This is a genomic window from Pseudomonas sp. P97.38, from assembly GCF_001269745.1.
In the GTDB taxonomy this organism is placed as follows: domain Bacteria; phylum Pseudomonadota; class Gammaproteobacteria; order Pseudomonadales; family Pseudomonadaceae; genus Aquipseudomonas; species Aquipseudomonas chlororaphis_E.
The window spans coordinates 1-48,665 of record NZ_LHVJ01000032.1 but is presented as its reverse complement, the minus strand read 5'-3'; the positions used below and the strand labels follow the sequence as shown (position 1 = coordinate 48,665).

Annotated in this window: 43 protein-coding genes and 1 rRNA gene; 22 read left to right on the top strand and 22 right to left on the bottom strand. The window is 61.5% G+C overall.

What is annotated here, in order from left to right; translation table 11 throughout:
- Both AD664_RS25995 and tyrS read right to left on the bottom strand, forming a co-directional pair.
- Positions 1-332, bottom strand: a 16S ribosomal RNA gene (locus tag AD664_RS25995); the annotation flags it as partial.
- A 561-nt stretch (positions 333-893) separates the two neighbouring features.
- On the bottom strand, positions 894-2,093 hold the full coding sequence (tyrS, locus tag AD664_RS25990; RefSeq protein WP_053151347.1) for a tyrosine--tRNA ligase: 1,200 nt from the start codon (positions 2,091-2,093) through the stop codon (positions 894-896).
- Between the two features lie 210 nt (positions 2,094-2,303).
- On the opposite strand from tyrS, the gene AD664_RS25985 reads away from it, so the two are divergent.
- Together AD664_RS25985 and AD664_RS25980 are read left to right on the top strand one after the other, a co-directional pair.
- Complete coding sequence (locus tag AD664_RS25985) at positions 2,304-3,719, top strand: peptidoglycan DD-metalloendopeptidase family protein (RefSeq protein ID WP_053151345.1); 1,416 nt, start codon at positions 2,304-2,306, stop codon at positions 3,717-3,719.
- Between the two features lie 3 nt (positions 3,720-3,722).
- A complete protein-coding gene (locus AD664_RS25980) occupies positions 3,723-4,814 on the top strand; it encodes an anhydro-N-acetylmuramic acid kinase (RefSeq protein WP_053151342.1) in 1,092 nt (363 codons plus the stop codon).
- A 67-nt stretch (positions 4,815-4,881) separates the two neighbouring features.
- Here the strand turns inward: AD664_RS25980 and erpA are convergent, their stop codons facing one another.
- Complete coding sequence (gene erpA / locus AD664_RS25975) at positions 4,882-5,232, bottom strand: iron-sulfur cluster insertion protein ErpA (protein ID WP_003177727.1); 351 nt, start codon at positions 5,230-5,232, stop codon at positions 4,882-4,884.
- 141 nt (positions 5,233-5,373) lie between these two features.
- Positions 5,374-6,408, bottom strand: coding sequence for an N-acetyl-gamma-glutamyl-phosphate reductase (argC, locus tag AD664_RS25970; protein ID WP_053151339.1), 1,035 nt, complete (start codon positions 6,406-6,408; stop codon positions 5,374-5,376).
- A gap of 134 nt (positions 6,409-6,542) precedes the next feature.
- Here argC and hemJ point away from each other — a divergent pair, with 134 nt between their 5' ends.
- The 6 genes from hemJ to coq7 all read left to right on the top strand — a co-directional run bounded on the left by hemJ (position 6,543) and on the right by coq7 (position 11,007).
- Positions 6,543-6,974, top strand: coding sequence for a protoporphyrinogen oxidase HemJ (hemJ, locus tag AD664_RS25965; protein ID WP_003177725.1), 432 nt, complete (start codon positions 6,543-6,545; stop codon positions 6,972-6,974).
- Positions 6,975-7,023: 49 nt separating this feature from the next.
- Positions 7,024-7,992, top strand: a complete 969-nt coding sequence (locus tag AD664_RS25960; RefSeq protein ID WP_053151336.1) for a nitronate monooxygenase family protein — start codon at positions 7,024-7,026, stop codon at positions 7,990-7,992.
- Between the two features lie 53 nt (positions 7,993-8,045).
- Entirely contained in the window at positions 8,046-9,014 is a 969-nt protein-coding gene (locus tag AD664_RS25955) for a DUF805 domain-containing protein (protein WP_053151329.1), read from the top strand.
- Between the two features lie 62 nt (positions 9,015-9,076).
- Positions 9,077-9,865, top strand: coding sequence for an SDR family oxidoreductase (locus tag AD664_RS25950; RefSeq protein WP_042730271.1), 789 nt, complete (start codon positions 9,077-9,079; stop codon positions 9,863-9,865).
- An 82-nt stretch (positions 9,866-9,947) separates the two neighbouring features.
- Entirely contained in the window at positions 9,948-10,286 is a 339-nt protein-coding gene (locus AD664_RS25945; RefSeq protein WP_042730270.1) for a histidine triad nucleotide-binding protein, read from the top strand.
- Positions 10,287-10,359: 73 nt separating this feature from the next.
- A complete protein-coding gene (coq7, locus tag AD664_RS25940; RefSeq protein ID WP_042730269.1) occupies positions 10,360-11,007 on the top strand; it encodes a 2-polyprenyl-3-methyl-6-methoxy-1,4-benzoquinone monooxygenase in 648 nt (215 codons plus the stop codon).
- Between the two features lie 60 nt (positions 11,008-11,067).
- Here coq7 and AD664_RS25935 read toward each other — a convergent pair whose 3' ends face one another.
- Positions 11,068-11,490, bottom strand: coding sequence for an OsmC family protein (locus AD664_RS25935; protein WP_042730268.1), 423 nt, complete (start codon positions 11,488-11,490; stop codon positions 11,068-11,070).
- A gap of 232 nt (positions 11,491-11,722) precedes the next feature.
- Here AD664_RS25935 and crp point away from each other — a divergent pair, with 232 nt between their 5' ends.
- Entirely contained in the window at positions 11,723-12,367 is a 645-nt protein-coding gene (gene crp, locus AD664_RS25930) for a cAMP-activated global transcriptional regulator CRP (RefSeq protein ID WP_042730267.1), read from the top strand.
- Here the strand turns inward: crp and AD664_RS25925 are convergent.
- The 4 genes from AD664_RS25925 to AD664_RS25910 are packed head-to-tail and all read right to left on the bottom strand — an operon-like array spanning position 12,364 to position 15,556.
- Positions 12,364-13,065, bottom strand: coding sequence for a lipoate--protein ligase family protein (locus AD664_RS25925; RefSeq protein ID WP_053151326.1), 702 nt, complete (start codon positions 13,063-13,065; stop codon positions 12,364-12,366). The two genes, crp and AD664_RS25925, sit on opposite strands and share 4 nt — an antisense overlap.
- Positions 13,066-13,070: 5 nt before the next feature.
- Entirely contained in the window at positions 13,071-13,907 is an 837-nt protein-coding gene (gene trpC, locus AD664_RS25920) for an indole-3-glycerol phosphate synthase TrpC (RefSeq protein WP_053151323.1), read from the bottom strand.
- Positions 13,904-14,953, bottom strand: a complete 1,050-nt coding sequence (gene trpD / locus AD664_RS25915) for an anthranilate phosphoribosyltransferase (RefSeq protein WP_042730264.1) — start codon at positions 14,951-14,953, stop codon at positions 13,904-13,906. Before trpD ends, trpC begins: the two co-directional genes overlap by 4 nt.
- 9 nt (positions 14,954-14,962) lie before the next feature.
- On the bottom strand, positions 14,963-15,556 hold the full coding sequence (locus AD664_RS25910) for an aminodeoxychorismate/anthranilate synthase component II (RefSeq protein WP_042730263.1): 594 nt from the start codon (positions 15,554-15,556) through the stop codon (positions 14,963-14,965).
- A 411-nt stretch (positions 15,557-15,967) separates the two neighbouring features.
- Here AD664_RS25910 and estP point away from each other — a divergent pair, with 411 nt between their 5' ends.
- The gene (gene estP / locus AD664_RS25905; RefSeq protein ID WP_053151320.1) at positions 15,968-17,875 is read left to right on the top strand and encodes an esterase EstP; all 1,908 of its coding nucleotides are present in this window, start codon (positions 15,968-15,970) and stop codon (positions 17,873-17,875) included.
- A gap of 126 nt (positions 17,876-18,001) precedes the next feature.
- Here the strand turns inward: estP and trpE are convergent, their stop codons facing one another.
- The 10 genes from trpE to AD664_RS25855 all read right to left on the bottom strand — a co-directional run bounded on the left by trpE (position 18,002) and on the right by AD664_RS25855 (position 30,473).
- On the bottom strand, positions 18,002-19,483 hold the full coding sequence (trpE, locus tag AD664_RS25900) for an anthranilate synthase component I (RefSeq protein ID WP_053151317.1): 1,482 nt from the start codon (positions 19,481-19,483) through the stop codon (positions 18,002-18,004).
- A gap of 69 nt (positions 19,484-19,552) precedes the next feature.
- On the bottom strand, positions 19,553-20,371 hold the full coding sequence (locus tag AD664_RS25895; RefSeq protein ID WP_042730712.1) for a phosphoglycolate phosphatase: 819 nt from the start codon (positions 20,369-20,371) through the stop codon (positions 19,553-19,555).
- Positions 20,368-21,042: a ribulose-phosphate 3-epimerase gene (gene rpe / locus AD664_RS25890; protein ID WP_053151314.1), complete on the bottom strand. Its 675-nt coding sequence runs from the start codon at positions 21,040-21,042 to the stop codon at positions 20,368-20,370. The genes AD664_RS25895 and rpe overlap by 4 nt, the downstream gene beginning before the upstream one ends.
- Positions 21,043-21,120: 78 nt before the next feature.
- Positions 21,121-22,269, bottom strand: a complete 1,149-nt coding sequence (locus AD664_RS25885; protein ID WP_053151311.1) for an iron-containing alcohol dehydrogenase — start codon at positions 22,267-22,269, stop codon at positions 21,121-21,123.
- A gap of 204 nt (positions 22,270-22,473) precedes the next feature.
- On the bottom strand, positions 22,474-23,298 hold the full coding sequence (locus AD664_RS25880; RefSeq protein WP_053151308.1) for an ABC transporter permease: 825 nt from the start codon (positions 23,296-23,298) through the stop codon (positions 22,474-22,476).
- 13 nt (positions 23,299-23,311) lie between these two features.
- Positions 23,312-24,559, bottom strand: a complete 1,248-nt coding sequence (locus AD664_RS25875) for an ABC transporter permease (protein ID WP_053151305.1) — start codon at positions 24,557-24,559, stop codon at positions 23,312-23,314.
- 201 nt (positions 24,560-24,760) lie between these two features.
- Positions 24,761-25,804 (bottom strand): ABC transporter substrate-binding protein, encoded by a 1,044-nt coding sequence (locus AD664_RS25870; protein ID WP_053151302.1) that lies wholly within the window; start codon positions 25,802-25,804, stop codon positions 24,761-24,763.
- Between the two features lie 49 nt (positions 25,805-25,853).
- Positions 25,854-26,978, bottom strand: coding sequence for an ABC transporter ATP-binding protein (locus AD664_RS25865; protein WP_053151300.1), 1,125 nt, complete (start codon positions 26,976-26,978; stop codon positions 25,854-25,856).
- 347 nt (positions 26,979-27,325) lie between these two features.
- On the bottom strand, positions 27,326-27,955 hold the full coding sequence (locus tag AD664_RS25860; RefSeq protein WP_042730721.1) for a response regulator transcription factor: 630 nt from the start codon (positions 27,953-27,955) through the stop codon (positions 27,326-27,328).
- 121 nt (positions 27,956-28,076) lie between these two features.
- A complete protein-coding gene (locus AD664_RS25855) occupies positions 28,077-30,473 on the bottom strand; it encodes a PAS domain S-box protein (protein ID WP_053151296.1) in 2,397 nt (798 codons plus the stop codon).
- 74 nt (positions 30,474-30,547) lie between these two features.
- On the opposite strand from AD664_RS25855, the gene AD664_RS25850 reads away from it, so the two are divergent.
- A complete protein-coding gene (locus AD664_RS25850) occupies positions 30,548-31,540 on the top strand; it encodes an alpha/beta hydrolase family protein (protein ID WP_053151293.1) in 993 nt (330 codons plus the stop codon).
- 65 nt (positions 31,541-31,605) lie between these two features.
- On the opposite strand, the gene AD664_RS25845 is transcribed toward AD664_RS25850, so the two are convergent.
- The 3 genes from AD664_RS25845 to AD664_RS25835 are packed head-to-tail and all read right to left on the bottom strand — an operon-like array spanning position 31,606 to position 34,068.
- Positions 31,606-32,373, bottom strand: coding sequence for a TerB family tellurite resistance protein (locus tag AD664_RS25845; protein ID WP_053151290.1), 768 nt, complete (start codon positions 32,371-32,373; stop codon positions 31,606-31,608).
- Between the two features lies 1 nt (position 32,374).
- Complete coding sequence (gene murU, locus AD664_RS25840) at positions 32,375-33,046, bottom strand: N-acetylmuramate alpha-1-phosphate uridylyltransferase MurU (RefSeq protein WP_053151287.1); 672 nt, start codon at positions 33,044-33,046, stop codon at positions 32,375-32,377.
- Complete coding sequence (locus AD664_RS25835) at positions 33,043-34,068, bottom strand: aminoglycoside phosphotransferase family protein (protein ID WP_053151284.1); 1,026 nt, start codon at positions 34,066-34,068, stop codon at positions 33,043-33,045. Before AD664_RS25835 ends, murU begins: the two co-directional genes overlap by 4 nt.
- 130 nt (positions 34,069-34,198) lie before the next feature.
- Between AD664_RS25835 and AD664_RS25830 the strand changes: the two genes are divergently transcribed.
- The 11 genes from AD664_RS25830 to AD664_RS25780 all read left to right on the top strand — a co-directional run bounded on the left by AD664_RS25830 (position 34,199) and on the right by AD664_RS25780 (position 48,317).
- Positions 34,199-37,024: an LPS-assembly protein LptD gene (locus AD664_RS25830; RefSeq protein WP_053151281.1), complete on the top strand. Its 2,826-nt coding sequence runs from the start codon at positions 34,199-34,201 to the stop codon at positions 37,022-37,024.
- The gene (gene surA, locus AD664_RS25825) at positions 37,005-38,321 is read left to right on the top strand and encodes a peptidylprolyl isomerase SurA (RefSeq protein ID WP_157061609.1); all 1,317 of its coding nucleotides are present in this window, start codon (positions 37,005-37,007) and stop codon (positions 38,319-38,321) included. Before AD664_RS25830 ends, surA begins: the two co-directional genes overlap by 20 nt.
- A complete protein-coding gene (gene pdxA / locus AD664_RS25820) occupies positions 38,318-39,307 on the top strand; it encodes a 4-hydroxythreonine-4-phosphate dehydrogenase PdxA (RefSeq protein WP_053151274.1) in 990 nt (329 codons plus the stop codon). Before surA ends, pdxA begins: the two co-directional genes overlap by 4 nt.
- Entirely contained in the window at positions 39,304-40,122 is an 819-nt protein-coding gene (gene rsmA, locus AD664_RS25815) for a 16S rRNA (adenine(1518)-N(6)/adenine(1519)-N(6))-dimethyltransferase RsmA (RefSeq protein ID WP_053151272.1), read from the top strand. Before pdxA ends, rsmA begins: the two co-directional genes overlap by 4 nt.
- 113 nt (positions 40,123-40,235) lie before the next feature.
- Positions 40,236-40,616, top strand: a complete 381-nt coding sequence (gene apaG / locus AD664_RS25810) for a Co2+/Mg2+ efflux protein ApaG (RefSeq protein ID WP_053151268.1) — start codon at positions 40,236-40,238, stop codon at positions 40,614-40,616.
- Positions 40,616-41,491 (top strand): symmetrical bis(5'-nucleosyl)-tetraphosphatase, encoded by an 876-nt coding sequence (locus AD664_RS25805; RefSeq protein ID WP_053151266.1) that lies wholly within the window; start codon positions 40,616-40,618, stop codon positions 41,489-41,491. The genes apaG and AD664_RS25805 overlap by 1 nt, the downstream gene beginning before the upstream one ends.
- Positions 41,492-41,522: 31 nt before the next feature.
- Positions 41,523-41,852 carry a thiosulfate sulfurtransferase GlpE gene (gene glpE / locus AD664_RS25800; protein WP_053151264.1) on the top strand — a complete coding sequence of 110 codons (330 nt, stop codon included), beginning with the start codon at positions 41,523-41,525 and terminating at the stop codon, positions 41,850-41,852.
- Positions 41,853-42,152: 300 nt separating this feature from the next.
- On the top strand, positions 42,153-44,075 hold the full coding sequence (locus tag AD664_RS25795; protein WP_042730372.1) for a PrkA family serine protein kinase: 1,923 nt from the start codon (positions 42,153-42,155) through the stop codon (positions 44,073-44,075).
- 117 nt (positions 44,076-44,192) lie between these two features.
- Positions 44,193-45,464 carry a YeaH/YhbH family protein gene (locus tag AD664_RS25790; protein ID WP_003206179.1) on the top strand — a complete coding sequence of 424 codons (1,272 nt, stop codon included), beginning with the start codon at positions 44,193-44,195 and terminating at the stop codon, positions 45,462-45,464.
- On the top strand, positions 45,461-47,026 hold the full coding sequence (locus AD664_RS25785; protein ID WP_053151262.1) for a SpoVR family protein: 1,566 nt from the start codon (positions 45,461-45,463) through the stop codon (positions 47,024-47,026). Before AD664_RS25790 ends, AD664_RS25785 begins: the two co-directional genes overlap by 4 nt.
- A gap of 64 nt (positions 47,027-47,090) precedes the next feature.
- Positions 47,091-48,317 carry a multifunctional CCA addition/repair protein gene (locus AD664_RS25780; RefSeq protein WP_053151260.1) on the top strand — a complete coding sequence of 409 codons (1,227 nt, stop codon included), beginning with the start codon at positions 47,091-47,093 and terminating at the stop codon, positions 48,315-48,317.
- Positions 48,318-48,665 lie beyond the last annotated feature (348 nt).

Below are 48,665 nucleotides of genomic sequence, written 5' to 3'. Positions count from 1 at the left end.
TCTGGACCGTGTCTCAGTTCCAGTGTGACTGATCATCCTCTCAGACCAGTTACGGATCGTCGCCTTGGTGAGCCATTACCTCACCAACTAGCTAATCCGACCTAGGCTCATCTGATAGCGCAAGGCCCGAAGGTCCCCTGCTTTCTCCCGTAGGACGTATGCGGTATTAGCGTTCGTTTCCGAACGTTATCCCCCACTACCAGGCAGATTCCTAGGCATTACTCACCCGTCCGCCGCTCTCAAGAGGTGCAAGCACCTCTCTACCGCTCGACTTGCATGTGTTAGGCCTGCCGCCAGCGTTCAATCTGAGCCATGATCAAACTCTTCAGTTCAAACATCTTTGGGTTTTGAGAAAACCCTAAACTTGGCTCAGCAATCGTTGGTTACATCTTTGATTTCTCGCGGAGTAACTTGTGATGCTGATAATCTGTTGACTAGCAGTCTGACTCCACAAGCACCCACACGAATTGCTTGATTCAGTTGTTAAAGAGCGGTGATTGATTCTTTCGTCTCAACCGAGGCGCGCATTCTACAGCGCCTGGTGTTGCTGTCAAGCGGTTATTTGAGAAGTTTTTCAAAGTTTCCCATGGGAAACATTAACAACTTCAACCACTTGCGCTTTCGATCTCTCGTTAGCGGGAGGCGAATTCTACAGCGTTGTTCGCTGCTGTCAACACCTCTTTTTCACCGCTTTCGACCGAGAGGATCGAACCACTGATAAAGCCAAACTACAGCGCCTTATCCACGGCTTCCGGACTTCGATGAACTGAAGCCCCGCGCTACCGAAAAATCGTTTAACTCATTGAAACTCAAGGAGTTTTCCGTTTCGGCTGCGCCGGAAGTGGGGCGAATTATAGACGTCTGGAATCTGCCGTCAACACTTAATTTCAGCTTTATTCGGATTTCAGCGTGATACGCGCGAAAGCCTTCTTACCAGCCTGACATACGTGAGTAGCGCCCAGCTTATATAGGAAGGTGCGATCAACCACCTCACCATCGATACGCACGCCACCCGAGCTCAGGAGATCACGCGCCACAGCGGCGTTCTTGACCAAGCCAGCCTTATTAAGAACAGCCGCAATCGGCATATCTTCAGCCGCAGCCAATTCGATCTCCGGTAGATCATCCGGCAACTCGCCATCCTTCATGCGGTTACCCGCCGCACGATGGGCGTTGGCCGCCGCTTCTTCACCGTGGAAACGAGCGACGATTTCCTCGGCCAGCTTGATCTTGATGTCCCGCGGATTGGCCCCCGCCTCGACATCGGCACGGAAAGCGTTGATCTCATCCATGGAACGGAAACTCAGCAACTCGAAGTAACGCCACATCAACGCATCCGGAATGGAAACCAACTTTCCGTACATAACGCCCGGCGCTTCCTGGATACCAACATAGTTGCCCAGCGACTTGGACATCTTCTTCACGCCATCCAGCCCTTCCAGCAACGGCATGGTCAAGATGCATTGAGCTTCCTGACCATAACCGCGCTGCAGTTCGCGCCCCATCAGCAGGTTGAACTTCTGGTCCGTACCGCCCAACTCAACGTCAGCCCGCAATGCGACCGAGTCGTATCCCTGCACCAGCGGATAGAGGAATTCATGGATGGCGATGGGCTGACTGGTGGTGTAGCGCTTATCGAAGTCATCGCGCTCAAGCATACGAGCCACGGTGTACTGGGAGGTCAAGCGAATGAAGTCCGCCGGCCCCATCTTGTCCATCCAAGTGGAGTTGAAAGCCACCTCGGTCTTGGCCGGATCAAGAATCTTGAAAACCTGCGCCTTGTAGGTCTCGGCATTCTCGAGAACCTGTTCACGGGTCAGCGGTGGACGAGTCGCACTCTTGCCACTCGGATCGCCGATCATCCCGGTGAAGTCACCGATCAGGAAGATGACCTGGTGCCCCAAGTCCTGGAACTGGCGCAGCTTATTAATAAGTACGGTATGCCCCAGGTGCAGATCGGGCGCCGTCGGGTCGAAACCGGCCTTGATACGCAGCGGCTGCCCACGCTTGAGCTTTTCGATCAGCTCGGACTCGACCAACAGTTCTTCCGCACCACGTTTGATCAGCGCTAGCTGCTCTTCAACCGACTTCATAACAGACCCGCAAGGCTCAGATTCAAAGGGCCCCAACCATACAATATCGCGCACCAAATACAAGGCTTGCCCGGCACGCGGACGCCAATCCACGGGCAGAGCGTCCGCGGGCTTGCTTCGAAGGGGATTTGGTTATATTTTATACAGTTATTTCATCTTCATCATGTCATTCATCTTTTCCAATTCATCTTTTCAAAAGTCAAATTACCTATGACCACCGAACCGTCTAAAGCGCCACCGCTTTACCCGAAGACCCACCTGCTTGCTGCAAGTGGTATCGCCGCCCTCCTTAGCCTGGCGCTCCTGGTGTTCCCCTCCAGTGACGTGGAAGCAAAAAAGACGACGCTGAGCCTTGAACTGGAAAGCCCTGCTGAACAACTGACACAAGAACAAGACGCTGCCGAAGCCGTCCAAGCCACAAACGAACCGGCAGCCTCCCCTTTTGCGCAGATTGAAAACAACGCCGACGACGCCTCCGAGACCGCTCAGGCCGTTGCTCCTGCGGTCGAGGAAAAGAAAGGACCGGACCATCGCGAAGTGATTGTCGCCAAAGGCGACACCCTCTCTACGCTCTTTGAAAAAGTGGGCCTGCCTTCGACATCGGTCCACGAAATCCTGGCCAGCGACAAGCAAGCCAAGCAGTTCACTCAACTGCAGCGCGGCCAGAAGCTCGAATTCGAACTCACCCCAGACGGCCAACTGAACAACCTGCACACCAAGTTGAGCGACCTGGAAAGCATCACCCTGACCAAGAATGACAAAGGCTATGTATTCAACCGCGTCATCGCCAAGCCAACCGTTCGCTCGGCATATGTACATGGCGTGATCAACAGCTCGCTGTCGCAATCGGCAGCCCGGGCCGGCCTGTCCCACAGCCTGACCATGGACATGGCCAACGTATTTGGCTACGACATCGACTTCGCCCAGGATATTCGCCAGGGCGACGAGTTCGACATCATCTACGAGCAAAAGGTGGTCAACGGCAAAAGCGTCGGCAACGGCCCGATCCTGTCCGCACGCTTCACCAACCGTGGCAAGACGTACACTGCGGTGCGCTACACCAATAAACAGGGCAACAGCAGCTATTACACGGCGGACGGCAACAGCATGCGCAAGGCATTCATTCGTACGCCGGTTGATTTTGCCCGCATCAGCTCCAAGTTTTCCGCTGGCCGCAAGCACCCGATCCTGAACAAGATTCGCGCCCACAAAGGCGTCGACTACGCCGCACCGCGGGGCACGCCGATCAAGGCTGCCGGCGATGGCAAGGTCCTGTTGGCCGGCCGCCGCGGCGGCTATGGCAACACGGTGATCATCCAGCACGGCAACACTTACCGGACGCTGTACGGCCACATGCAGGGCTTTGCCAAAGGCGTGAAGACTGGCGGCACCGTGAAGCAAGGCCAGGTGATCGGTTATATCGGAACCACCGGCCTGTCCACCGGACCGCACCTGCACTATGAATTCCAGGTCAATGGCGTCCACGTCGATCCACTGGGTCAGAAACTGCCGATGGCCGATCCGATCGCCAAGTCCGAGCGCGCCCGCTTCCTGGCTCAGAGCCAACCGCTGATGGCACGCATGGATCAAGAGAAAGCTACCCTGCTCGCCTCGAGCAAGCGCTAAGCCATGGCGCTTTATATCGGTGTGATGTCCGGGACCAGCCTCGACGGCCTGGATATCGCACTGGTCGAACTGGCTCCGGCGATCAAACTGGTCGCCACACACTACATACCCATGCCCGCGTCCCTGCGGGCCGAATTGCTCGAATTGTGCAGCAGCGGGCCCGATGAGATCGCCCGCTCCGCCATCGCCCAGCAGAACTGGGTAACGCTGGCCGCACAGGGCGTTCACACCGTGCTCAACGAGCAGCAACTCAAACCACAAGACATTACGGCGATTGGCAGCCATGGCCAGACCATTCGCCATGAGCCGGCGCGGGGCTTTACCGTGCAGATCGGCAATCCGGCGCTGCTCAGTGAGTTGACCGGAATCAGCATCGTCAGCGACTTCCGCAGCCGCGATGTCGCCGCCGGTGGGCAAGGTGCGCCCCTGGTACCGGCGTTTCACGAAGCATTGTTTGAAGAGCGAACTGGCAAGCGGGCCGTATTGAATGTCGGTGGCTTCAGTAATCTCAGCCTGATCGAGCCAGGAAAGCCCGTTGCCGGCTTCGATTGCGGCCCCGGCAACGTCTTGCTCGACGCCTGGATACATCAGCAGAAAGGTGAGCACTTTGACCACGACGGCCAATGGGCCGCCAGTGGCAACATCGAACCCACCCTGTTGAGAACACTGCTCGGTGATCCCTTCTTCGTGACCACGGGCCCCAAGAGTACAGGGCGAGAGGTATTCAACCTGCCTTGGCTGGCCCGGCACCTGTCGCACCTGCCGACCTTCCCCCCCGAGAACGTGCAGGCCACACTGCTAGAACTGTCGGCGGTGACCATCGTCGACGCCTTGCGACAGGCCCAGTCAGACACCGAAGAGCTGCTGGTTTGCGGCGGCGGCGCGCACAACCAAGCGCTGATGACGCGCTTGGCCGAGTTACTGCCGCAGACCCGCGTCAGCAGTACGGCGGTGTACGGCGTCGATCCGGACTGGGTGGAGGCCATGGCATTCGCCTGGCTGGCCCATTGCTGCCTTCATGGCATTCCCGGCAACCGCCCAAGCGTGACCGGCGCCCGAGGTCTTCGCGTACTCGGCGCCATCTACCCCGCTTGAGCCTATGAATCGCAGACAACAAAACGCCGCAGGGCCGTAAGGCACTGCGGCGTTTTTATTGAAGCAATCAGATCGAGAACGAAGAACCGCACCCACACGTCGTGGTGGCGTTAGGATTCTTGATCACGAAACGCGAACCTTCCAAGCCTTCCTGATAATCCACCTCGGCACCCGCCAGGTACTGGAAGCTCATTGGATCGACCACCAGGCTGACGCCTTCGCGCTCCACGATGGTGTCGTCCTCGGCCACTTCCTCATCGAAAGTGAAGCCGTACTGGAAACCGGAACAACCGCCGCCCGTTACAAATACGCGCAGCTTCAAACGATCATTGCCCTCTTCATCGACCAGGCTCTTCACCTTGTGCGCAGCACCGTGGGTAAATTGCAAAGCCGTGGGGGTGAAGGTTTCGACGCTCATGCTGAATATCTCCCGGCGTTTACGCCGCCATAATGCGTGATGGCGGGCATTATCCGCTTCTCCTACCAAATCGGTCAACTATTAGAAGCGCGGCGGCAAGCTTCAGGTTTCAGGCTGGAGTCTTGCCGCTTTCAAACGGCTTTAAGGCAACATCCCCGCGTGGGACAACCCCAGGCGCTCATCCAGCCCGAACAGGATGTTCATGTTCTGCACCGCCTGGCCCGATGCACCCTTGACCAGGTTATCGATGACCGACAACACCACCACCAGTTCACCATCCTGCGGACGGTGCACGGCGATACGGCAAACGTTCGCGCCACGCACACTGCGGGTTTCCGGATGACTGCCAGCCGGCATGACGTCCACGAACGGTTCGTTGGCATAGCGTTTTTCGAACAACGCCTGCAAGTCTACCGAGCGATCGACGACGGTTGCGTAGAGAGTGGAGTGGATACCGCGAATCATCGGCGTCAGGTGCGGGACGAAGGTCAGGCCGACGTCCTTGCCCGCGGCACGGCGCAGGCCCTGGCGGATTTCCGGCAAATGCCGGTGACCTTTGACGGCATAGGCCTTCATGCTCTCCGATGTTTCGGAGTACAGCGAGCCTACGCTGGCGCCACGCCCGGCACCGCTGACACCGGATTTACAGTCGGCGATCAAGCGCGACGCATCGGCCAGGCCTGCTTCGAGCAGCGGCAGGAAGCCCAACTGTGTTGCCGTTGGATAGCAACCCGGCACCGCGATCAGTCGCGCCTGCTTTATTTTTTCGCGGTTGACTTCCGGCAGGCCGTAGACGGCTTCTTCGAGCAACTGCGGCGCACCGTGGGGCTGGCCGTACCATTTGGCCCACTCGTCCGCATCCTGCAGGCGGAAGTCCGCCGACAGGTCGATGACCTTGGTCCCCGCAGCCAGCAGATCACCCGCCAGGGCGTGGGCAACTCCGTGAGGCGTGGCGAAGAACACCACGTCGCAGGCGCCAAGGGTCTCGATGTCTGGAACACTGAAAGCCAGGCCATCGTAGTGGCCTCGCAGGTTCGGATACAGGTCGGCGACAGCCAGGCCAGCCTCGGATCGCGAGGTAATGACCACTACCTCAGCTTGCGGATGCTGTGCCAACAGACGCAGCAGTTCGACACCGGTGTAACCCGTGCCGCCGACGATACCGACCTTGACCATAAACCTGCCCTCAACGAACCCACTGGAAAGCCGTCGATGATAGGGGGCGCGCGGCGCCGCGACAACCGCCAAGGTGACGTGTGGCCGCTCTAACCTCTACTATCGGGCTACCGTGAATCTGGGAATAACTCAAAATGCTCTATCTGTGGCTCAAAGCACTTCACATCGTCAGCATGGTCTGCTGGTTCGCAGGGCTGTTCTACCTGCCTCGGCTGTTCGTCTATCACGCCCAAAGCGAGGACAGCGTCAGCCAGGAACGCTTCAGCGTGATGGAGCGCAAGTTGTATCGCGGCATCATGGGCCCGGCAATGATCGCCACCCTGGTGTTCGGCATCGGGCTGCTAAGCCTGAACGCCGGTGCGTATTTCACCCAGGGTGGCTGGATGCACGCCAAACTGACGCTGGTGGTGCTGCTGATCGGTTATCACCACATGTGCGGCGCCCAGGTAAAACGCTTCGCCCGTGGCGAAAACACCCGCAGCCATGTCTTTTATCGCTGGTTCAATGAAGTGCCGGTTCTGATATTGCTGGCTATTGTAATTCTGGTCGTGGTTCGCCCGTTCTAGGACAAAGCCCAACCTTCCAATCGGCACTACTTTATCCGGGGTACTTCTCATGTCGCTGCCCGCTCTGCTCGAACAACGCCTGCGCCTGCCCGTCGTGGCGGCGCCGATGTTCCTGATTTCCAATCCACACCTGGTACTGGCCTGCTGCCGAAATGGAATCGTCGGCAGCTTTCCCGCACTGAACCAGCGCGAAAGCAGCGGCTTCAAGGCCTGGCTGGAGGAAATCGAAGCCGGCCTGGCAATACTGGAGAATCCGGCCCCCTACGCCGTCAACCTGATCGTCCATCACAGCAACCCGCGTCTTCAGGCCGATCTGGCGATCTGCATCGAACACAAGGTGCCGATCGTCATCACCAGCCTGGGCGCGGTCAAGGAACTGGTGGACGCCGTGCACGGCTATGGTGGCCTGGTGTTCCACGACGTCACCACGCGGCGCCACGCCGAGAAAGCAGCCGAAGCCGGCGTCGATGGCCTGATCGCCGTGGCGGCCGGCGCCGGGGGCCATGCGGGAACCTGGAGCCCTTTCTCGCTGGTCGCCGAGATCCGCCAGTTCTTCGATAAAACCCTGCTGCTGGCGGGCTGTCTGAACCACGGCCATCAGATACTGGCCGCCCAGTTGCTCGGGGCGGACCTGGCCTATTTCGGGACACGCTTCATCGGCACCCGCGAAAGCCATGCGCCCGACGCCTATAAAGAGATGTTGCTCACATCCAGAGCCGCAGACATCGTGCATACTCCTGCGGTGTCCGGGGTGCCGGCCAGCTTCATGCGACAGAGCCTGGAAAACGCCGGCTTCGACCTCGCCGCCTTGCAAGGCAAAGGCGAAGTCGACTTTGGCTCGAAGCTCAAGCCGCTGAACGATGAGGCCAAGGCCTGGAAAACCGTGTGGTCCGCCGGCCAAGGCGTGGGGGAAATCCATGATCTGCCCAGCGTCGATGAGTTGGTGGCCCGACTGGACAAAGAATACCGCCAGGCGCAAGCCCGGGCGACGCAGCTCGGCGGGCAATGGCCTCGCTGAACTGCCCCGATCAAAAAACGCTGCATAACCATTTAGAGACAAGGATGCCGGGCATGAGTGAAACCCGTTTCAATATCGTATTCGACGGAGCCCTGATGCCGGGCGTCGATACCACCACAGCCAAACTCAACCTCGCCGAGTTGTTCAAGAGCGATGTCAGCGCCATCGAGCGGTTGTTCAGTGGCCGCAAGGTTGCGCTCAAAAGCAACCTGTCCGAAAGCGAAGCCCAGAAATACCTGGAAGCGCTGAACAAAAGCGGAATCGATGCCCGGATCGAGGCAGAGCCATCTCTGCAGCTGGATCTCGGCGAAGTGCAGGACTCGCCCCAGCAGCCAGACGCACGCCATTCTGATGCGCTGATTGACCCCGTCTCCCCCTACGCCCCCCCTCGGGCCGACGTTGGCGAAAGTCTCGCCACCTACAGCACCCTCAAACCCTTCAGTTTCGAAGGCCGTATCGGGCGCCTGCGCTACCTGGCCTGGACCATGGTCCTGACACTCGCCATGTTGCCCGTCATCGGCATCGCCTTCTGGTACAGCCTGTCATGGGTCCTCGCTTCGAACTCGCTGGCGGCCATGATCGTCGGCGGGTTGATCGGCGGGGCCATTTTCCTCGGCTTTGCCTTCGTGAGCATCCAGTTCAGCGTCCAGCGCCTGCATGACATTGGCTGGTCCGGCTGGCTGTGGTTGCTCAACCTGGTGCCGTTCGTAGGCAGCGTGTTCCCGCTCGTGATGATCTGCGCGCCAGGCAACGACGGCCCCAACCGCTACGGCCCACCGCCACCGCCCAACAGCACCGCGGTCAAGGTCCTGTCGTGGCTATGGGTCGCGCTGATCGTCCTGATGATCGTTGGCGCCGTGGCCGGAGCCTTCAGCGGCCTCTCCGAGGACTACGACACCAGTTCCCTGAGCAGCTACGAAAGCAGTGAATCCAGCGACGAGACCAGCGCAGAACCCGCTGCCGAGGCAGCCGAGCCCGCCTCTCCTTCTGTAGACTATGAAGAGGAACAAGAGGAACAATAAGCGCGCTGCGTACCGGTGACAGCCCAGTCCACTGGCGGCGGGCTGTTGCGATGGAGAACTGCATGACCCGTTACGCTCTGATCACTGGCGCTTCCAGCGGCATAGGCCTGGCCATGGCCGAAGCGCTGGCCCGGCGCGGTCGCGACCTGATACTGGTGGCCCGACAGCGTGATCGGCTGGAAAGTATTGCCATTGAACTGACCCAGCGCTTTGGCGTAGAGGTGTTGTTCCGGGCCTGCGACCTGGGCGAACCGTTGAGGCTTTCAGGTTTTCTCCTGGAGCTGGAGGAAGGCGAGCGGCAAATCGACTTGCTGGTCAATTGTGCGGGCATCGGCACCTGCGGCCCGTTCCTGGGCCAGGACTGGATGACCGAACAGGACCTGATCGAAGTGAACATCCTCGCCCTGACGCGCATTTGCCACGCCGTCGGCAACAGCATGGCCTTGCAGGGTGGCGGCCAGATCCTCAACGTGGCATCGACGGCCGCGTTCAAGCCCGGCCCATGGATGAGCACCTATCACGCCAGCAAGGCCTACGTGCTGCACTTCTCCGAGGCCCTGCGGGTCGAACTGAAAAAGTGTGCGATCAAGGTCTCGGTGCTTTGCCCCGGCCCGACCCGTACCGGTTTTTTCGCCAGGGCGCAGATGCACGAGCAACACCTCACCCACGACAAGCACCTGATGAGCCCGGAAGAAGTCGCGCTGTACGCCGTGCGTGCGCTGGACAAAAACACCGCCATCATCATTCCCGGACGCCGCAACCGCTGGTTGGCCGCCTTGCCACGCCTGGGCTCGCGGTGGCTGGTCCGGACCCTCGCCGGCAGGACCAACAAGGCCTACTGCCCGCGCTGATCTGCCGAACGTTTAAAAACCCAGGCTCGCCGACCGAGCCTTCAGTACACTCGACCTCGACCCACTCAACGGAGAAACAGCTGTGGATACTCTGTTTACCAAGATCATCAACCGGGAAATCCCGGCGAAGATCATTTACGAGGATGACCAGGTCCTGGCCTTCCACGACATCGCCCCCCAGGCGCCGGTGCATTTTCTGGTCATTCCGAAAAAACCGATTCGCACCCTCAATGACCTGACCGAAGCGGACAAAGGCCTAGCCGGGCACATTCTGTTCACCGCCCAGCGCCTGGCGCTTGAACTGGGCTGCGAGGAAGGCTTTCGCGTGGTGATGAACTGCAATGAACTCGGTGGACAGACCGTCTATCACATTCATATGCACGTGCTGGGACAGCGCCAGATGAACTGGCCGCCGGGTTGATAACCCTGACCCAACGCAAATCACCGGCGGCCGATTGAGTTAAACTGGCCGCTGTTTTTTCCCGGAGGTACGCATGACTACCCAACGTCACTACTCGCCGATTGACCGCCTGCTGCTGCAAGCCGATACCGCGATGCGCACGCTATTGCCCTTCAGTGGCCAACCGTATCGGCCATCGCCGGCTATCGTGCAGCCGGACGCCCAGCTCAGTGACGAGCAGACCCGCCACGTGGCTGGCCTGATGCGAATCAACCACACCGGTGAAGTCTGCGCCCAGGCCTTGTACCAAGGCCAGGCGTTGACCGCGAAATTGCCCCGGGTGCGCGAGGCCATGGAGCATGCCGCCGAAGAGGAAATCGACCACCTGGTCTGGTGCGAACAACGCATTCGCCAACTGGGCAGCCACACCAGCGTGCTGAATCCGCTGTTCTACGGCATGTCATTCGGCATCGGTGCCGTGGCCGGGTTGATCAGCGACAAGGTCAGCCTGGGGTTCGTCGCCGCGACCGAGCATCAGGTGTGCAAGCACCTCAATGAACACCTGGAGCAACTCCCCGCCGAGGATGAAAAATCCCGCGCGATTCTGGAGCAGATGCGCAAGGACGAAGAACACCACGCCGAAAGCGCGCTAGAGGCCGGCGGCTTCCGCTTCCCGGCCCCCGTGAAGTTCGGCATGAGCTTGCTGGCCAAGGTCATGACCAAGAGCACCTACCGGATCTGACAAGGCCAATGTTCGCGTGGCAACGGCGTTTTCGCCCTTGCCACGATGAACTCAGCTCGATCAGCCCAGCTCGATGATTTCGTAATCGTGGGTGATTTCAACGCCCGCAGCGCCGAGCATGATCGAAGCCGAGCAATACTTCTCGGCAGACAACTCGATGGCCCGCTTGACCTGGGCTTCCTTCAGCGCACGCCCTTTCACCACGAAATGCATGTGGATCTTGGTAAACACTTTCGGATCTTCCGTGGCGCGCTCCGCTTCCAGGAACGCTTCACAACTTTCGACGGCCTGGCGCGACTTCTTGAGAATGCTGACCACGTCGAAGTTACTGCAACCGCCTACGCCCAGCAGGAGCATTTCCATTGGCCGGACACCCAGGTTCCGACCACCGGCATCGGGCGGGCCATCCATGACGACCACGTGACCACTGCCCGACTCACCGAGGAACATGGCTTCGCCAGCCCATTGGATGCGTGCCTTCATCGCCAAGACTCCACTGTCTAAAAAAGGGTCGCCAGCTTAGCACAGCCCTCCGTTGTGGCTGCTTTTGCCTTACGTCGCCTGACGATTACGTCCCTGAGTAAATTCTCGAATCAATTTTGAGTGCCTCTGTTAAGCTGGCGCCAACTCGCTGGCTTATTGCCAGCTTTCAGCGATTGTCATCGCGTCCATAAAAAACCAAACCTCATACCGCGCCGTTTTTCGGGACACAACCATGGTTGCCATTACTCCCACGCTCAAGATCAAGAATCTCGACAAGCTCTTGATGCATTGCCAGCGCCGTCGCTATCCCGCCAAACACAACATCATTTGCGCAGGGGACCGCTCGGACACGTTGTTTTTCATCATCAAGGGATCGGTCACCATCCTGATCGAGGATGACGATGGGCGGGAGATGATCATCGCCTACCTCAACTCCGGGGACTTTTTCGGTGAGCTGGGGTTGTTCGAGCAGGCAGGCAAGGAACAGCAGCGCAGTGCCTGGGTGCGGACCAAGATCGAATGTGAAGTCGCGGAAATCAGCTACACGAAATTCCGAGAACTGTCCCTGCAAGACCCGGACATTCTTTACGTCCTCAGCGGACAAATCGCACAGCGCCTGCGCAACACAACGCGCAAGGTCGGCGACCTGGCCTTTTTCGACGTGACGGGACGCGTAGCCCGTTGCCTGCTGGACCTGTGCAAGCAGCCCGACGCCATGACCCACCCCGACGGCATGCAGATCAAGGTCACCCGGCAGGAGATCGGCCGGATCGTTGGCTGCTCCCGGGAAATGGTCGGCCGTGTGCTGAAGGATCTGGAAGAGCGCAACCTGGTCGACGTCAAAGGCAAGACCATGGTGGTGTTCGGAACGCGTTAACCGCCAAGCAGTTCGGTCAACAACGCCCGGTACAACGCATCGAGCCGCTCCAACGCCTCGGGCGCGGGGAATTTCTCATGCAGCGCAATGTGGCTTTCGGCACGCACTCGCTGTTCCAGGCCACAGGCCTGGTTGAAGCGATTGACCGCCGCAACCATGGACTCACGCTCGTTTTCCAGCAGAAGTGCGCCATGAACCAGGCCCACCGGACGCTGGCCGCCCTTGCTTTGGCGCCAGCGCTGAGCGGTGCCGACCATCTTGCGGCCATCGAGGTTGACGTTGAATCGACCGTCGCAGAACGCCCCCTCCACCTCACCCAGGGAAGCCACGCCGCCCAGCTCATCCAGCAACTGGCAGATGGGCTCGCACAACCGACGGTAGGCCGTTTCGATGCGGCCGTGATCGCCCTCGCTGCGCGGCGGCGCGTAGACCAGGGCGATATTGACCGTGGCAGAAGACTGCGGCACCGGCTCCCCCCCCGTTTCACGCAAGAGCACCGGCCAGCCGTGGGCCGCTGATACCGCGCTGGCGTGTTCAAAGCCGGGCAGGCGACTCAAGCGCCGCGGCATGACCAGCGCGCGGTCACTGGGCTGCCAGAACAACAGGCCGAACTCGGCATCGCCCGCGCAAATGCTGGCGAGCAGATCCTGTTCGGCTTGCAGGCCCGCTTCGACGGCCAAGGAAATCACCGGCGACATGGGCCTCAGTCCAGCGTCGAGCCGCTGACCGGCAGGCCACGCTCAGGAAAGAACAGGCGTTGCAGCTCGGTGCCCGGGTTCTCGGCCCGCATGAACGCTTCACCCACCAGGAACGAATAGACGTCGCTGACTTCCATCAGCTCGACATCGGCGCGGTTGAGGATGCCACTTTCCGTGATGACGAGGCGGTCCCGCGGAATCCGCGGCAGCAGGTCGAGGGTGGTCTCCAGGCTGACTTCAAAGGTGTGCAGGTTGCGGTTGTTCACGCCCACCAGTTTGGTGTCGAGGGTTTTCAGCGCCCGCTCCAACTCGTCACCATCATGGACTTCCACCAGCACGTCCAGGCCCACGCCCTTGGCCACGGCGGCCAGCTCGGCCATCTTGACGTCGTCCAGGGCGGAGACGATCAACAGCACACAATCGGCGCCCAGCGCACGCGCTTCGACGATCTGATACGGGTCGATCATGAAGTCCTTGCGGATCACCGGCAACTTGCAGACCGCTCGCGCCTCCTGCAGATACGCGTCGGCGCCTTGGAAGAAGTCGACATCCGTCAGTACCGAAAGGCAGGTCGCCCCACCCTTCTCGTAGCTCTTGGCGATGTCGGCCGGGACAAAGTCCTCGCGAATAACGCCCTTGCTGGGAGAGGCTTTCTTGATTTCAGCGATGACCGCCGGTTGCTTTCTCTTGGCCTGTTCGATCAGTGCCTGGGCAAACCCCCGGGGCGCATCCGCCGAGCGGGCCAGGCCTTCCAATTCGGCCAGGCTGACCCGAGCACGGCGCTCGGCCACTTCTTCAGCCTTGCGAGCCAGGATGTTTTCCAGAACCGTTGGCACACTCATCCTTCGTTCTCCACTTTGAATACGGCGGTAAATGCACCCAGTTCCTCGAGCTTTTCCCTCGCCAGGCCGGTGTGCAGCGCATCATGGGCCAGCTCGACGCCTTGCTTGAGGCTGCTGGCGTGGTCCGCCGCGTACAGCGCAGCGCCGGCATTGAGCACGATCATCTCGGCGGCTTTCTGGCCATTCTCGGTCTTGCGGCGGCCCAGGGCATCGCGGATCAGCTCCAGGGATTGGGCCGGGCCGTCGACCGCCAGGCCGTGCAAGCTCTGGCTCTTCATACCCAGGTCTTCAGGTTCGACCCAATACTCGCTGATCTGATCATTTTTTAGTTCGGCCACGAAAGTGGGGGCCGCCAGGCTGAACTCATCCAGGCCATCCTTCGAATGAACCACCAGGACATGCTTGCTGCCCAGACGCTGCAGGACTTCAGCCAATGGCCGGCACAGCGCCTGGCTGAAGACCCCGACCACCTGATGTTTCACGCCGGCCGGATTCGTAAGCGGGCCGAGCATGTTGAACAATGTGCGCAACCCCAGGTCGCGGCGCGGCGCGGCGGCGTGCTTCATGGCGCTGTGGTGGGTCTGGGCGAACATGAAACCGATGCCGACGTTGTCGATGCAACGGGCCACCTGGACCGGCGTCAGGTTCAGGTAGATCCCGGCCGCTTCGAGCAGATCGGCGCTGCCGCTCTTGCCCGACACCGCGCGATTGCCGTGCTTGGCAACGGTGCAGCCGGCCGCTGCGACGACGAACGCCGACGCGGTGGAAACGTTGAAGATATTAGCGCCATCGCCGCCGGTGCCCACGACGTCAACGACGCCGTCCAGAGTCTTGAGTTCGACCTTGTCGGCGAGTTCGCGCATGACCGAGACCGCGCCGACGATTTCATCGATGCTCTCGCTCTTCATGCGCATGGCCATCATGAATGCGCCAATCTGCGCATCCGTGCATTGCCCGGTCATGATTTCGCGCATCACGTCGCGCATCTCATCGGTGCTCAAGTCGAGATGGCCGACGATACGGCTCAGGGCTGTCTTGATATCCATGAAAAGTCCTTAGCGCGTGCCGCCGGTTTGTTTGAGGAAATTGGCGAACAGCTCGTGGCCCTGCTCGGTGAGAATAGACTCGGGATGAAATTGCACACCCTCGATGTTTAACGTCTTGTGTCGCAGCCCCATGATTTCGTCCACAGAACCGTCGTCGAGCTGGGTCCAGGCCGTCAACTCCAGGCAATCGGGCAAGGTCTCGCGCTTGACGATCAGGGAGTGGTAGCGGGTAACGGTCAGCGGCCGGTTCAGGCCCTCGAAGACGCCCTTGTCCTCGTGGAATACCGGGCTAGTCTTACCGTGCATGACTTGCCGGGCGCGCACCACATCGCCGCCGAACGCCTGGCCGATGGACTGGTGGCCCAGGCAGACGCCCAGGATCGGCAGCTTGCCGGCGAAATACTTGATGGCTTCGATGGAGACGCCCGCTTCGGTCGGCGTGCACGGGCCGGGGGAGACAACGATGCGCTCAGGCTTGAGGGCTTCGATTTCGGCGATGGTCAATTCGTCGTTGCGCACGACCTTGACCTCGGCGCCCAGCTCGCCAAGGTACTGCACAACGTTGTAGGTAAAAGAGTCGTAGTTATCGATCATCAGCAACATGGCGTAAGCAACCTATTGAATTCACTGACTTTAAATACAGCCTTCGGAGAGTGACCCGCGCGGTGTTGCGCTTGGCAGGGCACGTGGCACCCCGGCAAAGCGGCTTTCAAGCGGGTAAAGAAGGCAAATCGGTACAGGTCCGGCGAGGCCGGCGGAGAATGTTCAGGCGCGCCAACGCCAGCGGGCGTGTGCCTTGATCATTTGATCCAGAAGTTTGCTGACAATCGACACAAGGGAAGTCTCGTTCATACGTCCCGGCACAGTAGCCTAGCTGGGCTGAGCACGCAATATGACCGATCCCGAAGGTCCTTGAAACAATCGCGGCAGCGCGGACAGATGGCAAAACGCCGGAAGTTTTTGGTACTGTCGTTTCGTTTGCCAAACAACAATAAGATAAAAACGGATTTTCCCATGATCAAAAAGACGCTGTTCGTACCGATTGCCAGTTGTCTGCTGGCGATGGCCTGCGCCCAGGCGAGCGCCGCATCCACCCCCTATTCCAAGTTCATCGTGTTCGGTGACAGCCTCAATGATGCCGGCCAATTCGCCGACCCCAATGGCCCACCTGGCTCGACCGAGCGCTACACCAACCGAACCGGCCCGAACTACACGAACGGCAGCGGCGAAGCCTATTCCGCCAACTCGACCCAACTGCTCGGCGGGCGCCTGGGTTATTCCGCCGACGAAACCGCCGCCTCCACCTCGGCGGTCCGCGCCAACGAGGGGCTCGCCGATGGCAATAACTGGGCGGTGGGCGGTTATCGCACCGACCAGATCCTGGAGTCGATTACCGGTGTGTCCGATACCGGCGAACGCAGCCGCCCTGGCTACTTGCAGTCCAATGGTCTGCGGGCCGATCCGAATGCGCTGTATTACCTTTCCGGGGGTGGCAACGACTTCCTCCAGGGCCGGGTCCTGAACACCGCGCAGGCGCAGGCCGCTGCCGACCGCCTGGCCGACAGCGTCCAGGTGCTGCAAACGGCCGGTGCCCGCTATGTGATGGTCTGGCTACTGCCCGACCTGGGCCTGACCCCAGCGCTCAATGGCGGTCCGCTGCAGGACGTCTTCTCGCAACTGGGCAACGACTTCAACCAGCAACTGGTCACTCGATTGCAGGGCATCGACGCCGAAGTCATCCCGCTGAACATTCCGCTGCTGTTGCGCGAAAGCTTCGCCGACCCGGCACGGTTCGGCCTCGCCACCGGCGAGAACCTCACCGCCACCTGCTTCAGCGGCAATAACTGCACGGAAAACCCCACCTATGGCATCAACAGTGCCACACCTGATCCCACCAAGTTGATCTACAACGACGCCGTCCACCCGACCGAGACCGGGCAAAAGCTGATCGCCGACTACGCCTATTCCCTGCTCGCAGCACCCTGGGAGCTGACCTTGCTGCCGGAAATGGCCCACTCGACCCTGCGCGCCCACCAGGATGAATTGCGCAGCCAGTGGCAATCGGATTGGGAGAACTGGCAGGCAGTCGGCCAATGGCGAGCGATTGTTGCAGGCGGCGGCCAGCATCTGGATGTCGACAGCCAGAGCAGCGGCGCCAGCGCCGATGGCAGCGGCTATAGCCTGAACATCGGCGGCAGCTATCGCCTCAACGAAGCGTGGCGCGTGGGTGTCGCGGCAGGCCTCTACCGCCAGGACATGGACGCCGGCCACAACGATTCGAACTACAAGCTCAACAGTTATCTGGCGACCGCTTTCGCCCAGTTCCAGCAGAATCGCTGGTGGGCCGACGCGGCACTGACCGGTGGCAAGCTCGACTACGACAGCCTGGAGCGCAAGTTCGACCTGGGCGTCAACGAGGCGCAGGAAAAAGGCGACACCGACGGTCACCTGTGGGCATTCAGCACCCGCGTGGGCTATGACATCGCCCAGCCGGGCAGCGAATGGCACCTGTCACCGTTCATCAGCGCCGACTATGCGAAGGTGGAAGTCGACGGTTATTCCGAGAAGAGCAACCGTTCCACCGCCCTGACCTTCGACGACCAGACTCGCGACTCGAAGCGCCTGGGCATTGGCTTGCAAGGCAAATACAACCTCACTCGCCAGACCCAGGTGTTTGGTGAATACGCCCACGAACGCGAGTACGAAGACGACACGCAGAAGGTGAACATCGCCCTCAACAGCCTGCCGGCCAACGACTTCACGCTTGAAGGCTATACGCCACAGAGCCACTTGAATCGCCTGAGCCTGGGGGTCAGCCACAAGTTGACCAACGACCTGGCGCTGCGGGGCGGCTATACGTTGCGCAAGGATGATGACATGACCCAGCAAGGGGTGAGCGTGGGCGTCAGCCTGGACTTCTGATCGAGAGAACCTGTGGGAGCGAGCTTGCTCGCGATTGCGGACTGTCAGTCAACTGGTTGGTTGAATATGACGGCCTCATCGCGAGCAAGCTCGCTCCCACACATTGATCGAGTTGTTGAAGGGGTTTCAATCGCTCGAAGTCTGTTCGGCCAGCGCCACGGCACGGAACATCGCACGACGCTTGTTCAGGGTTTCTTCCCATTCCAGCGCCGGTACCGAGTCGGCGACGATGCCACCACCGGCCTGCACGTGCAGTTCACCGTTCTTGATTACCGCCGTGCGAATGGCAATGGCGGTGTCCATGTTGCCGTTCCAGGCGAAGTAACCCACCGCCCCGCCATACACGCCACGCTTGACCGGTTCGAGTTCGTCGATGATTTCCATCGCGCGGATTTTCGGCGCGCCGGACAAAGTGCCCGCCGGCAGGATCGCCCGCAAGGCGTCCATCGCCGTCAGCCCGGCCTTCAGTTGGCCGGTGACGTTGGACACGATGTGCATCACATTGGAATAGCGCTCGATGACCATTTTCTCGGTGAGTTTCACCGAGCCGACTTCCGACACCCGTCCGGTGTCGTTGCGCCCCAGGTCGATCAGCATCAGGTGCTCGGCGATTTCCTTGGCGTCCGACAGCAGGTCATCTTCCAGCGCCCGGTCGGCTTCCTCGGTGGCGCCGCGGGGGCGCGTACCGGCGATCGGCCGCACGGTGATCAGGTTGTCTTCGACCCGAACCAGCACTTCCGGCGAACTGCCCACGACATGGAAGTCGCCGAAGTTGAAGAAGTACATGTAGGGCGTCGGGTTGAAGCAGCGCAGTGCCCGATACAGGTCGATGGGCGCCGCCTTGAAGTCGATGGACATTCGCTGCGACGGCACGACCTGCATGCAGTCACCGGCCAGGATGTATTCCTTGATGGTGTCGACGGCCCGCTCGTAATCAGCCTGGGTGAAGCTTGAACGGAACACCGGGTCGGCCGCCGACTGCTTGCTGAAATCCAGGCCAGGGCGCGGCGTGATCGGCTGGCGGAGCTTTTCCAACAACGCTTGCAGGCTTTGTTGGCCTTGCTCGTAGGCATCTTCGTGCGACGGATCGGCGAGGACGATCGCGTGCATCTTGCCGGCCAGGTTGTCGAAGACGACGACCGCGTCGGACACCATCAGCAGGATGTCCGGCACGCCCAACGGATCGGGGTTCGGGCAGGTGCCGAGGCGCTTTTCCACGTAGCGCACGCAATCGTAGCCGAAGTATCCCACCAGGCCACCGTTGAAGCGCGGCAGCCCGGCAATGGTCGGCACGTTGTAGCGGGCCTTGAAGGTTTCGACGAAGGCCAGCGGGTCTTCAACCTCGTAGCTTTCGATCTCGACACCGTCATGGGTCACGCTGACACGATGGTCGTGAACCCGAAGCACCGTGCGGCACGGCAGGCCGATGATGGAGTAACGCCCCCACTTCTCGCCGCCCTGCACCGATTCGAGCAGGTAGGAATTGGGCTGGTCGGCCAGCTTGAGGTAGATCGACAACGGCGTGTCGAAGTCGGCCAGGGTTTCGCAGGCAAGCGGAATGCGGTTGTAGCCGGCAGCGGCTAGACGCAGGAATTCTTCGCGGATCATGGGGTGCCTCGTGGCAAGAGGAGCTGACAGTCAGGAATGCAAACGCGCCGGACAACCGGCAGGATCACGTCAGGCGCGCCAACGCCAGCGGGCCAGGGCCTTGATGACTTTCATCCAGAGTTTGCGAGTGACCACCACGATGGCGTTTCCAGAAGAGGATTGAACAGCATCGGGCAACGTTATCTCAGCGGCAGGGTCCAGGCAACCGGGAATTAGCAGGCGCAAATCGTCGATCACCAACGCGGGAAACTCTTCGGCGATGGGCCGGCCATGGTTGTAGCCATAACTGAGCGCCACGCACTTGACCCCCGCTGCTTTCGCCGCCAGCACATCGCTGCGCGAGTCACCGACGAACAGCGATTGGGACGCCGGGATGTTGGCCATTTTCATGACGAAGAACAGCGCCGCCGGATCGGGCTTTTTCTGCGGCAAGGTGTCGCCACCGATGATCCAGCGGAAATAGCGACCGATTTTCATCTGATCCAGCAACGGCGCGACGAAGCGTTCCGGCTTGTTGGTGATCAGCGCCATTTCCACACCCTGCTTTTGCAACCACTTGAGGGTGGAGCGCACGCCGGGGTAGACCACCGTCAGCGAATGATCGCCCTCATAGGCCTCATTGAACAGTTCCAGCGCCTGCTCGACCAGTGCGTCATCCACGCCCTCGGCGGCGATGTCATTGGCCAGGGCCCGACGCACCAGCATCGGCGCGCCGTTGCCGACCCAATGCCGGACCGCATCGAGGCCAGCCGGCGGACGCCCGAGCTTGAGCAACATGCTGTCCACGGCCGCCGCGAGGTCCGGGACCGAATCGACCAGAGTGCCATCGAGGTCGAACATCACCAGACGCGGCAGGCTGCCGGGGAACAGCTGCTCGAAACCGCTCATGGGCGTGCCAGGGCCAGTTCGGCGCGCATCTTGTCGATGACGTCCTTGTAGTCCGGGGCATTGAAGATCGCCGAGCCAGCGACAAAGGTATCGGCGCCGGCCAGGGCGATTTCGCGGATGTTGTTCACATTCACGCCGCCGTCGATTTCCAGGCGGATGTCACGGCCCGAGGCATCGATCAGCGCGCGGGCTTCTCGCAGTTTGTCGAGGGTGCCGGGAATGAACTTCTGCCCACCGAAGCCAGGGTTGACGCTCATGAGCAAGACCATGTCGACCTTGTCCATCACGTACTTGAGCACGTCCAGGGGCGTGGCCGGATTGAACACCAGGCCGGACTTGCAACCGCCCTCGCGGATCAACTGCAGGGAACGGTCGATGTGCTGGGTGGCTTCGGGGTGAAAGGTGATGTAGGTCGCGCCGGCTTCGATGAAGTCGCCGACGATGCGATCTACCGGGCTGACCATCAGGTGTGCGTCGATCGGCGCGGTGACGCCGTACTTGCGCAGCGCCGCGCAGACCATCGGACCGATGGTCAGGTTGGGCACGTAGTGATTGTCCATGACATCGAAGTGCACGATGTCGGCCCCGGCGGCCAGAACGTTGTCCACTTCCTCGCCCAGGCGGGCGAAGTCGGCGGAGAGAATCGACGGAGCAATAGCGAAGGGCTGCATGACGCACCTTTTTTGAGCGAAATCACGATGGCGCGCATTGTATACCGCAAGATTTGGCGCGCCCACCGTGACAGTCAATCAATACGCCGCGCGGTAGATCTTCTCGATATCCGCCGCGCTCAGCTTGCGCGGGTTGTTGCGCATCAGCCGCTCGATCCCGGCGGCTTCCACGGCCATGGCCGGAATCACATCTTCGGTCACGCCCAGGCCACTCATGCCCCGGGGGATCTCCACCGCGACACACAACGCAACCATGGCCTCGACGGCTTCATCGGCCGCTTCGAGATCGCTCAGGTGGGCAGTCCTGATGCCCATGGCCTCGGCGATGTCGCGCATGCGCTCGACACAGGCCATCTTGTTCCAGGCCATCACGTACGGCAGCAACAGCGCATTGGCCACCCCATGGGAGATGTGGAAACGCCCGCCCAACGGGTACGCCAGCGCATGCACCGCCCCGACCCCGGCGTTGCCGAAGGCCATGCCGGCCATCAGGCTGGCGGTGGCCATGTCTTCGCGGGCTTGCAGGTGGGCCGGGTTGGCGTAGGCCTTGGGCAACGCGCGGGTGATCAGCTTGACCGCGCCGATGGCCAGGGCATCGGTGATCGGCGAAGCATTGAGCGACAGGTAGGCCTCGACCGCATGCACCAACGCATCGACGCCACTGGACGCGGTCACGCTGCGCGGGCACGTCAGGGTCATCTGCGGGCTGACCAGCGCCACGTCCGGCAACAGGTAGTCGCTGACGATGCCCTTTTTCAGTTGCGCCGCCTTGTCGGAAAGGATCGCCACGTTGGTGACTTCCGAGCCCGTCCCGGCGGTGGTGGGGATGGCGATCATCGGCGGGCCTTTGCGCGGCACCTGGTCGACGCCGAACATGTCCTGCAACTCACCGTGATAACCGGCGTAGACGCCCACGCACTTGGCAATGTCGATGGCACTGCCACCGCCCAGCCCGATCAGGCCGTCATGGCCGCCGTCACGGTAGGCCTGCATGCAATCTTCGACGATGGCGATTTCCGGGTCCGGCATGACCCGGTCGAAAATCTCGTAGTCACGCCCACCCAGGTGTTGCAGGGCCAGCTCCACGGTGCCGGACTTGACCAGCACGGCATCGGTCACGATCAGCGGGTTGTCGACGTCCAGGCGCGTCAACTCGGCCGCCAGTTGCTCGATGGCAGCGGCACCGGTGATCAGTTTGTGGGCGATCTTGAATGAGGAAAGACTCATGTGCGCGGCCTCTTGTTCGAGTATGGGCTGGCACAAGAATAGCTCGGTATCGGGGGTTGTTCTGCCATTCAGCTGATGAATACATCGCAACCCTAGTGTGGGAGCGGGCTTGCTCGCGAATGCGGCGGCACATTCAACATTTATGTCGACTGGCACACCGCGTTCGCGAGCAAGCCCGCTCCCACACTGGATCTCTGTAAAACGTTATACCTGGGTGGTACGCAACTTCTCGCTGCGCCCGCGCAGCCACTCCAGCGTCAGCAGCAGGATCACCGAGAACGCGATCAACAGCGTCGCCGCCGCAGCAATGGTCGGGCTGAGGTTTTCGCGGATGCCGCTGAACATCTGCCGAGGCAGCGTGGCCTGTTCGGGTCCGGCGAGGAACAGGGTCACCACCACTTCATCGAACGACGTCGCGAAGGCGAACAGCGCCCCGGAGATGACGCCTGGGGCGATCAACGGCAAGGTCACCCGACGAAATGCAGTCAGCGGCGAAGCGCCGAGGCTGGCGGCCGCCCGCACCAGGTTGTGGTTGAACCCCTGCAAGGTCGCCGACACGGTGATGATGACGAACGGTACGCCCAGCACCGCGTGCACCACGATCAGCGAGAAGAAGCTGTTGCCCATCCCCAACGGCGCGAAAAACAGGTAGCTGGCGACCCCGATGATCACCACCGGCACCACCATGGGCGAAATCACCAGGGCCATCACCAGCGCCTTGCCCGGAAAGTCGCCGCGGGTCAGGCCGATGGCCGCCAACGTACCGAAGACCATCGCCAGCAACGTCGCCGCCGGGGCGACGATGATGCTGTTCTTCAACGCGCGCATCCATTCGGCGGAGGCGAAGAAGTCGTGGTACCACTGCAGCGAAAAGCCTTGCAGCGGGTACACCAGGAAGCTGCCGGAGTTGAACGACAGCGGAACGATCACCAGCACCGGCAGGATCAGGAACAACAGGATCAGCCCGCAGAGCGTGCGCAAGCAGTAGAACCACACCCGTTCCACGGGGGACATGTAAGGACTCACCATTTTCAATCTCCCCTTAGCTCAGGCGCAGGCGACTGGCGCCCACCAGCCAGCTGTAAATCAGATAAAGCACGATGGTCGCCAGCAACAGCAGCCCGCCGAGTGCCGTGGCCATGCCCCAGTTGATGCTGGTGTTGGTGTAGAAGGCGACGAAGTAGCTGACCATCTGGTCGTTCGGGCTGCCCAGCAATGCCGGGGTGATGTAGTAGCCGATGGCGAGGATGAACACCAACAGGCAACCGGCGCCGACACCGGCATAGGTCTGCGGGAAGTACACCCGCCAGAAACTGGCGAATGGATGGCAGCCCAGGGAAATGGCCGCACGCATGTAGGTGGGCGAGATGCCTTTCATCACGCTGTAGATCGGCAGGATCATGAACGGCAGCAGGATGTGGACCATCGAGATGTAGACACCCGTGCGGTTGAACACCAGTTCCAGCGGCTTGTCGATCACGCCCATGGCCATCAGGGCGCTGTTGATCAAGCCACCCGACTGCAACAGCACGATCCACGCTGCCACCCGCACCAGGATCGATGTCCAGAACGGCAGCAGCACCAGGATCATCAGCAGGTTGCTCTGGCGCGACGGCAGGTTCGCCAGCAGGTAGGCCAACGGGTAGGCCAACACCAGGCAGATCGCGGTGATGATCAGGCCCATCCAGAAGGTACGGGCGAAAATGTCCAGGTAGATCGCCTGGTCGGGGGTGGCCGGGGCCAGTTCGCCGAGGTCGTCGATACGGTGGTCGACAGCCGCCAGCAGGTAATAAGGGGTGACGTTACTGGTGTTGCGGCGGATCACCTGCCAGTAGGCCGGGTCGCCCCAACGCTCGTCGAGATTTTCCAGGGCTTCTTTATAAGAGGCCGGCTCGGTGGCAAACGGTAACGCGCGAGCCGTCTTGGTCAACAGGCTGCGGTAGCCGGCCGACTCCATGTTCAGGCGCTTGGACAGATCGCCCAGGGTCTGGTTCTTGCGGGCCTCGGCCAGGTCTTCGCTGGCGGCCTTGTAGACCGGTTCTCCCGGCAACCCCCGTCCGTCCCACGTTGAGATCGCAGCCACGGTGCGCGGCATGGCGCCGACCACTTCGGGGTTGCTGACGCTTTTGAACAACAGCGCCACGATGGGCACGAGGAACACCAGTAGCAGAAACAGCACCAGCGGCGCGATCAAGGCCTGGGCCTTCCAGCGGTTGACCCGCTCGGCGCGCTTGAGCCGCTGCTTCAGGTTGGGGCTGGTGCCCGCGTTCAGTGGAACGGCGATGGCCATGGCGAACTCCGCAAATCTTTTTATCGTTACAGGGGCGGGGGAGCGCCCCTGTTCTTTTGAAACACCCGATTGAAGCAAGAACCTGTGGGAGCGAGCTTGCTCGCGATGGCTACGGCACATTCAACATTGATGTGTCTGACAAACCGCTATCGCGAGCAAGCTCGCTCCCACATGGATTTCATCCAGCTTCAGACTGTCGGGTTACTTCGCCGCCCAGGCGTTGAAGCGCTGCTCCAGTTGCTCACCGTTGTCAGCCCAGAAGCTGACGTCGATCTGCACCTGGTTAGCGATGTTTTCCGGGGTGGTCGGCATGTCTTTCATCACATCCTTGGCCAGCAACGGTACGGCCTGGGTGTTGGCAGGGCCGTAGGCGATGTTTTCCGAGTAGGTCTTCTGCTGTTGCGGTGCCACCGAGAAAGCGATGAACTTCTTCGCCGCTTCGGCGCGGGTTTTGTCCAGGCCGCGCGGGATGGCCCAGGCGTCGAAGTCGTAGATGCCGCCGTTCCACACCACTTTCAGGTTGCTTTCCTTCTGTACCGCGGCGATCCGGCCGTTGTAGGCCGAGCTCATGACCACGTCACCGGAGGCCAGGTACTGCGGCGGCTGGGCGCCCGCTTCCCACCACTGGATGTTCGGCTTGAGTTCGTCGAGTTTCTTGAACGCACGGTCCTGGCCATCCTTGCCGGCCAGCACCTTGTACACGTCCTTGGGCGCGACACCGTCGGCCATCAGGGCGAATTCCAGGGTGTACTTGGCGCCCTTGCGCAGGCCACGCTTGCCCGGGAATTGCTTGGTGTCCCAGAAGTCGGCCCAACTGGTCGGCGCGGTCTTCAGTTTGTCAGCGTTGTAGGCCAGGACGGTCGACCACACGAAGAAGCCGACGCCGCACGGCTGGATGGCGCCTTTGACGTAGTCTTCGGTCGTGCCGAACAGGGCCGGGTCCAGTTGCTCGAACATGTCCTCGTCGCAACCGCGGGACAATTCCGGGGACTCGACTTCCACCAGGTCCCAGGAAACGCTCTTGGTGTCGACCATGGCCTTGACCTTGGCCATTTCGCCGTTGTACTCGCCAGCGACGATCTTGCCGTTGCCGGCCGCTTCCCAAGGTGCGTAGAAGGCCTTGACCTGCGCCGCCTTGTTCGCCCCGCCAAAAGACACCACGGTCAGGTCCGGGCCCGCCGCCATCGCGCTTGCCGCACCCATCATGCCCAGGGTCAGGGCTGTGAACTTCAGGGATCTCAACATTTATTGTTCTCTCCACGTGCAGGGTTGGTGTTGGTACAGCAGGGGGCGATCAATTCGCCTCTAGAAGGGGATCGAGCGCACGCACATGCTCGACTTGCCAGCCAAGCGGAACCACGTCCCCGACGGCGAGCCCGGGATCGAGCTCGGCAATCGGCTGTTTCACGAAGAAGTCGTTCTTGCCGCAGACTTCCAAGCGAACCCGGACGTGGTCGCCCAGATAGATGAATTCCGCCACCCTCCCTGAGAAGCGGTTGACACATTGTTCGCTTGCGCCGTTGAGGCTCACCCGCTCCGGACGGATCGACAGGGTCACCGGCTCGCCCGGCTGGCCGACGTTGACCGCCAGCGCCTCGACCTTCTCGCCACGCCCCAGCTCCACCAGGCAGCGATCGCCGGTCTGGCTGTGCAGGCGGCCGCTGAGGCGGTTGTTCTCGCCGATGAAGTTGGCAACGAAGGTGTTTTTCGGCTCTTCATAAAGCGTGCGCGGTGGCGCGATCTGCTGGATCTCGCCCTGATGGAACACCGCCACGCGGTCGGACATGGTCAAGGCTTCGCCCTGGTCATGGGTCACGTAGACCACGGTCACGCCAAGGCGCTGGTGCAGGTGCTTGATTTCCATCTGCATGTGTTCGCGCAGTTGCTTGTCCAGCGCCCCGAGGGGTTCGTCCATCAGCACCAGTTGCGGCTCGAACACCAGGGCCCGGGCCAACGCCACGCGCTGCTGCTGGCCGCCGGACAGCTGCGCCGGGTAGCGTTGGGCGAAGGTGTCCAGTTGAACCATGCTCAGCACGCGCTTGACCCGGTCGCTCACGTCACTCTTGTTCAGGCCACGCACGGTCAGCGGGAACGCGAGGTTCTCGGCGACGGTCATGTGGGGGAACAGCGCGTAGTTCTGGAACACCATGCCGATGTCGCGCTTGTGCGGCGGCACATGGTTGATGGCGCGCCCGGCCAGTTGGATTTCACCGGCCGTCGGGGTTTCAAACCCGGCGAGCATCATCAGGCTGGTGGTCTTGCCCGAGCCGGACGGCCCGAGCAGGGTGAGGAATTCGCCTTTGCGAATGTCCAGGTTGAGGTCCTTGACGATCAGGTTCTCGCCATCGTAGCTCTTTTGCACACCACGAAAGCTGACCAGCACATCGCTGGCCCCCGCGCTTGAATCGACCTGGCTCATACCCGCACCTTTTGTATTGATGACTGCTTGTGAATCAAGCCTAGTGGAGCCTCGCCCCCGCGCAAATCGGGGCGCAGGAGAGAATCACCTCAGACGGATGGAAGTGCGGGGGTAGGGATTGCCCTACACGGATGGCGGGATTGGATAAATGCAGCCACGAGCTTCGAGCGGCAGGCGGCAAGCAAGGGCGAGCAGCCGTGCTGGAGCGTGTCGCAAATGGATATGCCAACGCATCACCCCTGTGGGAGCGGGCTTGCTCGCGAAGGCGGTGCATCAGTCGATAGGGGTGTCGAGCAGGCTGACGCTTTCGCGAGCAAGCCCGCTCCCACAGGGGCGTCCGGTGAGGTCTAGAGCAACTTGTGTTCCATGGCGTACTTCACCAACTCGGCCAGGGAGGTGATGTTGAGTTTCTGCATCAGCCGCGCCTTGTGGGTGCTGATGGTCTTGCTGCTCAGGGCCAGTTGTTGGGCGATGTCATTGACGTTTGCGCCTTGGGCCAGGCGCTCGAACACCGAGAATTCACGCTCCGACAGCAGTGAGTGCAACGGGCGCGTGTCGGTCAGGCCGACTTCGAAAACCATCCGGTCCGCCAGTTCCGGGTCTATGTAGCGGCCGCCGGCCGCCACCTTGCGAATCGCCATGAGCAGCAGGGCCGGGTCGCTGTCCTTGGTCGCGTAGCCCGCGGCGCCGACTTTCAGGGCGCGAGCGGCCATTTGCGCCTCGTCGTGCATCGACAGCATCAGGATCGCGGGTGGATTGTTCAGCGCACGGATCCGCGGGATCGCCTCCAGGCCATTGACGCCCGGCATGGAAATATCCAGCAGCACGACCTCGCAAGGCACCTGGCGCAGGATATCGAGCAGTTGCTCGCCATTGCTTGCCTCACCCACCACCACCAGGTCCTTCGCCAGGCCGATCAACTGCTTGATGCCTTCGCGGACGATGGTGTGGTCTTCGGCTACCAGTACACGGATCACATTCTTCTCCAGATTCAGGATCTCATCGCGAGCGAGCTCGCTCCCACAAGGTTTGTGTACACCTCAATCAATGTGGGAGCGAGCTTGCTCGCGATAGTGTCAGCCCAGGCAACCCAAACCATCAGGCCTCCTCCAACGGCACCCATACCGCCAGTGTAGTCCCCTCCCCCGGGTGGCTTTCCAGGGACAACCGCCCGCCCATGATCAGCACCCGTTCACGCATGCCGACCAGGCCAAAGGATGTCGGCCGACCTGCCGCTGCGATGAATCCTACACCGTCGTCGCTGACGGTCAGACACAATTCATCGCCCTCGCGCACCAGCGTCAGTTCCACGGTATGCGCCTGGGCATGGCGCATCACGTTGGTCAGCGCCTCCTGGAGAATCCGGAACAGGCCAATGGCCTTGGCATCGCTCAGGGGGGGCAAATTGTCCGGCACCTGCACCAGGCACGGAATCTGCGTACGGGCCTCGAAGCGCCGGGCCTGCCATTCGATGGCCGAGGCGATGCCCGCGTCGAGGATCGGCGGACGCAACGCCGTCGCCACGTCCCGCACCAGCTGGAACAACTGGGCGATCAGGCGCTTCATGCTGTTGAGTCGTTCCTGAAGGCCTGGGTCCAGTTGCGCGTAGGCCAGTTCACACATGGAAGTTTCCAGCTTCAACACCGTCAGCATCTGGCCTAACTCGTCATGGACTTCCCGGGCGATGCGGGCCTTTTCCTCTTCCCGCACGCTTTCCAGGTGCGCCGACAACTCGCGCAACTGCTCCCGGGAGCTGGCCAGCTCCAACTCGATGCGTTTGCTGTCGGTGATGTCCCAGACAATGCCGTCCCAGACGTAGGCGCCATCTTCCAGCCGCCGGGTGATCGCCTTGATCTCGGCCCAGCGCTCCTGGCCTTCGCGGGTCAGGATGCGGCCCTGCCACGACCAGTCGCTGTCGCTGTCCAGCGCCTGGTCCTGGGTGCGGTGGTAACTGGCCTTGTCCTGCGGATGCACCAGGCTGCGCAGCCCGGTGTCACTGCGGGCAAGGGTCGCGGGGGAATACCCCACCAGGCTCTCGCTGCCCTCGCTGATGTAGGCAAAATCAATCTGGCCACTGCCCGGCGCCCGCTCCAGGCGAAACACCAGGCCCGGCACGTTGGCGGCGATGCCTTGCAAGCGCGCCTCGCTTTCACGCAAGGCCGCCAGCGCGCGTCGACGCTCGGTCACGTCGTTGAGGTAGACCACCAGGTATTCGGCGTCGCGAAAGCGCAAAAAGCTCAACGACACGTCGGCCGGCAGGATACTGCCGTCGGCGCGCACGCATTCGGTCTCGAAACTCTGTGGCCCGTCCTCGCTGGCACGGGCGCGCTTCCACAGGTTCAGCCAGCGATCCATGTGCAGGCCCGGCTCGAAGTCGATCAAGGGGCGGTCGATGATGGCGCCGGGGGCATAGCCGAGCATGGTTTCGGCGGCGCGGTTGGCATAGCGCACGTGGCTGTCCCAATTGACCCAGAGGATGCCGACCGTGCTCTGGTCAATGGAAAACTGCGTCAGGCGCAAAGCTTCCTCGCTGGCGGCTCGCTGGGCGATGTCCTCGCGCGCGGCCCGCAGTCGCCGCTCCAACGCCCGTTGCTGGCGGCGCTGCCAGAAGACGATGGCGATGCAGCTCAATGACAAGGCCAGCATCAGCAGGGTGAGGTTCTGCCAGAAGCCCGGTGTCTCGGTCAGGCGCGGGTACTTGGGTTTGAGCCAGCGACTGTGCAGTTGCTCCAGCTCCTTGGCCGGAATCGCCTGCAAGCCGCTGTCGATGATCTCGGCCAGTTCCGGCCAGTCCCGGCGCGTGGCCACACGCAGCAACTGCGGCAAGCCGATGTCGCCGACCACCACCAACCCGGCGAATTCCGGCTCCACCATCAGCCGGCCCAACTGCGCCTCGTCGACCACGGCGTAGCGGGCCTGTTGGCTGAGCAGCAATTGCAGGGCCTCGCGCTCCACCGGCACGCCCTGAAGATTCAACATCGGGTAGGTGGCGCGCAGGTAATCCGCGGTGGCACTGGGCATGCGCACCGCCACGCGAACCTGGGCGTCGAGCTTTTCCAATTCCACGCCCTCGGCGCCTTTCTGTTCACCGACGATCAATTGCGGCACGCGCATGTAAGGATCGGAAAACTGCCAGAGCCGAAGCCCGCTCGGGGACTGGGTAAGGCCAGGCGCGACATCCACCTCGCCGTCGCGCAGCGCCGCCTCCAATTGTGCGGTGTCCTGGAAGTTGCGCCAGGTCAGTTCCACGTTCAACGCCTTGCCCAGCCACTGCATCAGCTCGACGTTGGTGCCAGACAGGCGTTGCAGGCGCCGGTCGTATTGCGCATAGGGCGCCTGCAACACCAGGCCGACCCGCAGTTGCGGATGTTGCGCCAGCCATTGGCGCTGCTGGGCATTGAGCGCGACCCCGTGCGTGGGCGGCGCGGGCGCGGCCCACGCCATCAAGGGAAGCCATAAACAGCCGATAACCCACAGGCAGCAAAAACGCATCATCGAAGTCTCATGCACTGACAAATACTGACCAACCCATTAGGCTGCCGGAACTACTTCTGGTCATGGAATATCCGATGCCCTCTGTTTACCGCCTGGCCTTGCCAGCATTGTGCCTGTCGCTGATCCTGCCGGGGTCCTTTTCTGCACAGGCCAGCGAACCGGCCCCCGCCGCTGCGGAGCAACCGGCCGAGAAGCCCGCCGAGCGCCAACCCCTGCTTGAGCGTAGTCAGGAAGAAGCCAACGCCCTGGAACGAAAGGTACCGTCCCAGGAACAGCAGCAACTGCAAGCCGGCAGCGACACCTTCCTGGCCCTCTGGAAACCGGCCAACAGCAGCGACCCGAAGGGCGCGGTCATTTTGGTCCCCGGCGCTGGAGAAACGGCTGACTGGCCGCAAGTCATCAGCCCGTTGCGCAAGAAACTGCCCGATGTAGCCTGGAGCAGCCTGAGTATCACCCTCCCCGACCTGCAAAGCGACGTGATCGCTCCACGCGTGGTGCAAACACCCCCGGACATCAAGCCGGCGGACACCGCCGCCGCAGCACCGGATGCCACCACGGCGGCACCGATCGAACAAGTGGCCGGGGGCGAAGCCGACGCGGCGGATCCGGCCGTCGCCGAAACCGGTGAAGAGCACGCCAAGGCCGATGCCGAGCGCATCTTCGCCCGCATCGATGCCGCCTTGGCCTTCGCCGAACAGCAGAGTGCACGCCACATCGTGCTGCTGGGCCATGGCACGGGGGCCTATTGGGCTGCGCGTTACCTGAATGAGCGGCAGCCGCCGCAAGTCGAACGTTTCGTGATGGTGGCCGCCCAGGCGCCAGTCGCCGCCAAGCCTGGCCTGGCCGAACTGACGCCGACCTTGAAACTGGCGACCGCCGACCTCTTCTACATGGACAAGCCGCTGGACCGCAACGCGGCGCTGGAGCGTCTGCAGGCGAGCAAGCGCTTGAAAGACTCGACCTTCAGCCAGGTGGCCCTCAAGGCGCTGCCCAATTTCTCGGCAGACCAGGAACAGCTGTTTCGTCGGGTACGCGGTTGGTTGAATCCGCAGAATGCGGGGCAATAGAAGCCTTTAGTCCATGACGAGGGAGCGAGCGCCCTCGTCATGGGGCGGTAACCGGTCCTGCGGGACTAGCGAAAATCCCGGCGCTCGCGAATCAGCCGATAGGCGTTATGCAGTTCCCGGGTCTTCTCGGTCGCTTCACGCACCTGCAACGGCGTGGCCCCGCTGCCGGCGATCTTGTCCGGATGGTGGCGACTGAGCAGGCGTCGGTAGGCCCGCTTGATCTGCGACGGTTCGCTGGTGGCCGAAACCCCCAGCAGGCGCAGCGCCTCCTGATAGGTCACGCCACTGCTGGGCAGCGACAGTTTCTGCGGCTCGTAATCCGCCGCCAGCGCCTTGACCTGCTGCGGCGTCCAACCTAGCCACTTGCCCCAACGGTCAATCAGTTCACGCTCGCTTTCACCCGCGCGACCGTCCGCCCAGACCATCCGCCAGCACGCGCGCAAAACACCCTCGGCCGCATGAGGCTGGACAGCCAGGCGTCGCAGGTAGCCGCGCAACGGGACGTTTTGCGACTTGCCACGGTTGAATGCCGCGATGGCCCGGCGCTGCGCCGGCTCACTCAAGTCCAGCGAGCGCATCTCCTGGCGAGCCTGCTGGATATGGCCATCGACCACGCGTCCATCGCTTTTGGCCAACCGGCCCAGCAAGACAAACAACAGCTCGTCGTTGCGCAGCGCCGGACGTCCGCCCAACCGCTCGCGCACCTGCGCCCAGTCGTGCAGATTCAGGCGCCGGTCCAGCGCCTGCCCCAGCAACGCGCCGAGCATGGCCCCCGGAATGCTGGCTATGGCAAAGCCCGCCCCGGCTCCAATCAGAGTCCCTGGCCACCACATATCAACCGCTCGCTTCTATCAAGGTTTCGACCTGCGCCAAACGTTCGTGAGTACCGACATCGACCCAATGCCCTTGCAGGCGCTCCCCACTGACGCGCCCCTCGGCCATGGCCTTGCGCAGCAGGGGTGCCAGCCTGAATGCGCCCTCCGTGCAACCGTCGAACAGTGCCGGATGCAGGACCGCGATGCCGCTGTAGGTCAGTTTGTCGGCAGCGGCGCCCTCATCCTGAACCTTTCCATCGATCAGAATGAAATCGCCTTCCGGGTGATGCGCGGGGTTGTCCACCAGCACCAGGTGCGCCAGCCCTTCGAGCGGCTTGCGCAAGGAGCTGAAATCGTAGTCGGTCCAGACGTCACCATTGACCACCACAAACGCGTCTTCGCCCAACAACGGCATCGCACGCAAGATACCGCCGCCGGTCTCCAGCGGCTCACCTTCGGGCGAGTAACGGATGCTCAGGCCAAAGCGAGTACCGTCTCCCAGGTGATCCTCGATCTGCTGGCCGAGCCAGGCGTGATTGATCACGATGTCGGTGAACCCGGCCTTCGCCAGGGCCCGCAGGTGGTATTCGATCAAGGGCACGCCGCCCGCGCGAATCAGCGGCTTGGGGGTGGTAAGCGTCAGGGGGCGCATGCGCTCGCCCTTGCCCGCCGCCAGGATCATCGCCTTCATGTCGTGGCTCCAGCCGATGGACGCAGGCTGCCGAGCAACTCGGCCAGGGGAGCCAGCTCGGGACGCCGGGCAACGACGGCGTCTATATAAGCGAAGAAGCGCGGCACATCGCCCAGGTAACGGGGCTTGCCGTCACGGTGGCAGATGCGCGCGAAGATCCCTATCACCTTGAGATGACGCTGCACGCCCATCAGGTCGCTGGCCCGCAGGAAATCCTCGAGCTGCGGCTGAACCGGGATGCCCAGGGCACCGGCCTGCTGCCAGTAGTCCCGCAGCCAACCGCGCACGCGTGCCTCGGGCCAACTGAGGAAGGCATCCTTGAACAGGCAGGTCACGTCGTAGGTGACGGGGCCGTAGACCGCATCCTGGAAGTCCAGCACACCGGGATTCGGCGTACTGAGCATCAGGTTGCGTGGCATGTAGTCGCGATGCACCAGCACCTTTGGCTGGGCCAGTGCGCTGTCGATCAGCAGGTCGCTGGCTTGCTGCCAGAGCTGCTGCTGGGCGCCATCGAACTCGATGCCCAGCTCACGCTTGACGTACCACTCGGGGAACAGCTCCAGCTCGCGACGCAGCAAGGCGACGTCGTAGCTCGGCAGGGGCGCCACCATGGGCAGTTGCTGGAAAGCCAACAGAGCCTGCAGGGCATCGCGGAATAAATCGTCGGCATTTTCGCCGTTGATCACATCCAGGTAGGTCTGATTGCCCAGGTCATTGAGCAAAAGAAAGCCACGTTCGAGGTCTTCGGCATAAATTTTTGGCACGTTGATGCCGGATTTCGCCAGCAAAAACGCGATATCCACGAACGGTTTGCAGTTTTCCTGGGGCGGTGGCGCGTCCATCACGATCAGGCTGCGGCCCTCGCCTTCCCAGCGGAAATAACGCCGGAAACTCGCGTCGCTGCTGGCCGCGGTCAATGTGGCCGGGGGTACGGCACCCCAGCCCTCGCGGGCAAAAAGGATCGGCAGTTGTTCATCGAGCCAAACTTTAAGGTGTTGTAGGCGTACATCTTGGTCGGGCATTGCAAGGGTCTCCGACGGCGCTAGCCGTCAAGCGGGTCATGCTTTATTATCCAGCATCTTTTTCAGACCATCGAGAGGCGTGCGGCCCACACCGCGGGCAGATGGCACGCAGGAAGCCCGGACTAATAAGATGGCATTGAAATCCCCCGCGTTTCGTAAAAAATTTCCGTTGCTGGTCACCGGCAGTCTGCTGGCCCTGCAACCCCTGGCCTCTTCATTCGTCGTCGCGGCGCAGCAGTATGACTGCTCCGTCTCCGCTTCGGGTGCCTGGGACTGTGCACCGAAGACACCGGCCGCGGCCTTGCCGCCGCGTCCCGTGCATGACGGCAGTGCCGTTTCTTCCAGCAGCGATGCGCCGGCCGAAAGCGGCTCGGTCGAACAGGCCGGTGAAAAACCGATGCTTGTCACCGAAGCCAAGGGCCGCGGCCTGAAGTCGCGCAGTGAAGACTACAGCCACCTGGACTGGGTTCCACGGGAGAACCTCACCCCGGCGCAATTGGCTGAAACCGGCCCCTATTGCTCCGGCGCCTATATCGAACCGTCTCGCCCTGGCATGAACGACAAGACCGCCAAGAGCGACGCTCCGACCTTCCTCGGCGCCAAGGCTTCGCGCTATGAGCAGGAACAGCAGGTGGCGACCCTGGCCGGTGACGTGGTCATGCGCCAGGGCAGCATGCAGGTCGAGGCCGACGAGGCCAGCCTGTACCAGGCCGAGAACCGTGGCGAGCTGAGCGGCAACGTGCGTGTTCGCGACAACGGTGCACTGATCGTCGGCGACCACGCCGATGTGCAGCTGGACACCGGCGAAGCCAAGGTCGACAACGCCGAATACGTGATGCACAAATCACGCATCCGCGGTAACGCCCTGTACGCCAAGCGCGCCGAGAACGCGATCATCCGCCTCAAGGACGGCACGTACACCACGTGCGAACCGAACAGCAACGCCTGGACGCTCAAGGGCAACAACATCACCCTGAACCCGGCCACCGGCTTCGGTACCGCGACCAACGTGACCCTGCGGGTCAAGGACTTCCCGGTCCTGTACACACCGTACATTTATTTCCCGATCGACGACCGTCGCCAGTCCGGCTTCCTGCCGCCGACCATCGGCAGCGGCAGCGACACCGGCTTCCTGCTGGTCACCCCGTACTACTTCAACCTGGCGCCGAACTACGACGCCACGTTGTACCCGCGCTACATGAGCAAGCGCGGCCTGTTGATGGAAGGCGAATTCCGCTACTTGACCAAGTCCAGCGAAGGTCAGTTCGGTGCCGCCTACCTCAACGACGAAGACGACGATCGCAGCAAGCAGACCGACTACAGCAAGACCCGCTACATGTACAACTGGCAGCACAAGGGCGGCCTGGACTCGCGTGTGTCGACCGAAGTCGACTACACCAAGATCAGCGACCCCTACTACTTCCAGGACTTGCAGACCGACCAGATCGGTGTCGAGTCCAGGGATTACGTGAACCAGCAGGGTGCGGTCAGCTACCGGGGTGACACGTTTACGACACGTTTGAATGTCCAGGCCTATCAGATGGCCACGGTCTCCAACATCACGCCGTATGATCGCCTGCCGCAGATCACCTTCAATGGTGCGTTGCCGCAGCATCCGGGTGGTCTGGACTTTGCGTATAACACTGAGTTCGTAAGGTTTGATCGGGATCTTAGAAAGGGCAAATACCTCGATAAAGACGGCGGCCCAGTTGACCCTGTCAGTGGAATAGCCGGAACGGATTTCCTGGATACTCATGTATTTGGGCTTGCCCGCGCGACCGGCGACCGGATGAACCTGGCCCCGATAGTCAGCCTCCCGATGAACGCAAGCTATGGTTTCATCAAGCCATCGCTCAAGTACCAGTACACCCGTTACGATCTGGACCTGGATAACCAGGGCAAAGCCGATATCGCCAACCAAGGCGCCGAAGGCGACCGCCTGAACGGCACCTACAGCCGCAACCAGAGCCGTGGTGTTCCAATTGCCAGCATCGACAGCGGGCTGTACTTCGACCGGGACACCCAGTGGTTTGGCAAGAACTACCGTCAGACCCTGGAACCGCGCCTGTTCTACCTGTATGTGCCGGAGAAGGACCAGAGCGACATTCCGGTCTTCGACACCGGCGAAAGCACCTTCAGCTACTCGTCGCTGTTCCGGGATAACCGCTTCAGCGGCTCCGACCGTGTCGGCGACGAAAACAAGTTGTCCCTGGGCGTGACCAACCGCTGGATCCAGGAAGACGGCTTCGAGCGTCAACGCATCAGCGTAGGCCAGGCTTTCTACTTCAAGGATCGCGAGGTCCAACTGCCGGGCATCGACTTCAGGACGCGTGAAGATGCGCACTCCAATGTTTCGCCTTACGCACTGGAATACGAATACCGCTGGAACCGCGACTGGCGCACCACGGCCGATTACAACTGGGACCCGGATACCCACAGCCCGCGCTCGGGCAGTGCGATGTTCCACTACCAGCCGGAAGACAACCCGAACAAGGTCATCAATGCCGGTTACCGCTATCGCAACGATCAGGTCCGCTACGATCAGACCACCGGCCGATGGCAAGTGGGCGGCGGCGACTACGGCACGCCAGGCCAGCCTGGCTACGTGAAGGACTACTACAAGATCAAGCAGCACGACTTCTCGGTCATCTGGCCGATCGTGCCACAGTGGAACGCGATCAGCCGTTGGCAGTATGACTACAACCGCAATCGTACCCTGGAAGCCTTTGGTGGTTTCGAATACGACAACTGCTGCTGGAAACTGCGCCTGATCAACCGTTACTGGGTCGACTATGAAGAATTCAGTCAAGCCGCCCCTGAAAACGAAAAAGGCGACCACGGCGTCTTCCTCCAAATTGTTCTGAAGGGACTCGGCGGCCTCACCGGCGCCAAGGTAGAGAGCTTCCTCGACAAAGGCATCCAAGGTTATCGTGAACGTGAAGACCAAGCTTTCTGATTGTCTGCGCCCGCTGATGCTGGGCGCATTGTTCCTGGGTACCGCGGCCAACGCCGCGGTTCAATCCATCGACAAAGTGGTGGCCATCGTCGACAACGACGTGGTCATGCAGAGCCAACTGGACCAACGTGTCCATGAAGTACAGCAAACCATCGCCAAGCGCGGTGGCGGCCTGCCACCTCCGGGCGTGCTGGACCAACAAGTGCTGGAGCGCCTGATCGTCGAGAACCTGCAACTGCAGATCGGCGAACGCTCCGGTATCCGCATCACCGATGAAGAGCTGAACCAGGCTGTCGGCACCATTGCCCAGCGCAACAACATGAGCCTGGAGCAATTCCGCGCCGCCCTGGCCCGTGACGGTCTCTCCTACGAGGACGCCCGCGACCAGATCCGTCGCGAGATGATCATCAGCCGCGTGCGCCAGCGCCGCGTGGCCGAGCGCATCCAGGTGTCCGAGCAGGAAGTGAAGAACTTCCTCGCCTCCGACCTGGGCAAGATGCAGCTGTCCGAAGAACTGCACCTGGCCAACATCCTGATCCCGACCCCGGAAAGCGCCAACTCCGAAGCCATTCAGAGTGCTTACCGCCAGGCCATGGACGTTTACCAGCAACTCAAGCAAGGCGCTGACTTCGGCCAGATGGCCGTCGCCCGCTCCGGCAGCGAAAACGCCCTGGAAGGCGGCGACATGGGCTGGCGCAAGCCTGCTCAACTGCCACCACCGTTCGACCGTGAGCTGAGCGCCATGGCCGTCGGCGACATCACCCAGCCAGCACGTACGCCCGGCGGTTTCATCATCCTCAAGGTGTTGGAAAAACGCGGTGGCGGCACCCAGGTTCGTGACGAAGTGCATGTCCGCCACATCCTGATCAAGCCAAGCGAGATTCGCAGCGAAGCCGAGACCAAGCGTCTGGCGGAGAAACTCTACGACCGCATCGAAGCGGGCGAAGATTTCGCCGAGCTGGCCAAGAGCTTCTCGGAAGACCCGGGTTCGGCCCTCAATGGCGGCGACCTCAACTGGGTCGATCCGAACGCCTTGGTGCCCGAGTTCCGCCAGGTCATGGCCGAGACGCCGCAAGGCCAACTGTCCAAGCCGTTCAAGAGCCCCTATGGCTGGCACGTGCTGGAAGTCCTTGGCCGCCGCGCCACCGACAGCACCAGCCAGGCCCGTGAACAGCAGGCAATGACCGTGCTGCGCAACCGCAAATACGACGAAGAGCTGCAAACCTGGCTGCGTCAGATTCGCGACGAAGCCTATGTCGAGATCAAACTCCCTGGTGCAGACCAGGCAGCGCAGTGAAACCCAAGCGTTTCGCGCTGACCCCCGGCGAGCCTGCCGGCATCGGTCCCGACCTGTGCCTGCTGCTCGCCTCGCAGCCCCAGCCACACCCCCTGATTGCCATCACCAGCCGCGACCTGCTCCTTGAGCGGGCCGCGCAACTGGGGGTGGTCGTCGACCTGTTGCCGGTGACGCCGCAGGCCTGGCCGGACGTGCCGGCGCCCGCCAACAGCCTGTATGTCTGGGACACGCCGCTGGGCGCCCCGGTCATCACCGGCCAGTTGGAAAAAGCCAACGCCGCCTTTGTCCTGCAAACCCTGACCCGCGCCGGCCAAGGCTGCCTGGACGGGGATTTCGCCGGCATGATCACGGCCCCGGTGCACAAGGGCGTGATCAACGAATCAGGCATCGCCTTTTCCGGCCATACCGAATTTTTGGCAGACCTGACCCACACCGCGCAAGTGGTGATGATGCTCGCGACCCGCGGCCTGCGCGTGGCCCTGGTGACCACTCACCTGCCCCTGCGGGATATCGCCGATGCCATCACCGCCGAACGCCTGGAGCGGGTCACGCGCATCCTGCACGCTGACCTGCAGGAAAAATTCGGCATCGCCCGGCCACGCATCCTCGTCTGCGGGCTCAACCCCCACGCCGGCGAAGGCGGACACCTGGGTCGTGAAGAAATCGACATCATAGAACCCACATTGGAACGCCTGCGCGGCGAGGGCATGAATCTGCATGGCCCGCTGCCGGCCGACACTCTGTTTACCCCCAAATATCTGGAGCACTGCGACGCAGTGCTGGCGATGTACCACGACCAGGGCCTGCCGGTGCTGAAGTACAAAGGCTTCGGCGCTGCGGTCAACGTGACCCTGGGCTTGCCGATCATCCGCACCTCCGTGGACCACGGCACCGCCCTGGACCTGGCCGGCAGCGGCAAGATCGACACCGGCAGCCTGCAAGTCGCGCTGGAAACCGCCTACCAGATGGCCGAGACCCATTTATGACCGAGCAATACCAACACCGCGCGCGCAAGCGCTTCGGCCAGAACTTCCTGCACGACGCCGGCGTGATCGATCGCATCCTGCGCTCCATCAATGCCAAGCCCGACGATCGCATGCTGGAAATCGGCCCGGGCCAGGGCGCCCTGACCGAAGGCCTGCTGGGCAGCGGCGCGCAACTCGACGTGGTGGAACTGGACAAGGACCTGGTGCCGATCCTCAACCAGCAGTTCGCCAGCAAGAGCAATTTCAGCCTGCACCAGGGCGACGCGCTGAAGTTCGACTTCAATAGCCTGAACGCCGCGCCGAACAGCCTGCGGGTGGTGGGTAACCTGCCGTACAACATCTCCACACCGCTGATCTTCCACCTGCTGAGCAACGCCGGCCTGATCCGCGACATGCACTTCATGTTGCAGAAAGAAGTGGTCGAGCGCCTGGCCGCAGGGCCTGGAGGTGGCGATTGGGGCCGGCTGTCGATCATGGTCCAGTACCATTGCCGGGTCGAACACCTGTTCAACGTCGGCCCAGGGGCATTCAACCCGCCGCCGAAAGTCGATTCGGCCATTGTCCGCCTGGTCCCGCACGCTGTCCTGCCGCACCCGGCCAAGGACCATCGCCTGCTTGAGCGGGTGGTGCGCGAAGCGTTCAACCAGCGCCGCAAAACCCTGCGCAATACCTTGAAACTGTTGCTCAGCAGCGCCGAAATCGAAGCCGCCGGCGTCGACGGCAGCCTGCGGCCCGAGCAGTTGGACCTGGCGGCTTTCGTGCGCCTTGCCGACAAGCTCAGCGAACAGGTCGCCTCCAAAGCCGATGCCAGCTAACGGACGATGAGCGCTATCGGGTGGGACGCCGCTCTGGCCTACTACCCGATACTTGGCCTAGACTGACCCCCTCAGTCACGCCCGCGTCCCGCTTCGTTTTTAAGGCCTCTTGCATGTCCGATCCTCGTTACCAGGTCGACGTCAGCGTCACCACCCGCTTCCTGGCAGAACAATCGCAACCCGAGCACAACCGTTTTGCCTTCGCCTACACCATCACCGTGCGCAATAACGGCTCGCTAGCGGCCAGGCTGCTGTCGCGGCATTGGGTCATCACCGACGGCGACGGCCATGTCGAGGAAGTCCGTGGCGAGGGCGTGGTCGGCCAGCAACCGCTGATCGACGCCGGCAAGAGCCACAACTACAGCAGCGGCACCGTGATGACGACTCGCGTCGGCACCATGCAAGGCACCTACCAGATGCTCGCCGAAGACGGCCAGCGCTTCGATGCCATCATCAAGCCCTTTCGCCTGGCGGTGCCCGGAGCCCTGCACTGATGGCCACTTATGCGGTGGGTGACCTGCAAGGTTGCCTCGACCCGCTCAAGTGCCTGCTGGAACGGGTTGCGTTCGACCCCCAGAAAGACACGCTGTGGCTGGTGGGCGACCTGGTCAACCGCGGCCCGCAATCGCTCGAAACGCTGCGCTTTCTCTACAGCATCCGCCAGTCGCTGGTGTGCGTGCTCGGCAACCACGACCTGCACTTGCTGGCGGCCTGGCAGAACATCGAGCGGTTGAAAAAATCCGACACCCTGGGCGAAATACTCGCAGCGCCCGATTGCGTCGAATTGCTGGAGTGGCTGCGCCTGCAAAAGCTCATGCACTATGACGAGCAGCGCAACCTGGCGTTGGTCCATGCCGGGCTTGCGCCCCAGTGGTCCCTGCGCAAGGCGCTCAAGTGCGCCGCCGAAGTCGAGCAAGCGTTGCGCGACGACAACTTGTTCGGTCCCTACCTCGACGGCATGTACGGCAACGAGCCGGTCAAGTGGGACAATGATCTCACCGGGGCAGCCCGCCTGCGGGTCATCACCAACTACTTCACCCGCATGCGGTTCTGCACCGCCGAAGGCAAGCTCGACCTCAAGGGCAAGGAAGGCGTCGAGACGGCGCCTCCCGGCTACGCGCCCTGGTTCAAGCACAAGACGCGCAAGACCCGGAACCTGAAGATCATCTTCGGCCACTGGGCGGCGCTGGAAGGCCAATGCGACGAACCCGGCGTCTACGCGCTCGACACAGGGTGCGTATGGGGCGGCGCGATGACCCTGATGAATGTCGACACCGGCGAACAACTGCGTTGCGATTGCGACGACCAGGGCCACGCCACAACCCACCTTCCGACCACCGCATCACAGCCAGCCGGCGCGGCCCCATGACCAGCGCCAGGCCGGGCCACAGGAGTTCCCCATGACCGAATTCAAACGCATCCCCCCGGAACAGGCCCAGGCCCTGCGCGAGCAAGGCGCGGTGGTCGTCGATGTCCGTGACCCTGCCACCTTTGCCGCGCTGCACATCAGCGGCTCCCGGCATCTGGACAACCATTCCATCGCCGACTTCATCCGCGGCGCCGACCTCGACGCGCCGACCGTGGTGGTCTGCTACCACGGCAACTCCAGCCAGAGCGCAGCCGCCTATCTGGTCAGCCAGGGCTTCAGTGACGTCTACAGCCTGGACGGTGGTTTCGAGTTATGGCGTGCGACTTTTCCGACAGAAACGACACACGACACCCACGAATAATTTTTTATCTCGCCAGAGCCCGCGTGATCCGCGGGCTTGAGCGGTGGCGGACGAACGGTCAGCCATAACTAATTACGTATTGCGCCTTTACCTTTCCCATTCCGAACTATCCTTAGCCTCAGGCCATCCAAAACAGGGGAGAGCCGGTACACCGGCGCGCGGGTAATCGGGAGTAAGCTTTCAGGAAGCCTGCATGCCTGGAAGCATTCTGGGGGGTAAACGGCCACTGGGTTCCCAGCGGCTGTCCAGCAACGACTGATTGATCCGACACCGGCTCCACGTATCGAGCGAGGTGACGTCATGAGTATTTTTAGCCACTTCCAGCAACGTTTCGAGTCCACGCGGCAGGAGGAATACTCGCTGCAGGAATACCTCGAACTCTGCAAGCAGGACCGCAGCGCCTACGTATCGGCTGCGGAGCGTCTGTTGCTGGCAATCGGAGAACCGGAACTGCTGGACACCTCGACCAACTCGAGGCTCTCGCGAATCTTCTCCAACAAGGTGATTCGCCGCTATCCAGCCTTTGCAGACTTCCACGGGATGGAAGAATGCATCGAGCAGATCGTGTCCTATTTCCGCCACGCCGCCCAAGGCCTGGAAGAAAAGAAACAGATTCTTTACCTGCTCGGCCCCGTAGGTGGCGGTAAATCGTCCCTGGCCGAGAAACTCAAGCAATTGATGGAAAAGGTGCCCTTCTACGCCATCAAGGGCTCGCCGGTGTTCGAATCGCCCCTGGGGCTGTTCAATGCCACCGAGGACGGCGCCATCCTCGAGGAAGACTTCGGCATCCCACGCCGCTACCTCAATACCATCATGTCGCCATGGGCCACCAAGCGCCTGGCCGAATTCGGCGGCGACATCAGCCAGTTCCGGGTGGTCAAGCTCTATCCCTCGATCCTTAACCAGATCGCGGTGGCCAAGACCGAGCCGGGCGATGAAAACAACCAGGACATTTCGGCGCTGGTCGGCAAGGTCGATATCCGCAAGCTGGAAGAATTCCCGCAGAACGACGCCGACGCCTACAGCTACTCAGGCGCACTGTGCCGGGCCAACCAGGGCCTGATGGAATTCGTCGAGATGTTCAAGGCGCCCATCAAGGTCCTGCACCCGCTGCTCACCGCCACCCAGGAAGGCAACTACAACAGCACCGAGGGCCTGGGGGCGATTCCGTTTACCGGCATCCTGTTGGCCCACTCCAACGAATCGGAATGGCACACCTTCCGCAACAACAAGAACAACGAGGCCTTCATCGACCGGATCTACATCGTCAAGGTGCCGTACTGCCTGCGGGTGACCGATGAGGTGAAGATCTACGACAAGCTGCTGTTCAACAGCTCGCTGTCCAAGGCCCATTGCGCCCCCGACACCTTGAAGATGCTGGCCCAGTTCACGGTGCTGTCGCGCCTCAAGGAACCGGAGAACTCCAACATCTACTCCAAGATGCGCGTGTACGACGGTGAAAACCTCAAGGACACCGATCCAAAGGCCAAGTCGATCCAGGAATACCGCGACAATGCGGGCGTCGACGAAGGGATGAACGGGCTCTCCACGCGCTTCGCGTTCAAGATCCTCTCCAAGGTCTTCAACTTCGATCCCCACGAGATCGCCGCCAACCCGGTCCACCTGCTGTACGTGCTGGAACAGCAGATCGAACAGGAGCAGTTCCAGGCCGAAACCCGCGAGCGCTACCTGCGCTTCCTCAAGGAATACCTGGCGCCGCGCTACATCGAGTTCATCGGCAAGGAAATCCAGACCGCATACCTGGAGTCCTACAGCGAGTATGGCCAGAACATCTTCGACCGCTACGTGCTGTATGCGGACTTCTGGATCCAGGACCAGGAATATCGCGACCCGGAAACCGGCGAGATCCTCAACCGCGTCGCCCTGAACGAGGAGCTGGAGAAAATCGAAAAACCGGCCGGCATCAGCAATCCGAAGGATTTCCGCAACGAGATCGTCAACTTCGTACTGCGCGCCCGGGCCAACAACAATGGCAAGAACCCCACCTGGCTCAGCTATGAGAAGCTGCGGGTGGTTATCGAGAAGAAAATGTTCTCCAACACCGAGGACTTGCTGCCGGTCATCAGCTTCAACGCCAAGGCCAGCAAGGAGGACCAGCAAAAACACAACGACTTCGTCACACGCATGGTCGAACGTGGCTACACCGACAAACAGGTACGGCTGCTCTCCGAGTGGTACCTGCGGGTCCGCAAATCGCAATAGAACAGCTGCAAGCTGCAAGCTACAAGTTGCAAGAAAAAGCGCGTCAGCCCCGGCAAGTGGGTGACTGCTTCTACTTGGAGCTTGTAGCTCATCACTTGAAGCTGCCCGGAGGGGCCTATGAGCTATGTGATCGACCGACGCCTTAACGGCAAGAACAAGAGCACGGTGAACCGCCAGCGGTTTCTACGGCGCTACCGTGACCACATCAAGAAGGCCGTCGAAGAGGCGGTCAGCCGGCGTTCCATTACCGACATGGAACACGGCGAGCAGATCAGCATCCCCGGTCGCGACATCGATGAACCGGTGCTTCACCACGGCCGTGGTGGCAAGCAGACCGTCGTGCACCCCGGCAACAAGGAATTCACCAGCGGCGAGCACATCCCCCGGCCACAGGGCGGTGGTGGCGGCAAGGGGCCCGGCAAGGCGGGCAATTCCGGCGAAGGCATGGATGAGTTCGTGTTCCAGATCACCCAGGAGGAATTCCTGGAGTTCATGTTCGAGGACCTGGAACTGCCCAACCTGGTCAAGCGCAACCTGACCGGCACCGACACCTTCAAGACCGTGCGCGCCGGTATCAGTAACGAAGGCAATCCATCGCGCATCAACATCATCCGCACCCTGCGCTCCGCCCACGCCCGGCGCATCGCCCTGTCGGGCAGCAGCCGCGCCAAGCTGCGCGAAGCCAAGGAAGAGCTGGCCCGCCTGAAGCGCGAGGAGCCGGACAACTTCGGCGACATCCAGGACCTGGAAGCGGAAATCGAGAAACTCAGTGCGCGCATCCACCGCGTGCCGTTCCTCGACACCTTCGACCTCAAGTACAACCTGTTGGTGAAACAGCCCAATCCCAGCTCCAAGGCCGTGATGTTCTGCCTGATGGACGTGTCCGGCTCCATGACCCAGGCCACCAAGGACATCGCCAAGCGTTTCTTCATCCTGTTGTACCTGTTCCTGAAGCGCAACTACGACAAGATCGACGTAGTGTTCATCCGCCACCACACCAGCGCCCGGGAAGTCGACGAGGAAGAATTCTTCTATTCCAGGGAAACCGGCGGCACCATCGTTTCCAGCGCCCTGAAGCTGATGCAGGAAATCATGGCCGAACGCTACCCGGCCAACGAATGGAACATCTACGCGGCCCAGGCGTCGGACGGCGACAACTGGAACGACGATTCGCCGATCTGCCGCGACATCCTGATCAACCAGATCATGCCGTTCGTCCAGTACTACACCTATGTGGAAATCACGCCACGGGAACACCAGGCCTTGTGGTATGAATACGAACGGATTGCCGAAGCGTTTTCCGACACATTTGCCCAACAGCAACTGGTCTCGGCCGGGGATATCTACCCGGTCTTCCGTGAACTCTTCCAGCGCAGGTTAGTGACATGACCGCCAAAAAAGAGCAGAAGCGCCAGCCCATCTCCACCGGCTCCGAATGGACGTTCGAGCTGATCCAGGCCTACGACCGCGAAATCAGCCGTATCGCGGACCGCTACGCCCTCGACACCTACCCGAACCAGATCGAGGTGATCACCGCCGAGCAGATGATGGACGCCTACGCGTCGGTCGGCATGCCGCTGGGTTATCACCACTGGTCCTACGGCAAGCATTTCCTCAGCACCGAGAAGTCCTACAGCCGGGGCCAGATGGGGTTGGCCTATGAAATCGTGATCAACTCCGACCCGTGCATCGCCTATCTGATGGAAGAAAACACCATCTGCATGCAGGCACTGGTGGTGGCCCATGCCTGCTATGGGCACAACAGCTTCTTCAAGGGCAACTACCTGTTCCGCACCTGGACCGACGCCAGCTCCATCATCGATTACCTGGTGTTTGCCAAGCAGTACATCATGCAATGCGAGGAGCGCCACGGCATCGATGCCGTCGAAGACCTGCTGGATTCCTGCCACGCCCTGATGAACTACGGCGTGGACCGCTACAAGCGCCCTTATCCGATTTCCGCCGAAGAAGAACGCCGGCGCCAGAAGGATCGCGAAGAGCACTTACAGAAGCAGATCAACGACCTGTGGCGCACCATTCCCAAGGGCGCGGACAAATACAACGAGAAGGACAATGCACGGTTTCCTGCCGAGCCCCAGGAGAACATCCTCTATTTCATTGAAAAACACGCGCCGCTGCTGGAGCCGTGGCAGCGGGAAATCGTGCGAATCGTGCGCAAGATTGCCCAGTACTTTTATCCACAACGCCAGACCCAGGTCATGAACGAAGGCTGGGCGACCTTCTGGCACTACACGCTGATGAACGACCTGTACGATGAAGGCCTGGTCACCGACGGCTTCATGATGGAGTTCCTGACGTCCCACACCAGCGTAGTGTTCCAGCCCGGTTTCGACAGCCCGTACTACAGCGGCATCAACCCTTATGCCCTGGGTTTCGCCATGTACCGCGACATCCGGCGCATGTGCGAGGACCCTACCGAAGAAGATCGCCGCTGGTTCCCCGAAATTGCCGGCGCGGACTGGCTGTCCACCATCAAGTTCGCCATGAGCAGCTTCAAGGATGAGAGTTTCATCCTGCAGTACCTCTCGCCCAAGGTGATCCGCGACCTGAAACTGTTCAGCATCCTCGATGACGACCAGAAGGACGACCTGCTGGTGCCGGCCATCCACGACGAAAGCGGCTATCGCATCATCCGCGAAACCCTGGCCGCCCAATACAACCTGGGCAATCGCGAACCCAACGTGCAGATCTACAGCATCGACCGCCGTGGCGATCGCTCCCTGACCCTGCGACACCAGGCCCACAATCGCAAACCGCTGGGCGATTCCACCGACGAGGTGCTCAAGCACTTGCACCGCCTCTGGGGCTTCGACATTCACTTGGAAACCCTGCAGGGCGACCAAGTGATGAAAACCCATCACGTGCCGCCCCGAAACGAACAGGGCGAAGGGGACTATGGCCGCCTGGACCTGGCCGTCGTCCATCTCTGATCCCGTTTTCGCCTCCGGAAGTCCGACGTAAAGGGTTATCCTGTCGGGCCAACGGAGGTTTTTTATGCAGATCTACAAAGTCGGCGGCGCGGTGCGCGACCGCTTGCTGGGCATTCCCGTCACTGACGTCGACCGAGTCGTGGTAGGGGCCACTGCCGATGAAATGCTCGCCAGGGGGTTTCGCCCCGTGGGAGCCGATTTTCCGGTGTTCCTCGACCCGAAGACGGGCGAGGAATACGCCCTCGCCCGCACCGAGCGCAAGAGCGGCCGGGGCTACGGCGGCTTCGTGTTCCATGCCAGTCCCGAGGTCACCCTCGAAGAAGACCTGATCCGCAGGGACTTGACGATCAACGCCATGGCCGAGGATGACCACGGCAACCTGACCGATCCATACCACGGCCAGCAAGACCTTGAAGCCCGCATACTGCGCCACGTTTCCCCCGCATTCGCCGAAGATCCGCTCCGTGTCCTGCGCGTCGCCCGCTTTGCCGCGCGATACGCGCCGCTGGGTTTCAAAGTGGCGGAGCAGACCCTCGGGCTGATGCGCCAGCTCAGCGAATCCGGAGAGCTCGAAGCGTTGACGCCCGAGCGCAGCTGGAAGGAAATTTCCCGGGCACTCATGGAAGACCAACCACAGGTGTTCATCCAGGTACTACGCGACTGCACCGCCCTCAAGGTCTTGATGCCCGAAGTCGATGCGCTGTTCGGCGTCCCCCAGCCCGAAGCCCATCACCCGGAAATCGACACCGGCATCCACACCCTGGGCGTGCTGGAGCAGGCCGCCCGTCACAGCCAACCGCTGACCGTGCGCTGGGCTTGCCTGCTCCATGACCTGGGGAAAGGCCTGACACCCGAACACGAATGGCCGCGCCACATCGCCCATGAACACAAGGGACTGAAGCTGATCAAGGCCGTCAACGAGCGCTTCAAGGTGCCGCGCGACTGCCAGGAACTGGCGCTATTGGTGGGGCAATATCACACCCACGGTCATCGCGCGCTGGAGTTGAAGGCATCCACGCTGCTCGAACTGCTGCAAAGCTTTGATGTGTACCGTCGGCCCCAGCGCTTTGAAGAGTTCATTGCGGCCTGCGAGATGGACGCGCGAGGACGCAAAGGGTTTGAGCAGCGCAGTTATCCACAGGCTGACTATCTGCGAGGGGCCGCGGCGGCGGCTCGCGGGGTGGCGGTCCAGCCCTTGCTGGAAAAAGGCTTCAAGGGCCCGGAACTGGGCGAGGCGATCAAGCGCGAGCGGCTCAGGACGTTGAAGGCGTACAAGGACGCGGCGAGCTGAGGGAAGTGGTGTATCAGTTGAATCTCTAGCAGATGTACGCCGCCATCGCGAGCAAGCCCGCTTGTGTCTGAGTAAGGGAATAAACTCTGGGGTGAGAGGGGTAGATGGCAAGCTGTGAGTCCGCGGTGCTTGAAGCACGAGTGGGAGCAAAGCTGCCATCTACCTTTCTACTCTGGCCCATAAGCCCGAACAGTTGTACGAGCGGCACTCGAATCACAAGCGTGGGCAAAGCCAGAGCACTCTCATTTCTGAGTGTAAGAGGGTTTTGCCATGATTTCCTGGGTCGGTATCGATATATCCAAATCAAATCTCGTCGTTTGGGTTCGACCACAGAACCAAGGCTATGAG

Excerpts from the sequence above, each read along its gene's own strand:
- AD664_RS25845 (WP_053151290.1), bottom strand. The coding sequence starts at position 32,373 with ATGTGGTGGCCAGGGACTCTGATTGGAGCCGGGGCGGGCTTTGCCATA.
- murU (WP_053151287.1), bottom strand. The coding sequence starts at position 33,046 with ATGAAGGCGATGATCCTGGCGGCGGGCAAGGGCGAGCGCATGCGCCCC.
- AD664_RS25790 (WP_003206179.1), top strand. The coding sequence starts at position 44,193 with ATGAGCTATGTGATCGACCGACGCCTTAACGGCAAGAACAAGAGCACG.
- AD664_RS25850 (WP_053151293.1), top strand. The coding sequence starts at position 30,548 with ATGCCCTCTGTTTACCGCCTGGCCTTGCCAGCATTGTGCCTGTCGCTG.
- apaG (WP_053151268.1), top strand. The coding sequence starts at position 40,236 with ATGTCCGATCCTCGTTACCAGGTCGACGTCAGCGTCACCACCCGCTTC.
- AD664_RS25780 (WP_053151260.1), top strand. The coding sequence starts at position 47,091 with ATGCAGATCTACAAAGTCGGCGGCGCGGTGCGCGACCGCTTGCTGGGC.
- estP (WP_053151320.1), top strand. The coding sequence starts at position 15,968 with ATGATCAAAAAGACGCTGTTCGTACCGATTGCCAGTTGTCTGCTGGCG.
- AD664_RS25785 (WP_053151262.1), top strand. The coding sequence starts at position 45,461 with ATGACCGCCAAAAAAGAGCAGAAGCGCCAGCCCATCTCCACCGGCTCC.
- AD664_RS25985 (WP_053151345.1), top strand. The coding sequence starts at position 2,304 with ATGACCACCGAACCGTCTAAAGCGCCACCGCTTTACCCGAAGACCCAC.
- trpC (WP_053151323.1), bottom strand. The coding sequence starts at position 13,907 with ATGAGTGTGCCAACGGTTCTGGAAAACATCCTGGCTCGCAAGGCTGAA.
- trpD (WP_042730264.1), bottom strand. The coding sequence starts at position 14,953 with ATGGATATCAAGACAGCCCTGAGCCGTATCGTCGGCCATCTCGACTTG.
- AD664_RS25980 (WP_053151342.1), top strand. The coding sequence starts at position 3,723 with ATGGCGCTTTATATCGGTGTGATGTCCGGGACCAGCCTCGACGGCCTG.
- AD664_RS25795 (WP_042730372.1), top strand. The coding sequence starts at position 42,153 with ATGAGTATTTTTAGCCACTTCCAGCAACGTTTCGAGTCCACGCGGCAG.
- crp (WP_042730267.1), top strand. The coding sequence starts at position 11,723 with ATGGTTGCCATTACTCCCACGCTCAAGATCAAGAATCTCGACAAGCTC.
- AD664_RS25875 (WP_053151305.1), bottom strand. The coding sequence starts at position 24,559 with ATGGCCATCGCCGTTCCACTGAACGCGGGCACCAGCCCCAACCTGAAG.
- argC (WP_053151339.1), bottom strand. The coding sequence starts at position 6,408 with ATGGTCAAGGTCGGTATCGTCGGCGGCACGGGTTACACCGGTGTCGAA.
- AD664_RS25910 (WP_042730263.1), bottom strand. The coding sequence starts at position 15,556 with ATGTTGCTGATGATCGATAACTACGACTCTTTTACCTACAACGTTGTG.
- glpE (WP_053151264.1), top strand. The coding sequence starts at position 41,523 with ATGACCGAATTCAAACGCATCCCCCCGGAACAGGCCCAGGCCCTGCGC.
- AD664_RS25935 (WP_042730268.1), bottom strand. The coding sequence starts at position 11,490 with ATGAAGGCACGCATCCAATGGGCTGGCGAAGCCATGTTCCTCGGTGAG.
- AD664_RS25950 (WP_042730271.1), top strand. The coding sequence starts at position 9,077 with ATGACCCGTTACGCTCTGATCACTGGCGCTTCCAGCGGCATAGGCCTG.
- erpA (WP_003177727.1), bottom strand. The coding sequence starts at position 5,232 with ATGAGCGTCGAAACCTTCACCCCCACGGCTTTGCAATTTACCCACGGT.
- AD664_RS25895 (WP_042730712.1), bottom strand. The coding sequence starts at position 20,371 with ATGAGCGGTTTCGAGCAGCTGTTCCCCGGCAGCCTGCCGCGTCTGGTG.
- AD664_RS25830 (WP_053151281.1), top strand. The coding sequence starts at position 34,199 with ATGGCATTGAAATCCCCCGCGTTTCGTAAAAAATTTCCGTTGCTGGTC.
- AD664_RS25955 (WP_053151329.1), top strand. The coding sequence starts at position 8,046 with ATGAGTGAAACCCGTTTCAATATCGTATTCGACGGAGCCCTGATGCCG.
- coq7 (WP_042730269.1), top strand. The coding sequence starts at position 10,360 with ATGACTACCCAACGTCACTACTCGCCGATTGACCGCCTGCTGCTGCAA.
- AD664_RS25925 (WP_053151326.1), bottom strand. The coding sequence starts at position 13,065 with ATGTCGCCGGTGATTTCCTTGGCCGTCGAAGCGGGCCTGCAAGCCGAA.
- AD664_RS25835 (WP_053151284.1), bottom strand. The coding sequence starts at position 34,068 with ATGCCCGACCAAGATGTACGCCTACAACACCTTAAAGTTTGGCTCGAT.
- rsmA (WP_053151272.1), top strand. The coding sequence starts at position 39,304 with ATGACCGAGCAATACCAACACCGCGCGCGCAAGCGCTTCGGCCAGAAC.
- rpe (WP_053151314.1), bottom strand. The coding sequence starts at position 21,042 with ATGCAGCCCTTCGCTATTGCTCCGTCGATTCTCTCCGCCGACTTCGCC.
- trpE (WP_053151317.1), bottom strand. The coding sequence starts at position 19,483 with ATGATCCGCGAAGAATTCCTGCGTCTAGCCGCTGCCGGCTACAACCGC.
- AD664_RS25805 (WP_053151266.1), top strand. The coding sequence starts at position 40,616 with ATGGCCACTTATGCGGTGGGTGACCTGCAAGGTTGCCTCGACCCGCTC.
- AD664_RS25870 (WP_053151302.1), bottom strand. The coding sequence starts at position 25,804 with ATGTTGAGATCCCTGAAGTTCACAGCCCTGACCCTGGGCATGATGGGT.
- tyrS (WP_053151347.1), bottom strand. The coding sequence starts at position 2,093 with ATGAAGTCGGTTGAAGAGCAGCTAGCGCTGATCAAACGTGGTGCGGAA.
- AD664_RS25880 (WP_053151308.1), bottom strand. The coding sequence starts at position 23,298 with ATGGTGAGTCCTTACATGTCCCCCGTGGAACGGGTGTGGTTCTACTGC.
- AD664_RS25865 (WP_053151300.1), bottom strand. The coding sequence starts at position 26,978 with ATGAGCCAGGTCGATTCAAGCGCGGGGGCCAGCGATGTGCTGGTCAGC.
- AD664_RS25885 (WP_053151311.1), bottom strand. The coding sequence starts at position 22,269 with ATGAGTCTTTCCTCATTCAAGATCGCCCACAAACTGATCACCGGTGCC.
- AD664_RS25855 (WP_053151296.1), bottom strand. The coding sequence starts at position 30,473 with ATGATGCGTTTTTGCTGCCTGTGGGTTATCGGCTGTTTATGGCTTCCC.
- hemJ (WP_003177725.1), top strand. The coding sequence starts at position 6,543 with ATGCTCTATCTGTGGCTCAAAGCACTTCACATCGTCAGCATGGTCTGC.
- AD664_RS25960 (WP_053151336.1), top strand. The coding sequence starts at position 7,024 with ATGTCGCTGCCCGCTCTGCTCGAACAACGCCTGCGCCTGCCCGTCGTG.